Below are 44,860 nucleotides of genomic sequence, written 5' to 3' on the forward strand. Positions count from 1 at the left end.
CCCACGGCCAGCATGATCACGATCGCCATCGGCAGCACCAGCCAGTTCAGCGGCATGTGCAACAGGTGCTGCCAAACCAGCACCGAGATGCCAAAGGAGGAGCCCAGCGACAAGGCGACGGTGCCGACGATGACCGCGGAGGCTATCAAGCTTCGGGTGATACCGAGCATGACCATGAAGATGAGGGCGATCGACGCGACGACCGCGATCATCAGGTCGAACATAGAGCCGTCGTGCATGTCCTTGTAGGTAGCCGCAGTGCCGCCCAGGTATAGATTGGCGCTCTCCAGGGGCGTTCCCTTCACAGCCTCGGAAGCTGCTTGGATGATCTTGTCGATGTGCGAGATACCAGCGGGGGTTGCGGGATCGCCCTTATGGGTGACGATGTACTGCGCGGATTTGCCGTCCGGGGACAAGAACAGCTTCAGACCGCGTTGGAAGTCTGGATTCTCAAACGCCTCGGGCGCCAGGAAGAACGTGTCATCGTTGTGCGAGTCATCGAACGCCTTGCCCATGAAGGTCGAGTTCTTGCTAAGGGCGTCCTGCTGATTGATCAGTCCAGCGAAGGTGCTCACCGCCGCCATCGTGAGCGTTCGCACTGTCTTGAGGGTGACGGTCAGTGGTGGCAGTACAGCATCCAGCTGCGGCAGGATGACGTCGAGTCTGTCGATGTCCTTGGTGACGTTGCCGATGTCGTCGCTGAGCGCGTCGACGCCGTCGAGGCCGTCGAACAACGATCGAAATGACCAGCACATCGGGATATCGAAGCAGTGCTTTTCCCAGTAGAAGTAGCTGCGCAGGGGTCGCCAGAGGTCGTCGAAGTCGGCGATGTGGTCGCGCAAGTCGTTGGTGTCGGACTTGATTTGATGGGTTTGGCCGTCCAGATCGTGCGTGACGCCGGTGAGCTGGTGGGTGAGGTCGGAGATGCGCGTAGTGATGTCGATCGCTATCTGTAGCTGGTCGCCGACCTTGGTCAAATTGGCCACGGCATCGTGCAGATACTGCAGGTTTTCGACGGTGTTGGCGGCTTGCAGACTGACCTGGAAGGGCACCGAGCTGTGGTCGATGGGCGTGCCCAGTGGTCGCGTGATGTCTTGTACGCGGGCAATACCCGGAATGTGGAACACGTTTTTGGCAACCTTGTCCAGCACGATCATGTCGGCCGGGTTGCGCATATCGTGGTCGGACTCCAACATCAGCAGCTCGGGCTCCATGCGGGCTGGCGGGAAGTGCCGATCCGAGGCGTGGTATCCGACGTTGGCCGGCGTGTAAGCCGGAATGTAGTAGCGGTCGTTGTAGTTGGTGGTGTACGCCGGCAGCGCCAGCAGGCCGACCAGGGCTACCGTAATGGTCGCGGCCAGCACCGGGCCGGGCCAGCGCACCACAGCGGTGCCGATGCGGCGCCACCCGCGGTCTCGGTGGGCTCGTTTGGGGTCAAGCACACCGAACCGGCTGACCACGACAACGATCGCCGGGCCGAGGGTCAGGGAGGCCGCCAGCACCACCAGCAGACCCACCGAGCACGGCGCGCCGAGGGTTTGGAAGTAGGGGAGCCGGCAGAAACTCAGGCATGCCATCGCCCCGGCCACGGTCAGCCCCGATCCCACGATGACATGGGCGGTGCCGGAAAACATGTTGTAATAGGCGGCTTCACGATCCAGGCCCCTCGACCTGCCCTCCTGATATCGGCCCACCCAGAAGATCACGTAGTCGGTCGAGGCCGCGATCGCCAGCGCGACAAGCAGGTTGACGGCAAACGTGGACAGCCCCATGAGGTTGGAGTTGGCCAGCACCGCGATGACACCCTTGGAAACCTGCAACTCGATTCCCAGCGTGAGCAGCATGACCAGCGCGGTCGATATCGATCGATAGACCACCAGCAGCATCACCGCGATCACCACCAAGGTGACGGCGGTGATCCGCTTAATGCCTTTGTCGCCGTACTCGCGGCGGTCGGCGGCCAGCGGACCGGGACCGGTGACATAGGCCCTGATTCGCGGCGGCGGCGGTACGGAATCGACGATGCGCTCCACCGCGGCGACCGATTGGTTGGCTTGGGTGCTGCCCTGGTCGCCGCGCAGGTTCAGTTGCACGTAGGCGGATTTGGCGTCTGCGCTTTGTGAGCCCGCCGCGGTCAGCGGGTCACCCCAGAAGTTGTTGATGTGCTCGATGTGGGTTTTGTCCTGCGACAGTTTGTCGATCAGCTTGTCGTAGAACCGGTGTGCCTGATCACCGAGCTTGTCTTGACCCTCCAACAACACCATTGCCGTGGTGTCAGAATCGAACTGCTGAAAGTCCTTACCGATGCGCATCATCGCGATCGTCGACGGCGCATCCCTGGCGGTCATCGCCACCGAGTGCGCAGCACCGACCTTGTCGAGCGACGGTGCAACGACATTGACCACCACGGTCAGCGCGATCCAGCCGAGGATGATCGGCACCGCAAATATGCGGATCGTGCGGGCAATGAGCGAGGGTGTTGGCGCCTCTGTGGGCGAGCTGTGGCGACTGGTCATGCCGACTTCACCAGGCAGGAGGTCTGCGCGTGGTACAAGTTCTCCGATTCCTGGTCGCGGACAACACCGTTGACGGTAATCCGGCAGCCGATGGAGTCGCTGTTGCCCTGTGCGATCACGTTCGCCAGCACCGCGGTCAGTGTGGTCACGATCTCAAATGACCACGGCAGCCTCACCCCATTGAGGTGCTGCGGCTGAGCCTGCTCATCCAGATAGTTGATATCGGCGACCGTTCCCGGCGCGCCGAAAATCTCAAAAAGAACGTGCTTGGGATTGAACTGGATGATCGCGTCGGCGTTGCCGTTATCCGGCTTGTACATGTCCGATCCGAAGACTCCATGCAGCCGCGCGACGGTGAACGCGGCGATGACCGTCACGACCACCATGACGAACGGAACCCAAAATCGCGCGACAAGCCGAGTCATCGCACTCCTTCCCCTCAGGCTGAATGAACATTCCCCTGAGGCTGTATGAATGGCACGGCCCGATGTGCTGACATTCCACGTCCAACGTCAGCAGCCATTCTCGATCCAACGCTAACATATTGTCAACATAAACGTTGAACGGTTACCTGACGCGCCGCGTTGCTTGTGACATCGGTTGCATGCTTCGAGGATCGCGTGGTCAGGCCGCCGAATCCACGGTCGGCGACGATGCGCGCGTGCGCATTGTGGCCGCTGCCGAACGCAGCATTGGCGTCCGCGCGCCACGGAACAAAGTGCGTCTCACGACAGACGTCGCGGGCCTCGACGACTCGGCGAATTAGCTTGCTCAACGTCAACGTTGATAGATTGACCGGCTCAAAGCGCCCCGACACGGTGACGATCGTCGACGCGTGGCGCAGACCGAGACCGTCTCGACCATGACCTCGCCACTGTGGGGTGCGATGGCCGCCGAAGGCGACGAACTGCTGCCCGGGTACCGATGACGGCGCGCATGTGACCGGAGAACGAGCCACGAATGTCAACAACTACGTTGACTCTTGGAGCCACGCCGTCTATTGTCTCGTTATGACCGACACGGATTCGATTCGAATCCTGCTGGACGAGCGTGAGATTCGGAACTGCGTCATGCGGTACTGCCACGGCGCGGACCGCCAGGACTGGACGACGATGGCCGACTGTTATACCCCCGACGCCATCGATGACCACGGAGCCTTCCAAGGTACGGCCGCGCAGCTGGCCAAGTACCTCGAAGAGAAGGCATCTTCGCGTGGCGCCAAGCAGCACTACGTCGCCAATCAGCTAATTGAGATCGAGGGTGACGATGCGGTCAGCGAGGCGTACTACCTCTGCTACATCGAGTTCGTCGACGATATCGAGTATGCCGGCGACGGGGCCCATGCCGTGCTCATCGGTGGACGATACGTCGATGAGTTGAGGCGTGAATCTGGGACATGGCGGATCAACAAGCGCACCTCGGTCGTCGACTGGAGTCGCGACCTTGGAGCTCCAGCGCCCTGGGACGCCCCCGCCGCCAAAGGATTCGCCCGCGGCCGCCGCGATGGCACCGACCCAGCCCAGCTCGCCTTCGCTGACCTTCGCAACAAGCGGTCACGAGTATCTCAGTAAGCCCGCCAATGAATAGAGCACGCGAACTATCGTTTGTATGGGCCTTGGCGGACTGGGCCGTCGAATACATGACACCGGATGCACGCGTCCGACTATGCACGAAAATAGGTGCGGGGGAAATGGATAGTGCGATCGCGGACCTGCTTGCGTTCTATTCGAATAGCCAGGTTGAGCTGCCATATGAGCTAGCCGCTCCGATACGCGCATGGATACAAGGGTATGCCGGAACAGTGCGCGAACCGGATCTTATGCGCCGGTATGACCGCATCCGGGTGGCGATCATGACCCCAACAACTCCGGAAGAGTCCGCGGTCAAGGCCCGTCCACTCGTGGCTCGGCGTTAAGGCCATTCAGCGGGCGCGGTTAGCTTCCGGTCGAGGCCAACCGAGCAGGAATGGCAAAGTCTGCACAGTCCAGAATTTCGGCGACGGTGATCGTACACAGCTGGTACCGGAAGGCGATCTGAGAAATCTCAGGTGCCTTCGCCATGGTGGTCGGATCTTTTTCGCTGACCAGCCGGCTCACCACCGCAGCCCCTGGCTGCCCGGCTAACAGCGCCAACCGGACCGCGGCATCGACGGAGTCGCTCCCGACACCTGCACGCAATGGAATTACGTGTCCCGGTCGGGTGAGCTGTTCAGCTGTCGTGCACGGGTTGGCCAGGGCCTGTGCGGTCAGTGACCTGTCTTTGGCCGAGATACCAGTGCCGACACCGACCACATCGACGGCCACGCATTGGGGACGCCGACGTGCGAATTGAGACCAATGCTGGGGCGGCAACCGTAGTTGATCGCACCGTTCTGCGGCGAGAGCTACGCCAACAAAGCCGCCTGTGAGCCGCACGCATGATGTCATCAGCGCTGTGCTGGACAGCGCCGCGGCGAACACCAAATCGGCCTCGCCGTCCTGCTCGTGGCCACCGTGCATAATCACGGGTCGGCCCGCGGCAACCTCGCGAATTGCCTTGTCAACGCCGTGTTTACCAGCCGGTACCATTAACGTCGGGCGTTCGGCGGCGACAGGCGCTGTAGGCGGGTTTTCCTCAAGCGACAGCCTCGGTAGCGGACGGTCGATGACGAGACAGCTGGTCAATGTGAGCGGACCAGTACGACGGACATTAGGCATGATTCCTTCCCGGGATTGGCCCACGTGTGCTGGACGCCACGCAGGACGACGAAGTCGCCGGCCGTCAGCTCTACGACGCTGGCGTCCTCAAGAACAAGCCAAATGCGGCCGGACAGGATCAGACCCATATCGACCGTAGGCGTCTGGTGCATACCGGCAGTGATGTCGGCCGAAGTGTGGCCTGCTTTGAATTCGACGATGCGCCAGGTGGTGCCGTTGTCGCCGGGCACAAGCGACCAATCGGCGGAGCCGGGAGCACAGTCTGTGGTTGGCTGCTTCCCTTGCGTCAGCCAGACATCCGAAATCGTGAACCTGTCGCTGTCGACGGAAACAGCAATCGTGTCGTAGGCCACGAGGGCGCCGCCTGGTCCTGGGCTAACCACGACGCGGCGGGACTCAGAAGGGATCATGGCCACCGCATCAGCTCCCTCCGGGTCATCCTGGGTGAAATGCATCCCTTGATCGAAGGGTCCGACTCACCCTGGTAGCCGCACTCAACCACCAACAAAGCCACCGTGTCAACCATCTGGTTGACCAGTGTGTTTAACGCCTCGTCGTAATCGAAAACCCAGCCGCACCATCGTTTGTGCAATGGACCATGTGCGCGAAGCCGTTGTGCGATCGCACCAGCTAAGCGGACGCATATTGTGCTGGTCTACCTGGCCAGGCCAAGAGGCGCTCACCAAGACTGAACTGGCAGACACGGTCGGGCTTCGTCTGAAGTCGAGGCTCAGATTGGGCGCACGACCACATCAACTGAACTGCTGGAGGTTACGGTGGGTTTCCCGAAGGTCTGCCTGAACGATGAGTTGATGCGCGAAGGGATGCAGATCGAGTCGATTGATATCCCGGTTGAAGAAAAGATCAAGGTTCTTGATGCATTGTCGGCAACCGGGTTGACTCAGATCGAAGTCGGCTCGTTCGTCAGCCCCCGTTACACACCACAAATGGCCGAAATCGATACGATCGTATCGTCATTCACCCCGCGCGATGGTGTCCGCTACACCGCGCTGGCACTTAACCAAAAAGGCCGGGATCGGATGACGTCCTACATGCCACCGCTTTCCCCCTCACCGATTCCACTGATGACCTATGCCCATCTGTGCGACACGTTCGTCCGTCGCAACGCGAACATGTCGCAGGAGGACGAGATCGCGAATTGGCCGCGCGTGATCGAGGCCGCCGTGGCGTCGTCGGCCGCCGAGGCAGGCATTGGGATCGGCGCGGCGTGGGGTTCCAACTTCGAGGGCCCGTTCAGTCTCGAGCAGCGGATGGAAATGCTCACGCGCCAGCACGACGCGTGGGCGGATTCGAAGATTCCGGTGACCTGGGTCAGTCTGGCCGATCCGATGTCGTGGTGCATGCCGCACTGGGTGGAGGAACAGCTAGCGGTCATCAAGGAAACCTGGCCGGACATCACGAACGTCCACCTACACCTGCACAACGCCCGCGGTATGGCGCTGCCGTCCATCTATGCTGCATTACGCGCCCTCGACGAGGCTTACACAATTCAACTCGACGTCGTCACTGGCGGCATCGGCGGCTGCCCGTATTGCGGTAACGGCCGCGCCACGGGCATGGCCGCCACCGAAGATGTTGTGCACATGCTCGAGACCATGGGGATCCCAACAGGAGTCGATCTCGACAAGCTGATCGAGGTCGTGTGGCTGCTGGAGGACATCATCGGCCGGGCGACTCCGGGACATGTGTCGAAAGCGGGCCCGCGTCCGGATCGAGACTCGCTCTATGACCCAAACCTCCCTCTGGTGGAAACCCACCATCAAGCAAGGCATTTCAAACTGCGAGATGCCGCCCTCGATGGCGCGATCCGCCCATGGCGGGCGCCAATTCCCACGCCGAACCCTGTGACGGTATGAACGCTGCAACACCCGACGCGCTGGCCGGCGTGCGGGTGCTCGAACTGGGCGGCGGGGTGGCCGGACCCTATGGCGCTCGGCTGCTGGGTGACCTTGGCGCCGAGGTAGTGAAGATCGAACGACCGGGCGTAGGCGATCATCTCCGCGTCAAACCACCCCTTGCAGATCGCGTCGACGGGGTCAGCCGCGGGCTGCTGTTCGAGTATCTCAACTGGGGCAAACGCAGCGTCGAATTAGACCTCTCGGATGTCGGCAGCCGTCGGCGGCTCGCCGATCTGGTGCGGTGGGCGGACATCGTCCTGGTGTCGCTGAGTCCCGCGCGTGTGCATCAGTTCGGCTTGACGGCCGACGTTTTGCGCAGTTGGAACCGCAACGCGGTGGTCACTTTGGTGTCCAACTTCGGGCATTCGGGTCCATACCGCGACTGGGTGGCCACCGATCTGGTGTTCCAGGCGATGGGCGGCGTCATGCAGATCAGCGGTACAGCCGAGCGCCACCCGATCAAGCCCGGGCTCAACCAATCGCTTTACTGCGCCGGGATCAACGCCGCCTATGCGTCGCTTGCCGGGTATCTGGCCGCGCGCCGCTTCAGCGCCGGCGTCCTCATTGATCTGTCGATCCATGAGGTCATCGCCTCGCAGCTGGTGATGAATGCGCCCTATTACGCCTTCCTCGGCGCGATACAGGGCAGGCGTTCATCGACCCAGGATCCGTTTTCCGGTGAGCCCATCCCCACGGCCGACGGGTTCGTTTCGCTTCAGTCCACGACGCTGACGCCGGTCGCGGCTTTTGCCTCGCTGTTCGGCGACAACCGGTTCAACGCCCCGGAGTTTGCTACCGAGGCGTCCCGGGCGCAACACGCGGCGCAGCTGGGACGGCTCCTTACGCAGCACCTCGCCAGGTCGAACGCACGCGAGGTCTTCGAGTCAGCGGGCACTCGCGGCCTGCTTGCCGGTTTCGTCCAGTCCGCCGAGCAACTCTTGACATGCCCCCAGATGCGTGCCCGATCGGTCTGGCGCGTCGATTCGGGTTTGACGGTCCACGGCACCCCGATCCGACTGCCCGGCAGATTCGCTGAATTGTCGGCGACGCCGATCCGCGATGGTGCCGCGGCACCGAAACTTGGTGCGGACAACGACTTTGCACCACATCCACCGTCATCCGGACCGTTCAACGGGCATGTCCGTCAGAACGGCGACGTATCTGGGCCCGGGCCGCTGTCTAGGATGCTGGTAGTCGATCTGTCCACTGTGTTCGCGGTGCCCTATGTCGGGGCACTGCTGGGCGACCTCGGAGCAGAGGTTGTCAAGGTGGAGGCGCCCGCCAAACTGGACCAGACCCGAAGCGGTTTCGGAGCGAGCTTCAACAACGAGCCCAGCGGGGACTACTGGAACAGGGCGTCAACCTTCCAGGTCCTCAACCGCGGAAAGCGCTCGGTAGCGCTGGATTTATCAACCACCGCGGGCAGGTCGACGCTACGTGCCCTTGTCGACAAGGCCGACGTTCTGCTGGACAACTTCACTCCCCGCGTGATGCGTAAATGGGGCATGACCTACGGCCAGCTGGCACAGACGAACCCCGGCTTAATCATGTTGTCCAACACAGGTTATGGATCCACCGGTCCCTGGGCCTCTTTCAAAGCACAAGGAACCACGCTGGAAGCGACGATGGGTTTGACCTCGGTGACTGGTTACACGGACGAGGGTCCAGCCAAGGCTGGGCAGTCCTACCCGGACTTTCTGGCGTGCTGGACAGGGCTGCTCGCGATCCTCGCCGCGTTGACTTTCCGGGATAAGACGGGCCAGGGTCAATGGATTGACCTCGGCATGTACCAACTCGGGGCGACGGTGATTCCAGAGGCACTGATCGACTGGCAGGCCAATCGGCAGCAGCCGCCGCGCGTCGGTGATCGCGACACGGACGCGTTGTTAAGCGGATTGTTCGACACCGCTGAACCCGGCCAGACGGTGGCCGTGAGTGTAGTCAGTGCGGACCGGTTGGCCGCGCTGGCCGGCCTCGTTGCCGGTGTGCCCGAGACTGTCGCGGCCGTCGACGATGAGTCGAGCAGGGCGCTGCGCGAATGCCTGACAGCGTGGGCGCGCACCCGCACCGCCGCTGAGGTGTGCGGCGCATTGCAATCGATCGGGGTGGCGGCAGGGCCAGTCATGGACGCGCGAGACCTGCTTCAGAACACTCATCTATTGTCGCGCGGGTTTTACGAGTGGGTCGACCACGGAGAGATCACCGGCTGCCGCCCGCTCATCGGTCGGCCATTCAGCTGGAAATGCTCAACGTCTGAGGTGGCCATCACCGGTCGGGCGCCGCGGTTCGCAGAGCACAACGAGTATGTCGTTACCAAACTCGCCGGGCTCGACCACGCGGCATACCAGCAACTGCGAGCGACGTCGGTGGTCACCGACGCGCCCGTCGAGCCGCCCGAGGCGCGGCCTCTTGCGCTCGACGACATGGTGCGACGCGGCAATCTGACAATGGATCCACAGTATTTGCATACATTGGCTTCGGTCGCGCCCCGCGGGTGCCAGCCTTCGTCTGAGGCCGTCGCGCCGGATGTGCATTGACACAATGCTGCCTCTCAGAGCTTTGGCCAGTCATCCGTGGAACCTCACCAGCGGGCTGCGTAGCTTGAAACGAAGTAAAGGCCTGCCCGCAAGCACAACGAGCAGTCGGCGTGCGCCGAATTGTGATGTCGCAGTCGGCAACCAGAAGCCGTACGCCCTGATCGTCAAGTGAGGCCGCGGGCCGTGCTAGGCAAAAGTGAGGTATATGCCGTGAGCGTCGATGACAGCGAGCTGACCTGGCCGTTCGACCGGGACGGGCGATGCCCCCTCGACCCTCCGCCAGTGTTGAACGAGATTCGCGAACGGTGTCCGATCGCACGTGTGCACATGTATGACGGCTCGAAGGCAACATTGCTGACCAAACACGCCGACATTCGGGCCGTGCTAAGTGCCGATGGTGTCTCTGCGGATACCAATAGGGCGGGTTTCCCCCACGCCAGTGAGACCGCGCGATCGATCCGGATGGGTCAACGGGTGTTCGCGCGCATGGATGCCCCGACGCACACCGAGCATCGGCGCATGGTGAACCGAGATTTTCTGATGCCACACGTGCGAAAACTCCAGCCAAACTTGGAAAAGATGGTCGAGGAGCTGCTCGACAGGCTCGACACGCTCCCGCGGCCGGTGGATCTGGTCGCCGAATTCGCCAACCGGCTACCCAGTCGCGTGATCGTCGAGCTGCTGGGCCTACCACTGGCCGACAGCGGATTGTTCCAGGATCGCATGGAGGTTTGGCATTCGCTGTCGAGCACGCCTGCAGAATCGGCTCAGGCCAAGGTCGACCTCACCGACTACCTCGCCGACGTGATCGCCGAGCGCCGGGAAAGTCCGGGACGCGATCTGATTAGTCGCCTGGTCGTCGAGCAGCTTGCCATAGGCAAGCTGTCCGAAGAGGAACTGCTGCAAATTCTGCATGTATTGCTGGTTGGCGGCTACGAGACCACCGCGAACATGATTGCGCTGGGGACGATTGCCCTACTGGAGCACCCCGAGCAGCTGGAGGCGCTCAAGGCCGATCCGTCGTTGTGGCCCAACGCAGTAGAGGAACTGCTGCGATATTTGTCGGTAGCCCATCAGGCCACCTATCGGCTCGCCCTTGACGATGTCAAGGTCCCGTCGGGGCATGTGCACCGCGGGGAGGCGATCATTGCACCCGTGATGGCGGCCAATCGGGACCCGGCGGTTTTCGACAATCCGGATGCGCTCGACATCCGTCGGAACAGCCGCGCGCACATGGCTTTCGGCTTCGGACCGCATCAGTGTCTTGGACAGTCGCTCGCGCGAGTGGAACTTCAGGTGGTATTCCCGCGCTTGTTCGAACGTTTCCCCGAATTGCGACTGGCGGCAAGCGCCAACGGCATTCGGTACAAAAACTCGATGGTTTACGGTGCCGAATCGGTACTGGTCACCTGGTGAACACGGTGGGAGAGTGACATGGCCAAGGTGAGAGTGATTCCTGAATTGTGCATCTCGTCGGGCAACTGCATTGACGTGGCCCGTGATGTCTTCGACATGGATGACGATGGTCTCGTCGTCGCACACCTTGAAGACGTTGATGGCGAGCTGCGAGATCGAGCCGAACAGGCGGCCAATCTGTGCCCGGTGCAAGCGATTTTGCTCGAGGACTGAATGACAAATGGTGCCGATTAGGGAGCGACCATGAGCGCAGCGCCGCTGCCTGCAACCCCGAATGAGCCGGAAACCACGACGCCAGCTGTTATTAGCGCCGGGCTCTTTCGTCAAGTCCTCGGGCAGTATCCGACCGGTGTCTGTGTGGTGACCGCAATGCACCCCGACGGTGAAGCGGTCGGGATGACGATCGGATCTTTCGCCTCGGTGTCATTGCAGCCGGCTCTGGTCGGTTTTATGGCGGACCGCGCTTCAAGCTCGTGGGCGCGATTGCGGGAATGCGGAAGACGGTTTTGCGTCAACATCCTCAGCGAAGCTCAGGAGGACATCGGCCGGATCATCGCTGCCCGCAAGCGCAACAAATTCGACGGGCTGAGCTGGCAGGCCTCGCCGACGGGACTTCCGGTGCTCACCGATTCGTGCGCCTATATCGACTGCTTGATGGAGGATATTTTCCCGGCCGGCGATCACGAGATCGTGCTGGGCCGGGTCCTCCACCTGGATGTGGTGCGTCCTTTCATGCCGCTGCTGTTCTTTCGCGGCGGGTATGGCTCCTTTACGCCGCTCACGATCTCTGCAGGGGACACCGATGTGGTGGAGCAGCTTCGACACGTCGACGTCGTGAAACCGGTGATGGAGAATCTCGCCGACAAGCTACAAAGTGAAGTCACCGTCATCACTCGGGTGGGCGATGAGTTGGCCGTGATCGCCACGGTCGGGCGGGCCAAGACGGCGGTCGTGCCGACGCGCGTCGGTCAGCGGGTCTCGTTCATGCCCCCGCTGGGCGGTGTCCATGCGGCGTGGGCTGATGAGCAGGAACAGCAAGCGTGGCTGGGCAGGCTCCCCGAGGGTCACGACAGGGCGACCTACGAGCAGATCCTCCGTTCCATCCGGAAACGCGGTTATAGCTTCGGTATTGGCCATGCCGCCAACGCGGTGCTCGAAGAGGCCATCACCGCGGGTCGCGGCGACGTTGGTCTCAGGGTTGATCAAGCGGTGCGGGGTGTTCTGGGCCTGTATAACGTCGCGTCGCTCGATCCGGGCAAAGCGTATGAGTTCCATTCGGTGACCGCACCGGTTTTCGTCGGTGAGCGGGGACCGCAGTTCACGTTTACGCTCTGGGGCCCGGCGGGCGTGGCGGGCGTAGATGTCATTTCCCGTTACACCAGAGAGCTATTGGCCGCCACCAGGCGGGCTTCGGAACTGCTTGGGGCAGCTGCGCAAGACTAGTACCATCCGCGTATCTGACCGGTAGCGGCGGCCGCGTCAGTCGGCGAGCACGAAAGCACCGTCGACCCGGATGTACTCGCCGTTGACGAATGAGGCGCGCTCGGACAGCAAGAATGCGACGACTTCGGCGGTCTCATGCGGGTAGCCTGCCCGCTGCATCGGGCCACGGCGCACCCATTCGCCGAATGCGGTACCGGGCTTGTCCAGCAGCGGCGCACTCCGCGGAGTCAAGGTGAATCCGGGTGAGACGGTGTTTGCGCGTGGCCGGCCACGTTGTCGAACCGCGAGATGGCGTGTGTAGGCCGCGATCGCCCCTTTGCCCACCGGGTAGTAGCTGTTGATGAATCCGGCGCCCACGTCGTTGCCGGCGATCGATGAGATGTTCACGACGCTGGATGCCTGCTCTCCGGCGGTTTCGAGCCATTTCTCGGTGACCGCGACGAGCCCGCCAATGGTGCCGGCCAGACCCTCGGCCAGCGACAGGGGTCGGGAGCTCGCGACCCCGGCATTGTTGACCAGGTAGGGGCACACGCCCTGCCGCGACACCGCCGACCAGCCTGCGGCCACTGAGGATTCGTCAGTGATGTCGACCTCAAAAGCCTCGGCTTGACCGCCGGCTTCGGTGATCGATTTGGCGACTGTGGTTGCGCTGTCGACATCGATGTCCCAAATTGCCACCGAGAGTCGTTCTTCGGCGAGTATCTCTGCTATCGCCCTACCGATTCCCTGGCCACCTCCGGTGACAACGGCAATCGCATCCGGCCGGAACGGATTTCGTATCCTGCTCTCGTTTATCTCCACGTCGACCTCCGCAGACGGTGACAGCGCTGTCCGTGCATTCGGAACCAGTCCAAGTTGATTGAACCAACAACTCCCCGACAGGGCCTATGGTCGAGCAACCGGTAGGCGAGCCGGGTGTGTCGTCGAAAGCTACAACCACCGCCGTTCGCGCACAGCGCGGTGAGCGTCGTTGGCGGAAGGTACGACGTCGCTGCCTCGGTGTTTGGGTACTCGGCCATTGCCCGGCGGAGCGGTTGCCGATGGACTTGCTGTCAGTGCGGGACGGATCCGGAAAGACGGTCAGGCAACAAATGGACGCATATGTCGTTGGCGCTGCGATGACGCAGTTCACTTCGCACGGTCAGGGTTTGATCGATATGACCGAGCGCGTCGCGGCCAGCGCCCTGGCTGATGCCGGGCTCGGTGCCGACCGCATCGCTCTGGTGTTCTTCGCCAACGCGGCGGCGGGCCTGGTCCAAGGGCAAGAAATGATTCGCGGCCAAGTCCTCCTGCATCAGACGGCGCTGGCGGGCAAACCGATCATCAACATCGAAAACGCTTGCGCCTCTTCGTCGACCGCATTTCATCTTGCCGCCGGCGCGGTAGCTGCCGGGCAGGTCGATGCGGCGATCGCGATCGGTGTGGAGGAAATGTCGCACCCGGAGCGGCTGCGTACGTTCGGTGCGCTGGCCGCGGCGACGGACACCCTGCGACGTCCCGACATGTTCGCCATGGTTGATTCGCTGACGTTGCATGCTCACGAATCCAATGCGGGGGCTGTGCGCTCCTCACCGTTGATGGCTCACTACGCGGCGCAGGGCGCGGAGTTCTTGCAGCGATTTGGCGGCAGCCCCCGGGACCTCGCACAGGTGGTGGCAAAGAACCGTGCCAACGGCTCCCTGAACCTGAATGCGCAGATCCGTCGTCGGGTGTCTGTCGAAGAAGTCCTCCAGGACAAAATGATCGCAGCGCCGTTGACCCGCAGCATGTGCGCACCTGTCAGCAACGGGGCCGCAGCGCTGGTTGTGGTCTCCAAGACCATGTGCCGGCAGATCGGGGCGATGGGTGTCCGGGTCCTCGGCCTGGGGATGGCCTCGCGTGATCCGCGCTCACCGGCGATGCCGTCGCAAGTGGCCGCGAAGCAGGCATTTGAGGCTGCGGCGGTGGGTCCCGAAGAAATCGACGTTGCTGAGCTTCACGATGCCGCTGCAGCGGCCGAGCTGATCCTGATGGAGGCCGTCGGCCTTTGTGGCCCCGGGGAGTCCATCGACCTCACGCGCGCGGGCGCAACGGCACTCGACGGGAAGCTGCCCGTCAATCCCAGCGGCGGGCTGGTCTCGCGCGGACACCCATTGGGCGCGACCGGCTGTGCCCAACTCGTAGAGCTCACCGAACAACTCCGCGGGCGCTGTCAGGCGCGGCAAGTCAGCTCGGCACGCCTCGCCTTGGCGCAAAGCAGCGGCGGGGTGCTCGCCGATAGCGAGGCGGTCGCCGCGGTGACCATCTTGTCCGGAGATGAACTTTAGCCCGTAACGAATCCGGATGCGGTTAGGAAGCAGGTGACTTGTGCGGTGGATGAGTTACACCGACAGCGATGGCGTGTCACGCGTTGGCGTGCTCGTCGACGAGCACGTTCGCGGTCTCGCGCCCGGTAGGACTCTGCTGGATCTGCTTGACGCCGGTGCGCAGGTGATCGCGGCCACTGGCGAGTCGCTGCTTGCCGCCGCCGACCATGTGGCGCCGGTGTCTGAAGTACGCATCGAGGTGCCGTTGGAGCCCAGGTCGATCCGCGACTGCGCTGGATTCGTTCAGCACCTTCGCAATTGCGCCGCGCGCACCGGGCGCGTGATCGACCGGCGTTTCACCGATTTCCCGCCCTTTTACTTCAGCAACCCCGCTGCCTCGGTAGGGGCGCGAGCAGAGGTGGCGATGGCGCCGGGCACCGAGCAGTTCGACTTCGAATTGGAAATTGCGGCGGTAATAGGGCGGGGCGGCAGCGATATCGCGGTAGGCGCCGCAGAAAGCCACATCTTCGGCTACACGATCTTTTGCGACTGGAGCGCTCGTGACATCCAAATGGCTGAACGCGACCTATTCGGCCCGGTTAAGGGCAAGGACACTGCCAATGGTTTCGGGCCGTTTGTGGTGACCGCCGACGAACTGGATGAGTTCCGCAGTAACAAGGCGTTCAAGCTCGCGATGCATGCCTACGTCAACGACGAGTTGGTCAGCAGCGGCAGTTGGGACGAAATCGATTGGGGTTTCCCGGACATGATCGCATTTGCGTCGCGCGGAACCCGCGTGCGCCCTGGCGATGTGATCGGCTCGGGAACCGTGCCCACGGGCTGCCTGTTCGAGCATTTTGCTGCTGATCCAGAGCATTTCAGGGGATGGCTCAAAGACGGTGACGAGGTGCGCCTGGTGGTCGAGGAGCTCGGTGAAATCCGCTCACGTGTCACCAAGCAGCGTGTAGCACAACCGCTGTCGACCGGATACTGACGATGACGTCAACCGACTCGCCGACTTTGCGTGATCTGGTCATCAACGGACTGGATCGCTACGGTGACCGGCCAGCTGTCGTCACCGGCGACACGATGTGGACATATCGCCACATCATCGATGACGCCAACCGGCTGGCCCGATACCTGCACGACGCGGGGGTGAGGGCCGGCGACCCGGTGGTGATAGCGATGTCCAACCGAGCCGAATGGATTGTCGCCGACCAAGCTGTCATTCGGGTGGGGGCGGCCAAAGTCGCTCTGAACGCTATGCTTTCGGCACACGAGGTTGAGTACATCCTCAACGACAGTGGCGCGGCGGTGGCGCTGGTCGATCGTGCGCTGTTCACTCGGGTAGCCGCAGCCACTGCTCCGCAACTCGTTCGGCTAATCTGCGTCGACAACACCGAACCAGATGATCCACGCGCCATGGGGTGGACCGAGGCCATCGCCGCAATCCCCGAGGGAGCGGGCCCGCCGGAGGTATCCGTGGGCGTCGATGACGCGGTGATGATCCTTTACACCGGGGGAACCACGGGACGGCAAAAGGGTGTGGTGCACACCCAACTCACGCTGGCGTGGTCGGCGATCGCGCACCTGATCGAGTTGGGATTGGGCGACGATGAGCGGATGCTCATCGTCTCGCCGTTGCCGCATGCCACCGGCTTTCTGGCGCAGGCCGCGATGCTCAAAGGGTCCACGCTCTACATCGAGCCCGGATTCCACGCGGAGCTGGTCCTAGACCGCATCACCCAGGACAGGATCACCATCGTGTTCATGGTGCCCACCATGATCTACCGACTTCTGGACCGGGCACGTGGACGACAACTTGACGTCTCATCGCTACGAACCTTGCTCTACGGCGCGGCGCCGATGGCACTAGACAAGCTCACCCAGGGCCTGGAACTGTTCGGTCCGGTTTTCATGCAGCTCTATGGGCAATCCGAGGCGCCGGATTTCATCACCCGGCTGCGCCGTGAGGACCATGACCTGACACGGCCGGGTCTTCTCAGCAGTTGCGGACAGGTTGCCACGCTCATGCAGCTGGCCGTGGTGGACGCCGCTGGCGACCCGGTTGCCCCGGGCGAGTCGGGGCAGGTGGTGGCCAGGGGGCCCTACGTCATGCGCGGCTACCACAACATGCCGGAAAAGACCGCCGACACGGTGCGCGACGGCTGGCTGTACACCGGCGACGTCGGTCGCCTCGATGAACACGGGTATCTGTTTCTGCTTGATCGGATGAACGACATGATCATTAGCGGCGGCATGAATGTCTACAGCGCCGAGGTGGAATCGGTGGTCCAAACATGTTCGGGGGTAGCACAAGTCGCGGTAGTCGGATTGCCTGATGATGACTGGGGCGAGCGGGTGGTGGCGTTCGTGGTACCCGCGGCGGGTAGCGGTGGCGACGTCGAGGAGATCCGCTCAGCGTGCCGCGCCCACCTCGCGTCGTACAAGTGTCCCAAGGAAATCCACCTGGTCGAGGACCTTCCAGTCACGGCCTACGGCAAAGTCGATAAGAAGCTACTGCGCCAGCGCCAAGCCAGCGTGACCGCGTAGCATCGGTCGTGAACCAGCTCAGGCGTCGCTGGACGCGGCGCTGTGGGCAGGCAATTTCGTTACCGCGGAGCGGTATTCCTCCTCGCTGACCTCGTCAAGCCATTCGGTGTCGCCGCCCAGCACGATCGAGTTGTGCGACATGAACGTGTCCGGCAGTGCTCCATGCCAATGGATCTCGCCGGCAAAGGCATGCACGACAGTACCGTCGGTAATGGCTTGCACGGCGTCGCGTGTCACGACCAAGCCGCTGCCCGCGCAACCGATGAGCATCTGGCCGCCACAATGGCGGTGCCAAAAGGTGCGCGAACCGGGTGCGAACGTCACCCTGTTAACGCCAGCGCCATCAGCATGCGGAAGCAGCACTTCGCCCCACACGACTCCGGTGAACATCGTGCCGCCACGTGTTTGGATTACCCCCGCTCGCAAAGCGGGCCAACTTGCTCGCATCCGATCGCCTCCTCGAGTCAAAGCCGCTTGATCTTCTCCAGCACGGGCAGGAAGTACTGCTTGAACCCCACCGGGTCTTCGGCCATAGGGAAGTGGCCCTTACCGACCATCGCAATGAACTCACCGTTCAACTGCTGCGCGGCGGCCTTGCTCAGCGCTGGCGTAGCCGAATAGTCATACTCGCCGGAGAAAACGTACAGCGGACACTTTGCTTCGGTCAGCGTGGGGCCGATCCGCTGCAGCGACGTCACCATGGCGCCGTCGCCGTTGTACACACCCGGCCCGGACTGTCCATACTCCCAGAGCACCTCGTCCTGCAGATCCTGTGGGCTATCGGGGGACATCAGCCCGGCCACCCAGGTGCTGAGGAACATGCTGTGGTCGACCTCGAGGTGTCGGGTCCAAACGCCTCGACGCGAGGGAGCGTGCGGGTTTCCGCCGAGGGTGCCTTCGAGCGCACAGATCGCGCGCCACTCCTCTCCATAGGTTCCCGACATCACCAGGGCGACCGATCCACCCATCGAACAACCCACGAGCACAGGCTTTTCCGGCAGTTCCATGGCCGCGGTAAAGCCGCGAATAATTCCCATGTACCAGTCGATGTCGTTTTCGTAGCGATTGCCTCGCCAGCCCCGAGGGGGCATCGAGCGACCATGCCAGGGCATGTCGAAAGCGATCATCCGGAAGTCGGCCTGCAGTTCGGGATCCTCGAGCAGATACTTGTACTGCCTCGAGTCTGAGCCGGCGGTGTGCAGGCAGACCATCGGGATACCCTGGCCGGCTTCCTCATAGAACAGTCGGTATTGGCTTTGTTGGTAGTCGATGGTGATGTAGCTGGCGGTGATGGCACTCTTTCGCGGTAGCTGCGGCGGTTGCCCACGATCACGGGTTGGCTTGAGGCAGAGAAGAATTCGCTCCACGAAGGGCGCATATTGCGCCCACTTGACCCGGTCGCCGGAGATCAACGTGTCGCTGAACTGGGCGACAAGGGCCTGCGCGGTGTTGTTCAGCGGCGCTGGGCTCGGCTTGGCGAACTCCTCCCATGCCGACGCGGGAACGGTAAAGCCGAAGTCCCACGCGTCGTTGATGTCAGGGGCGGCGCGGATCTCGAAGTCATGGTCGGCATCCCAACTCACGCCGAACCGAGTGCCGCCGACGTCCATGAGGATTCGACATCGGCCCGGTGCCGGCAGTCCGGCCATGACGACATCATCAGCCAAACGCGATCCGAGCTTATCGACAATGGCAATATCCAGGCTCATCGGACGACCTCCTTCAAGTGACCTGACTGAACAGTGGGTGGTTGATAGCGCTAGTGATAGGGCGACGGGATGACATCGGGATCCAGCGGAACCTCAATCAGTACAGGCCGGTCGCGGTGATGCAGCTCGGCCATTGTGGCTTCCAGTTCGTCGAGCGTGTGCACGGTATAGCCGATGCCCCCGAGTGCGTTAGCAACGTCGGCCAAGTTGGGCCAGTCGAACGTCGAGATGGACGCATCGAGTCCCTTGTTGCGAAATTGGATGTACTCAGCGCCGTAGGCGTTGTCGTTCATGACGACCACGACGATGTCGAGCCGATGCCGCACCGCGGTGTTGAACTCGGCCAGACCACCGAGCATGAAGCCGCCGTCGCCGCTGATCATCAGCACCGGCGTGCCCGGAGTTCCGGCCGCCGCTCCGATGGCATTGCCCATGCCCAGGCCGATGCAGCCGAACTCCAAGGTGTGAACGTAGGAGTTGACCTCCCCGGTGCGAACGTTGAACGCGGCGTGGTGAAAGAACCTGCCCGCATCGAGCACCAGGCTGCGCTCGCGCGGAAATCGTCGGTCGATGACGCGGAGCGCCTCGGTGATATCGAGCGTTCCGGCCCGTTGGTGGGCGCTCTTCGTGGCCGCCCTGTGGGTGGCCGGGTGGCCGATCCGATCGGCGAAATCAGTTGGGGTAAAAGATCCTTCGTCGAGGATGCGCACGAACTCGTCGGCGACCGCGGCCGCCTCGCCATGGACCGGGGCATCAACCCTGCGATGGTGATTAAGCGCGGCCGCATCGAGGTCGACCTGAACCACCCGCGCCCCGTCTAACAGCGAACCTTCGCCGGTTGTCCACCGATTGAGCGCTGCGCCGAAGGCCACCACGCAGTCAGCCTGTTTGATGGCGTCCACGGCGATGTCGTCCGACAGTGTGCCGAAGATGCCGAGGTTGTCGGGTTCGCCGGCGAACAGCTCGCGCGCCTGCAACGTGGTGGTCAGCGGCGCGCCGATCCTGCGGGCGAAACCGAGCACCGCGGTGCGCGCCGCGGCCGATGTCGCACCGCGGCCGGCCAGCACGATAGGTCGGTGCGCCGAGGCAATGACGCCCAAAGCGGCATCGACCGCGTCCTCGCTGGGCCGGATCGCCTGCCGAATCACCGGCAATGGTTGCGGCGGATGGAAATCGGCGTCGCGCCACATAAAGTCGGCGGGAATATTGACAACGACCGGACGGCGTTGCAGTTCGGCGCAGCGAAACGCCGAGACGAAATCGGCGACCAATGTTTCCGGCGAGCGGACCTGCTCGAACGCCGCTCCCGTCGGCAGGATGACGGAGCGCTGATCAATCTTCTGCAGGTTGTCGCGGTCGATGACGGCGGTGTCGCCGGCGACCAGCACCAGCGGTGTGCGGGCACGAACCGCTTCGATCAGCGCCGTGATGGTGTTCGTCAGCGCCGGTCCGTGGGTGACGGTGGCGACCCCGAGCCGACCGGTGGTTCGGCTGTAGCCCGATGCGGCCAACACCGCGTTGGCCTCGTGCGTAACGGCGATGAATCGGCCGCCAAGCATGCGCGTGAAGTCGTCCACCATGTAGAGGTTGCCGTCGCCGATCAGCCCGAAGAGGGTGTCAACGCCGAGCGCGTGAAGTGTCCTGGCTGCCAGCTCGTGGACATGCATGTCGACGCCTATCCGGTCGCGGACGATTGCCTGGTGAGCCCTTTGAGCAGGGCGACCTTGTCGACGGGAATGGCCGGTCCGCCCCGACGTGGGACAACGACTCGTGCGCTGCCCGGGGTGGATTCGGTTCCCTCCTGGTTGATGATGCCGGTGTCTAGTGCAACGACGCCGTATTCACCGAAGCCCTGCACGTCACGCACGCGTCCCCAGGCGGTCAGCGTCTCGCCGACCAGATTCATGCCGCGGAATTGGAAATCCACGGTCCACACCCATCCCGACGTGCCGACCCAGCGCCGGAGCACCTGCACTACGAAGTGCTGTTTCCAGGAGCCGTTCACCAGTAATCCGGGCAAGCCTTCGTGTGATAACGCGTAGGGCCGGTCGTAGTGAATCCGGTGCCAGTTCTCGGTGGCCGCCGACCACCGCATCACATGCGGTGGGAGCAAAGGGCCACGGGTGAGCCGGTCCAGTTCCTGGCCGACCTCAATGGTCTCCAGGACAGGACACTGTGATGTGGTTGGCATGTAACCTCCGAGCCGCTTGCTAGCGCCTGATCAGGGAGTTGGTGACGCGACACAACAGTCGACCCGTGCGTGTGGTGTACGTCGTGCGGATCGCGACGATCACCATGGGGCCGCTGCGGCCTTCGCGCTCGGTGATGTCGACGTATTCGCTTTGCGCCTCAACGATGTCGCCGAGTTCTGCCTGGCTGAAGAACTCCGCGGAGACACCGCCGTTGAGGATGCGGGTTAGGGGCAGGTCGATCGGCGGCAAACCGGTCTCCCCGGCGCCGTAGGTGCCGTCAAGGTCGGGATCGTCGGCCAGCGCGTCGAGGGGATCCGGCTCGTCCGCCAGGCGGACGAAAGCGTGCAGCGGCCACAACGGAGGAGCCAACTCGCTTCGGCAATGGGGTTGTTCACTCGGCGGTGAAGGAATGTCGGGTTCCATGGCGGCATGGTTGAACCGGCGCAGCCGGTCGTGGCAGAGCGGATCGACCGCAGAGCGCAGCGGGCCTTTGTGGCCGATGAGGTTGCGGATCTCTGGTGTGATGTACAACGGACTCCTTTAATCGCGATCGGTGCCGGGCGCAGTTTCAACTCGGTTTACGACCAAAGTTCTGGGGATTACCCAGATCCCGCCACACGGATTTGATTTCGCAATACGGGGCAAGTGCATCGGCGCCGAGTTCTCTGCCGATTCCGCTTTTTTTGAATCCCCCAAACGGCATGGCCAGGTGCAGCACCCGGTAGGTGTTGACCCAGACGGTGCCCGCGCGCACCCGACGAATCACCCGATCGGCCGCGGCCTGGTTCTGTGTCCAAACTCCAGCCGCGAGGCCAAATTCCGTGTCATTGGCCTTGGCGATCGCGTCGTCTTCATCGTCACATCGTGACACCACGACGACGGGACCGAAGATCTCCTCACGCGCAACGCGTGCGTCGGTGTCGACGTCGGCGAAGACGGTCGGCTCAACAAAGTAGCCGCGGTCAAGCTCGGTCGAGCCCGACGCCCGGCGACCCCCGGCGGCGATGGCGGCGCCTTCGCGCCGGCCGAGTTCCAGGTAGTCGAGCACCGTCTGCAGGTGGCGGCGGTTGGACAGCGGCCCTACGTCGACGGTCGGGTCGAGCGGATCCCCGAGGATCAGCAACGACGTGGCTGCGGCCAGCCGCGCCACGAATTCGTCGTAGATCGGCGCCTCCGCCAGAACCCGCGAACCCGCCAGGCATGTTTGACCGCTCGCGGCGAAGATGCCCGACATCACTCCGTGTACGGCGCTGTCCAGGTCGGCGTCGCGCAATACGATCTGCGGCGACTTGCCGCCAAGCTCGAGGGTGAGGCGTTTGAGCCCGTCGGCCGCGGCGCGCGCCACCTCCTGCCCGGTGCGGGTGGAGCCGGTGAAAGCGATCTTGTCCACACCGGGATGGTTGATAAGGGTTTGCGCCGTGGGACACCCGAAGCCGGTAACGACATTGACCACCCCTGCCGGGAGTCCGGCCTCCAGACATAGCTGCGCCATGCGCAGCGTCGAGGTCGGCGTTACCTCGGAAGGTTTGATGACCAGCGTGCAGCCGGCCGCCAGTGCCGGCAGAAGCTTCCAGCCCAGCAAGGTCAGCGGTGAGTTCCACGGGGTGACGGCGGCGACCACCCCGACCGGCGCCCGCCTCACCGAGGTGTTCATCTTTGGCATACCGGTTTGCACGACGAGATCCTCGTCGGCCTCTGCAAGGTCGGCGATGTAGCGCGCCTGCATCGCCAATCCCGCAACACCCGTTGACATCTCGCCGATAAGCTTGCCGTTTTCGTGGATCTGCGACAGGGTAAGGTCGCCTGCGTCCCGATCGATGAGCTCGGCCAGTCGGCGTAACAAAGCAGCCCGGTCGGCTGGTGTGGTGCGAGACCACTCCCCGTCATCAAATGCCCGTCGCGCAGCTGCCACCGCGGCGTCGACGTGGCGTGGTTGGCCGGCATAAACACGGCCCCATGCCGCGTCTTCGTAGGGGTCGATGCATTGGAAAACATCGCCGTCGTCGCCGAATACGGGTTGTCCATCGATGAGCATGGGGTAATCACGATCCATCGCCGCGGGAAATCGCGTCGGTGGGTCGTCCAATTGCGGCTCGGCCACGAGTACCTCGGCTCTCTGGTCCGTAACGGCGGGACCTGTCACGCGTACGCCAAGCGGCGGCGCAGGTCCGACCATTCAAAAGTCAACCATTTGGTTGACCTGCTGTCAACGTACTTCGCCGCGCCCCGGTCTCTTGGCAGATGTCAACCATTCGGTTAACATCGCAGGACGTGCGCCGCTTTCGCGCGCCGCGCAAACAAACCGAATCGTGGTGAGGCAAATGTCTTTCGCAGTTGAGCAGCAGCCCAAGGTGAACTACACGCTTCCCGAGTCGCTGTTCACTCTCCCACCCGAGCTCGTCGAGCTGAAACAGCTTGCCCGCGACATCGTCAACCGGGAGTGCATACCGCTTGAATCCAAATTTCTTGCGAACAACCCGGCCTGGCCCCGGGGCGGGGGTAAGGGCGGCATCAGCGTCGAAACCCTGGTTGACGGAACGCTCGAGCAGAAGGACTGGGATCGGCTGGCGGCGGTCGCCGAGTCCAGCGGGTTGGCGACGGCGACGCTGCCCGAGGAGTACGGGGGCTTGGGGATGGGGGTTCTCGGCGAATTTGTGCTGGCCGAGGAGCTCAATCGCAGCATTGTGCCGCTGCCCGTGGTCAGTGTGGTCAACGTGCTGTACTTCTGCAACGACGAGCAAAAGGAACGCTACCTGTTACCGCAGATGCGCGGCGAGAAGTCGGCCTGTTACGCGCAGACCGAGCCGGGCGCCGGTTCTGATCCGGCGGGGATGAGCACACGGGCCGTGCGTGAGGGCGATTCCTGGGTGATCAACGGCGCCAAGACGTTTATCTCGGGTGCGGCCACCGCCGACTTCCACCTTGTTCTGGCAGTGACCGATCCGGCCAAGCGTGTGCGCGGGGGGATCACGATGTTCATTGTCGACTCCGACACTCCGGGCATCACCGTTCAGCCGCTGCACACCTGGCAATCGCAGCGCGCCCACCAGTTCTCGGTGTTTTACGACGACGTGCGCGTCGCGTCGAATGCGGTGCTCGGCGAGGTTGGCGGAGGCTTCGCGCTCGGCCAGCATTTCTTGGCGATCCAGGATCGGCTGACCAGAGGGTCGCTGGCAACCGGATTCCTTAGCCGCGGCTTGGAGATGGCGGTCGAACATGTGCAGAGCCGATCAACCTTCGGCCAGCCGCTTAGCGAGCGGCAGGCCATTCAGTGGATGCTTGTCGACGTTTTGATGGATCTGAAGAGCATCCGCGCGATCTCCTACGAATGCGCAGCCCGCGCCGACCGGGGGGAGGAGGTCCGCGCATACGCGGCGATGGCCAAGCTCGCCGGCGCCAACTGGGGCCACCGCTCGCTGGACAAGATCATGCAGATCTTCGGCGGAATCGGTGAGTCAATGGAGTTCCCAATTGCGCACTGGTACCACCAAATTCGGCATGGCCGCATCGGCGGGGGTACCGACGAAATTCAACGTATCCTGATCCAGCGGGCGATTTTCAAACAGGGCCCTGAGCTGTGGCTGGCCTAATACCGGCAGCGGCGCGCGAAAATGCCCCGGTACTGAATGCAGTGCGGGACCGTGTGGTCGATGAGGCATCGGCAAGCAATCTCGCCGATACCCCTGCGCCTGTCAAAGAGTATTTCCGCCTGGCTTTGCTGGATTGGATTGGCGTGACCGTGGCCGGAGCGGCGGAGCCGTCATCGGCGTTGCTGCAACAGTTTGTCGCCGATGAAGGCAGCACCCCCGTTAGCCACGCGTTAGGCACCGAACTTGTGGTGTCGGCCCGGCAGGCCGCACTCGTCAACGGCGCCGCCGGGCACGCGTTGGATTTCGACGATATGGGATTGGGCGGAACGCACCCTTCTGCGGCGATATTGCCCGCCGTGTTCGCGCTCGCCGAAAAGCACCATTTCGGTGGTGCACGGTTCGCCGAGGCGGCGCTGACCGGCTATCAAGCGCTGGCCTGGATCAGCTACGCATGCGGATGGAGTGGCTACCGGCGTGGATTCCACAGCACCGGCACCGTGGGGACCTTCGGTGCGGCTCTCGGCTGCGCGAAACTGCTTGGCCTGGACAGAAAGGGCTGTATCACCGCGGTGGGACTGGCCGCGACCCAGGCCGCTGGGCTCAAGGTGAGCTTCGGGACCATGGCCAAACACCTCAACGCCGGAAAGGCCGCGGCTAACGGCCTGCTGGCGGCCGAGCTTTCCGCCGCCGGCTTTTCCGCGGCCCCCGACGCGCTTGAGGGGAGCCAGGGGTTCGTAGAAACGCACAGCGCCATCGACGATTTCGCCCCTGATCGCCCCAACCGCATGCTCGACGGGCATCATGCCGTCACGCAATTGTTGTTCAAAGTCCATGCCGCTTGCGGAGGCACGCATTCTACGATCGATTCGATTAGCCAGGCGGTTGCCGACTTGCCAAGCGACCTCGCCGCGATCGAACGCGTCGACGTGACGGTGGCGCCCGATCTCCTGACCATGTGCGGCATCGAGGAGCCTCAAACCGGTCTCGAAGGAAAGTTCAGCTTGCGGCACGCCGCCGCCCTCGCGCTGCGCCGGGTCAGTACCGGTCCCAGTGGCTTCACCGATGCGGCGGTCAACGATGGCGCGAACCGGCGTGCCCGCGCATTGGTGCACATCGTCGGCTCGCCTCGGCTGGCCGTCGACGGGCCGGCTGAGGTCGTGGTGCGGCTGCGCGACGGTGCGCAACGCTCGGCAAGCGTGAACCCCTACCGTCCGATTCCGCAGGCCCGGCTGCGTGCCGGATATCAAATGTTGGTCGACAAGTTCAACCAGCTGGTGACCCCGGTGCTGGGTGCCGGCCGCACAGCCGAGTTGGTGCATGTGATCTCGACCCTTGAGGATCTTGACGACGTGTCAGCGTTGGCAGGGCTGACGCAACCCGGCGAGTTGCGGCGGCGGTAGCCCAATAACCGCCCGCTGCCCGGGGTCGATCGAAACCGGGCCGCGGGTTGGCGCTTACCGTCGAACAGAAAGGTTGAAGGTACTCTCCCGGTATGGCCACCCGTTCCGCGCAGACAGCTACGCGCCAGCCCCGCCGGGCCGGCACGCCCGCGAAGGCCGTGCAGACAGCGACGCGCCAGCCTCGCCGGGCTGCGGCAGTAGCCGACTCCGGGACCTCGACGAACGGACACCGCAAGCAGGCCATCGTGGACGCCGCGATCCGGGAGTTCTCCACTAAGGGCTTCTCGGGTGCTCGGATCAATACGATCGCGCGTAAGGCCAAGGTCAACAAACAGCTGATCTATTACTACTTCGATAGCAAAGTAGGCCTGTACGAAGCTGTGCTGGACCAGCTGATCCGGCGCTGGGACGAGCGGATGGGAGCCGGCGACCCCCACCCGTCGGTGAGCGTCGCCGTCAAAGCGCAGACCGACCGCCTGCTCGGTCAAGGCGGCGCGGAATGGATCCGGTTTTGGCTCTGGGAGGCGTTGCAGACGACGTCTCACGGCCGCGACGTCGACAGGGCACGAGTGTGGGCCCGCTGGGTAACCGTGTTCAAGTATGCCCAGAAAAACGGTGAGATCAGCAAGGACTACGACCCGAAAATGGTTGCACTGGCGCTGAACTCGATCATCGTGACGCCCTACCTGACACCGCTTGTCGCCGAGCTGATCACCGGAATGGACCCCAACAGCGAGGCTTTCAAGAAGAAGCAAGCCAGCATGGTGCAGAAGCTGGTCACAGCCCTAGCGCCATAGCCTGTTACAGCTCTGGTACCAGATCCTCGAACACGACATCGGTGCCGGTCTCCAGCGCGCGTCGGTACTGCAGGGCCCACCACACTTCAGCGACCGTCTCCGTGTCGGCTAAATCCGCACCGCTGATTTCCCGGTAGCGTTCCAGCCGATGGCGCAACGAATTGACATGCATGTTAAGAATCTGCGCGGTGTGCTGGAAGCGGCGCTGACACTGCAGGAACGTCTCGACCGTGTGCAGCAGATCGCCGGCCATCGGGGTGCTTGCCTCTACCAGGCTGACGTATTTGGCCATCAACTCTTGGCTGGTCGCAGGCATCGCGAGGATCGCGGACCGCAAGCCCAGGTCGGCGCTGCTGATCACCCCATGCAGCTCAAACCGGCGGGCGGTGTCAAGGATCTGGCTGGCCTGGACGTATCCCTGATGAATTCCAGACAGTGTCACCGGCTCGGAGACCGCGATGAGGTGATTCTCCCCCGCCAACGGCTGGCAGCGGTCCTGCGACAGTCCCGCGAAGTCATGGTCGATTCGAGTGACCAGTGGCGCCAACGGCCAGCCCAGCGCTTGGGCTTCTGCGTGGCGCAGCAGCCGCTGGGTGGGCAGACCGGCCACCCGAACCCGAAACACTCGAACCGTCACGTCGGGTGAGAGTCCGAGCTGCGCCGATGCCAACTCCAGGTCGGAGGTCTTCAAATCGCCACAGAAAGCCCGTTTGAGATAGAGGGCGCGAGTCCGGCGGTGCGGCTGACCGTGCGGCGATGCGTGCCCGTGCGCGGCTGCGAGCAGGTCGCTGTAATGATCGGTCAGCTCCCAGATTTTGCGTAAGCCTGTCGCAGCCATGTCAGCCGGAAGCTCAAATCGAGTGACCTCTTCGATGAAGGCGTCCCGGATTACGGCCATGGCCAGACGGTAGGCGCTCACCACCTCTTCTGGCCCCAGGTCGGGAACGATGTGCATAACGGTCGAGGCCACGGAGTCATGCTCTGGGTCGTCTAGCGCGTCTCCGCAAATAGACAGCACCGCCCGACTCACGTTGCGCCGGGCCGACTGTCGAAGGTCCAGCTCTCGCAGCTCGGCATAGTGTGGGTGGGCCTTGAGTGCGTCGAGTTGGCGTTCGATGAGGGTGTCGGTCGAGGCTTGAAGCGATCGAACAACCCGCGCCATCCCGGTATCGACGGCAGCCACTTTCCTTACCTCATCCCTGGATTCGCCGTTGGACCGCGAACATCAAGTTTAACCATTTGGTTGAAATTGTCCAGACTGAAGTGACCGGGCGCCCACGCTGGTGACGCAGCGCACGGCGAGTCTGCAGGTGGGCGGCGGGATCTCAGCTCTGCCGTATCGTGCGCGCCGATCGTTTGGTGGATCTGGCGCGCATCGATTCCTCGTCGACGGCTGCCAAGGCAACGACACGGCGAACGAGTTCCTGGGTGGCGATCTCCACGGCAACCGGCACTCGGGTGCCACGCGAGCGCGCAAGAACAATCGACCGGAGCAGCTCTGGATCGCTGAGCGGTGCTCCGGTCAGCACCCCGTCGGCTATCTCCCGTGCGACGCCGATGTGTGGCAGCACTGTCCAGCCCATTCCCGCAGCGACGAGTTGTTTCTGCACCCGCATCGTGTTGGCCTCCGCGCGTACCGTCAGTTCAACGTTGGCGGTCACGCCGGCCGAGTCGATAAGCGTGCGCAGGCCATGGGGCGGTGCGGGCATGATCAGATGGTGCTGCGCCAACTCGGCAAAAGGCACCGGTCGCTTGGGATCTGGCCAGACGTCCGGCGGAGCTACCGCCCACAAGTGCTCGTCGAGCATGTGCCGCACATGGAGCGACGTCGAGGTGGTCACGTCATAGAGCGTCGCGACGTCCGCTATGCCGGCGTCCAACCATTCCTGTAGGTGTCCCGAGTAACCCGTTAGCAGCCGCAACCGGATGCCGGGATACTCGCGCGCCATCGTGCTGACCAGCGGTTGAGCGATCGCGTCGGTCAGGCTATCCAGCAGACCGATGGTGACCATTCCCGTGACGGACTTACCTTCAGGAACAAGTTCGGCGCGCGCACGCTCAAGCTCCGTGAGCGCTCGTCGCGCCCGGTCGACCAGGATCGCACCGGCCTCGGTGAGCCGCATGCCCGCCGGGCTGCGGTCGAATAACGCAACCCCGAACTCTTTTTCGAGACTTCGGATTTGGCGTGTTACTGCTGGTTGCACTAGCTGTAGTAGTTGAGCGGCGCGGGTGACGCTGCCGGTATCGGCGACCAGCACAACCGCGTGGAGTTGCCGCAGATCCATCGCGCACCCCCTCATGTCAGCGGTGTATGGGTGACATTACAAATCATTATTTTACCGTTTGTGCCATCATCAGCGATGATGGCACCGTGAGCACGCGACCTACCATTTCGGCAGCACCGGATCCGCGGCACAAAACGTCACCGCTTCATGGAGTCACCGTCGTGAGTCTCGAACAGGCGGTCGCCGCGCCCTATGCGACGCGCCAACTCGCCGATCTGGGGGCTCGCGTCATCAAGGTCGAACGACCCGACGGCGGCGACTTCGCCCGCAGCTATGACGAGGCGGTGCATGGCAATTCGAGCTATTTCGTCTGGCTTAACCGAGCCAAAGAATCGTTGACGCTTGATGTGAAATCCGATGAGGGCAAAGAGATTCTTTCTGCGTTGCTCGAGCGCGCCGATGTCCTTGTGCAGAATCTCGGCCCGGGAGCAGCTGGGCGGCTCGGGGTAGACGCCGCTGCCCTTGCTCGCAGCCATCCCCACCTGATCAGCTGCACCTTGTCGGGTTGGGGAACCGATGGCCCGTGGGCGATGCGCAAGGCATATGACCTGTTGGTGCAATGCGAAAGTGGGCTTGTCTCGTTGACCGGCACACCAGCGCATATGGCGAAGGTCGGTATTTCGATCGCCGATATCGCCGCGGGCATGTACGCCTTCTCGGGCATCCTGACCGCCTTGCTGCGGCGCGCGACCACCGGCGAGGTGTCGGCAGTGCAGGTGTCGCTGTTCGAGGCGCTGGCGGAGTGGATGGGAGCGCCCGCCTACTACCAGCGCTACGGCGGCCGGCAGCCGTCACGAGCCGGCGCCGCGCATGCAACGATCGCTCCTTACGGCCCCTACGACACCGCCGACGGCGCGATTCTGCTTGCGGTGCAAAACGACCGAGAATGGCGGGCGCTATGCCGGATCGTCCTGGGCGACGAATCGATCGCCACCGAAAAACGATTTGCCTCCAACTCGGCGCGCGTCACACATCGCGACGCACTTGACACGTTGATTACCGGCAGGTTGGCTCGTCTGACCACGACGGCAGCGGTACAACTGCTCGGGCGGGCGGGGGTCGCCACTGCCCGCATCAACGACGTCGCAGGCTTCCTCGCGCATCCGGTATTGGTCGGACGAGACCGATGGCGCACCGTTGCGGTTCCCGGCGGGACCATCGACGCCCTGCGTCCGCCCACCGACATTGACGGCGTGCAACCGATCATGGGCGCGGTGCCCTCGCTGGGCGAACACACCGAGTCCATCCTGCGCGAACTCGACCGCCCGGATACCGCAATCGCCGGCCTTCGGGCCAAACGACTTATCTGACCCCGGCTATTCCGCCAGGCGCTACGTGAGGAGAACGGGCCATGACTGGGCTAAGCACCGAGGAACTCGCCATCATCGACACGGTCCGCCAATTCGTCGACCGTCAGGTCCGCCCCGTCGCCCGAGAGCTCGAGCACGCCAACGCATATCCGGGCCACCTCATCGACCAGATGAAGGAGCTGGGGATCTTCGGGCTCGCGATCCCAGAGCCGTGGGGTGAGGCACCGGTGTCGATGCCCTGCTACGCGCTGCTCACCGCTGAACTGGCCCGAGGCTGGATGAGCCTGGCCGGGGCGATGGGTGGCCACACGGTAGTCGCCAAACTGCTCACGGCGTTCGGGACTGCAGAACAACGTGACCGCTATCTGCCACCGATGGCAACGGGGGAGCTGCGCGCGACAATGGCCTTGACGGAGCCCGGCGGGGGATCCGATCTGCAAGCGATGACGACCGTCGCACGCCCCCATGGCGACGGCTATCTTGTCAACGGCGCAAAGACGTGGATCAGCAACGCACGTCGTTCGGGGTTGATTGCCTTGCTGTGTAAAACCGATCCGGCGGCACGCCCCGCGCATACGGGCATCTCAATCCTGCTGATCGAACCGGGACCTGGTTTCACCGTCTCCAAAGACCTGCCCAAGCTCGGCTACAAGGGGGTTGAATCCTGCGAACTGATCTTCGAGGACATGCCCGTGCCCGCTGATGCGGTACTTGGCGGTGCCGAGGGCCAGGGCTTCACGCAGATGATGAAGGGCCTGGAAACCGGTCGCATCCAAGTCGCCGCGCGGGCGCTTGGCGTCGGTTGGGCCGCGCTTGAGGATGCCTTGCGCTACGCCCAGGAGCGGGAAAGCTTCGGCAAGCCGATTTGGCGTCACCAGTTCATCGGCGGCTATCTGGCCGATATGGCCACTAAACTGACTGCGGCACAACAGCTTATTCTTTACGCCGCAGGCCGATGTGAGACCGGGGAGCGCTGCGACATGGAAGCCGGCATGGCCAAGCTCTTCGCCAGCGAGGTTGCCATGGAAGCTGCGCTCAACGCGGTCCGAATTCACGGTGGCTATGGCTACTCCACCGAGTTCGATGTTGAACGTTACTTGCGCGATGCGCCGCTGATGATCGTCGGCGAGGGCACCAACGAGATCCAACGCAACGTCATTGCTGCCCAACTCGTCCAACGCGGTGGCTTGCGCTGAACGCAACTTGCGTCGAATCCACCGCCTCGCCGTTGTAGGGGTTGCGCAACTCAGCGCTCATCACCGGCGGGTGTGCTGGGCCGTGTCACTGCTAGACCCCGCCGATCCTCCACGAGCAGAGGAGGATTCGGTGCTAGGCGAGGCGTCGACCGCGGTAGAAGCGAGGCTGATTCGATACATTTCAACCAAAGGGTTGACTGATGACAGTCGGTCGGGCTACCGTCGTATCAGCCGGCACAGGCACCCGTTTGTGCCAACGACCGGTTCAGGTTGGACGGCGGGCCGCCGCGGCAGCGTACGGCTAGCCGGTGACGGCGAGGGAGGTTTCGCATGCACGATCGCCGACGGCCGGTCGACACGCGTGCCGGGGTCCTTCGAACCGACCTGAGAACACTTCTCGCTGTACGAGTCCACCAATTCGATCATGAAAGGCCCATGGGATGAGTAGCCCGATCGTCACCGCGTTTGACAAAGAATCCACCGCCGCGGAGGTGATCTCCGGTGTGAATCTCGACGGCAAGCGCGTAGTCATCACCGGTGCGTCGTCGGGAATCGGCGTCGAAACCGTTCGGGCGCTGGCTTCCGCGAACGCGGAGGTCACCCTGGCCGTCCGCAACCCTGTGGCGGGTCGTGAGGTGGCTCGAAAGCTCACCGAATCGACCGGCAACGGCAAGATCCTCGTCGAGGAATTGGAGCTGACATCGCCAGCGTCGGTGACTGCCTTTGCTGATCGGTGGGAAGGCCCCATACACGTCTTGATCAACAACGCGGGAATCATGGCCGCTCCGCTCAGTCGCACCGCCGAGGGCTGGGAAATACAACTTGCCACCAACCACATCGGACACTTCCTGCTGTCCACGCGGCTTCGGTCGGCACTCGCGGAAGCGAAGGGAGCGAGGGTCATCACCTTGACCTCGCCTGCCCACATTGCCAACCCCGTGAACTTCGACGACTTGCAGTGGGACGACCGGGAGTACGCGACTTGGGCCGCCTACGGCGAGGCCAAGTCGGCGAACGTGCTCTTCGCCGTGCACGCCGACCGGCTTTGGTCCGACGACGGCATCCGGGTCAACGCCCTGAGCCCCGGTAGCATCTGGACGGGCTTGCAGCGGTTCCTTGGCACCGAAGACCTCGAACGGCTGAAGGCGGCGGAGGCCTCCGGTGCGGCAGTATTCAAATCGCCCGAACAAGGCGCCGCCACTTCGGTTCTCGTGGCCAGCTCACCGCAGCTCGAAGGGGTCGGCGGGCGTTACTTCGAGGACTGCCAGGAGGCTGGACTCAACCAACCCGGTACCCGCAGCGGAGTCGCCGCGCACGCGATCGATCCCGAGTCGGCCGAACGGCTGTGGAAGGTGACCTCGGAGCTGATCGGGTAGTGACCGATGTGCGGTAGCCCCGTGGCCGCCGATCGGGAGGCCGCGGGGTGCACGACCGCGCAACGTCATCGCGATTGGATACCGCGATATGAGGAGCCGTCGTTGAATGGGGTCGAGGAGCTATCGCAGATAGATCTGTATGGGCCGGACGTGATTGCCGACCCCTACCCGACCTATCATCTGCTACGCGAAGCGGGCCCCGTCGTCACTGTCGGTGGGATCAAGCAAGTCACCACCTTTCAGCTGGGCGACCGTGTCCTGAAAGACAACACATTTGGTCGCGGCACCTACCATCAACTCGTCAAGAAGGCGATCGGTGAGGGTCCACTTTACGAGTCGCTGCGACGGTGGATCCTTTACTTGGATCCGCCGGACCATACTCGACTGCGCGGACTGGTGATGCGGGCGTTTACCCCGAGAGCCGTCGCGCGTCTGCGTGACCAGATCGCCACGATTGTCGATGCGCTGGTGGGCGACCTGATATCCGCGGTGACCGCGGATTTCCTGAGTTGCTTCGCGTATCTTCTTCCGGTTCATGTCATCTGCGAACTGCTCGGCGTGCCGCGCGAGGACCGGGACGAATTCAAGACCTGGTCGACCGACCTTGGTCGGGGCCTGGTTATCTCGGCGATGTCGCCGGAAGTCGTCACGCGCGGCAATGAGGCGGCCACGCGCCTCAATGAGTACGTCTGCGCGCTTATCGCCGACCGTCGGCACAGTCCTCAAGGCGGCTTCCTCGACGATCTCATCGCCGCCGAGGACGAGTCCGGCAAGCTGTCCAACGATGAGCTGATCGCGACGGTAGTGCTGCTGTTCTTTGCCGGTCACGAGACCACCGTGAACTTGTTGGGAAACGGAACCCTGGCGTTGTTGCGCGAGCCGACCCAGTGGAAAGCGCTGTGCGCCGACGTGTCACTGGCGCGCTCGGCGGTTGAAGAGATGCTTCGCATCGACACACCGGTGCAGCGGGCTAGCCGAATCGCACTGGCAGAAACAACACTGGCCGGGCAGGTCGTCAAGGAAGGAGAGATGATCAACATCCTCATCGGCGGCGCCAACCGTGATCCGGCCCGCTTCACCAATCCGGACCAGTTCATTGTGGACAGGGCCGATGGCCCCCATTTAGCGTTTTCTGCCGGAGCGCACTACTGCGCTGGGGCGTCGTTGGCTCGCCTTGAAGCACAGATCGCGATGGCTGCCCTGTCGACGCGGGTGCCTGGACTGCGGCTGGCCACTGACGAGCCGGTGTTCCGCCCAAACGCCATTTTGCGGGGCTTGCAGGCCCTGCCGGTGAGCATTCGGTAACCGGGCGCACGCCCGGTCTGCAGCTGCGACAATGCACCACCACCGCGACGGCCTTGGCAATCCTCGGACATGCTGCGCAGTCACGAGAGCGGCTGTGTCTAGCCAAGACTGGTCTCAATCCGACCCGCCTGCTCGGCCGTTGCGCAGGCACACAGATATCGCGATGAACCGATAAGGATGAACCGGCAAGACATCAATGTGCCGCTGTCGGTCCGCGGGCACAGCCTGGAGATCACCGGTACGCTGAGTTGGACAAACCAGTTGCACGCGCGCACCGTCCAGGTGCTGGTGCCTGGCTACACCTACGGCCGCCATTACTGGGACTTCCCGCACCGACCTGACAAGTATTCCTATGTTCGCTCAGCCGTGGAAGCCGGGTATGCCACCCTCGCCCTGGACCGCATCGGCACCGGCGCGAGCAGTCATCCGCCGGCGGCGGACCTCACGTTGGACCTCCACGTGGCCGCACTGGCGGCGGTGGTGACGGCGCTGCGTCACGGTAGCGTGGCTGACACATTGTCTAATCGCATTGTTACCGTGGGCCATTCGCTGGGTTCGGCCATCGTTGCAGCGCACGCAGTGTCAGCCGCGCGAGACAGTTCGGTCGAGCCGGTTGATGGGTCGATCCTGACGGGATTCAGCCATCTTCCGTTGCCGGGGACTCCGCTGTTCTTCATGATGGCGACGTGGCCCGTGCGAACCGCTCGCGGTGGTGAGCGCCTTCCTGCCGGCTACCGGACCACGATTCCCGGAACGAGGCGCGCTCTTTACGCGCCAGGCCCTGCGGAGCGTGCCGTCCTCGTCGCCGATGAGCGGCTGAAGGAGACAACGGCCAACGTGCGTGAGGTAGTGGGACGTTCGCTGCCCTTGGTGTACCGCACGCGTGTGCTGGGGGGGCCGCTGCTGATCATCACCGGGTCGCGAGACACTGTGGTGTGCGGTCGACCCGCATGGATGCGGCTGGAGAGACGGTTCTTTGCCCCCCGCGCCGATGTCAGCATTGTCAGCGCCCGCGGGTTCGGTCACTGTCTTAACACCTCTCCGCGCGCGATCCGGGTGTTCTCGTCGATGATCGAGTGGTGTCACAGTCGCGTGGGCGTCGGTATTTTGTGAATTGCCTTAACGTAACTTTCGGTTCGGTGGGTGGCCTCGACGGTACTGCCCTTTGAGTTCAGCACTCAGCGATGGCGCATTACAGGATCAGGGCACTCAGCGGCTTGTGGACATCGCCGCGGGGGAAGAGATCGTCGGTGGGCGGGGTGAGGACCGTTTCCAATTCGGGACCCACGCGATCGGCGACTTCGCGGAGCTTGGCCGCGTCGAGGCCCCAGAGATCGATTGCCGTGCCGCCAAGCATCATCCGCGCTTCCTCAACGGGAACCTGTTCTGCACCTAGGGTTGCCCGCAGGTACTCGGTGGTCCCGGCCGCGGCCAGAGTCCCTTCATGATGGGGGTAGTCCATGCCGAGCATCATCTTATCGAGCCCAATGGTGTGCCGGATCGAGATCTCTGCCCGGGAGAATGTCGACGAGCCCAAGAAGCACTGTCGTGCAAAGTATTCCGACGGTTTCAGTTTAAGAAGCTCGCGGTGGTCTTGGCGCAGGTAGCTGCCGTTGTAGCTGTAGTCCATAGCCGACAACGCAGCGGGTATCCAGCCTGAACCCAGTTCGGTGAAGGCCGCGCGCACCCCTGGGTGCTTCTCCAGCACGCCTCCCCAAATCAGATGCGTCAGCGTCTGCTGGGAAAAGAAGGTATTGATCGGCGCGTTTACTGCAATGGCCGAAGCGGGGTGGGGCGCGCTGGAAACTGAGGGGAGGACCTTCAAGGTGGTAGACAGCAAGATATGCGAATTCACAACCAGCTCCAGGTCTTCGATGACATCCCAGATCGGTTCGAAGCGCGGGTGGAAGAGTGGCTCCTCGCCGCTGAACGCGGGAAGCAGAACACCCCGCAGGCCGGCCTCCTTCGCCCATCTGATCTCGTCGATCGCGTAATCAACGTCATCCCAGTCCACCGTCGCGAGCGCGGCGAAACGCTCAGGAGCCGGGGAGATGAAGTCGACCAACCAGCGGTTGTGAGCCCAGGTTCCCGCCTTGACCTGCTCGGGTGTCCGGCGAGGCAGTCCAGCGTTCTCGGGCAGCAACAGTTGCGAGGGCGGGAGCAGTTCGAACGGAAGCCCGAAGTCGGGGAAGAGCACCTCACCCGAGATGCCTTCGGCCTCGAGTTCGGCGATCCTGCGCTGCGAGTTGTGATTTCCGTCCAGCCGCTCGAACACTTCGTCCATCCACTGCGCGACGATCTCCGGATCGCATCGAGCAGATAGCGACGACTGGTCAAAGGTGCGCCGCCCTTGGCCCCGTTCGTCGTAGAGCTTGAGGAAGTCGTCAAACTCCTCGCGTAGGTCGGGGGGCAGATAGGGCCGGTAATCGCGCATCAACGCCATAGCGTGTCCGTCGGACGATACGATGAGTGCCTTTTCCATCGGTAACTATCTCCATTCCTAATCGACGGGACATTTGGGGCCAGAACTCAAGCCGGTTGAACCGCAGAGCAGGCGGCGCCACGGCAGCTGCGCGGCGAACCTCCGCCGCCTCGCGAGGTCGAATCAGTCGGCGGACGTCGGTGTGAAGCTTGAGGCGCATCGGATGTCACCAGGCCGTGTATCCACCGTCGACGGGAATCGCCAGGCCCGTCATGAAGCTCGCCTGATCTGACAACAGGAATGCGATGAGGTGAGCGACTTCGTCAGGGGTGCCGTAGCGGTTCATCAGCTGTCGATCGAAGTGCCTGCTTTCGTACTCCGCCGCGTCTTCTACCGAAAGCCCTGCGGTGGCAGACCGTGACATCGGGGTGTCGATGGATGCCGGGCACACCGCATTAACCCTGATATGCCACTCGTTGAGATCCATCGCCAGCGATCGGGTCAATCCGATCACCGCCGCTTTGGAGGCGTTGTACGCGGGCATCCGCGGTGTCGCACGCAGCCCGGCCACCGATGAAACGTTCACTACGGATGCCCCCGTTGCCTCGCGCAGCAGGGGGGCCAGTGCTTGAACCACTGAGAAAACCGCGGTCACGTTCACCGCCATCACCCGGTTCCACTCGGCACGGCTGGTCTCCTCGAGGCTGGTCCTGCTGATGACGCCGGCACTGTTCACCAGACCCGTCAATTGCCAACCTGTCGCCGTGACACGCTCGGCGAGCGTGCCGCAGAAGTCTTCGTCGGTGACGTCGCCAACAATGCTGTGGACGGCGTCGGGATCGTTGGGAAGCGAGCGTGTCACGCGCGCCAGACCGTCGGAAGATTGATCCACCAGTATCAAGCGCCGGCCACCGGTGCCGATGGCTTGCGCAGTCGCCGCGCCAAGCCCGCCTGCCGCGCCGGTCACCAAGGCGCACGACAATGTCGGGCTCATCGAGGCATCACTGTCCTCCATTCACGTGTGCGCCAACTCGGACGAGAGGCCGTGAGCGAGTGGGTATCACGAGTGACCACCGGCCACCCACACTCGGCGAATGGCGAAACAAAATGAGTGTAAGCCCGCGTTCGATTTTTAGTCAACCTTTTGGTTGACTGCTTTCCGCTGTGGTCGGGCGCCGCCTTGCCGCCGCCGAATTCCCGAGCCTGGTCGGCAATGCCGGATGTTGACAGACTGATTAACCAAATGGTTGACTGCCGCGGCAGCGTCGGGCAAGAAAGCAGCCGATACCCACCGGCGGAGCGTGGGTGGGGCGCCGGCCGGACGACGCTGATGGGCACTAACTGGTTGTGCCCGGGGCTGTTTGGTGGAGTGAGGACCTTGATGATCAAGCCCAGACCACGCGAAACACACGCTTGCGGCGACTTGCCTGAGCCGGCGGTCGCAACCAGTGATGCTCAGGGTGGCACAGGCCGGGGCGCCGCGCACGGGTTGGCGCGAGTGAAATGGGCGCGCTAACGGGGCCGGGTCGCAGCCTCGCGGGAACAGCGGCTGTCGTCACGGGTGGTGCGGGGCTGATCGGCGCCAGCATCGCCAATCTGCTTGCACGACAAGGCGCTCAAATCGTCATCGTCGATACTGACCAGACCCGCGCGCAACAAGTGACTGCCCGCATCGTCGCCGACGGCGGCGACGCCGTGTCGCTGCAGGCCGATATCGGTGATGAAGCCGATGTCACCGACGCTTTTGCTGCCATTGACGACCTCGGCGCTCCGCTGCACGTGCTCGTGAACTGTGCCGCCCCGATAGCACTCGCACTTCAGGAGACTCCGGCTGCCGAGATCACCGTGTCGACCTGGGACGAAATGATTCGCATAGCCCTTCGGGGAACGATGCTTTGCTGCCGCTCGGCGCTGCAGCGCATGGTCGATAATCGCGGTGGCGCAATCGTGAACATTTCGTCGGTGCACGCTCACGCCGGTGACCTGGCGCTGGTTGCCTATCCGGTTGCCAAGGCCGGCATTGTCGCGCTTAGCCGCTCGATTGCCACCCAATACGGACGCGCCGGGATCAGATGCAATGTGGTCAGTCCTGGCACCATCCCCCCTGAGGGTATGACTGAACACGACATTGAACGGCGAGTACGACACCAGGCGATCGGTCGGGCGGGGGTGCCCGACGATATTGCCCAAGCGGTCGCTTACCTGGCCACGGATGCTTCGTCGTTTGTCACTGGACAGGAGTTGATCGTCGACGGCGGTGTCTTGTGCCATCTGCCGTCGTTTGCCACCGGCGGACACGTGCAACCCGCCCGTTGAACGGGTCTCACGATCCGTGCCCAGATGCAGCGCAGGTCCGGTCCATTCCTCGACGATGCTCGCACGCCGACACCGCCCTGTCATGCGCGCCGAGCCGGCCTGGGTGAGGTTGAGCGCTCAGCCGGCTGAAGTTGTTGCTTCGTCCAACCCCGTGTGGCAAACCGTTGCGCATCTGACCATCGCCACAGACTTTTTCGTCGGCTTAACTGTCCGAAGTACAGCAGGGTCACCTGATCCGCGGCCTGCCCAACCCGGCCTAACGCGAAGGAGCACAGATGAAGACAGGCGTTCAGGTCTTCTTCCAATCAATTCCCGGAATGACCGACTTCGAGGTACTCGAGCAGGAACTGGCGATCGCCCTGCGCGCTGAGGAACTCGGCTTCGACTATGTGCTCAGCCCAGAGCACCACTTCGTCAACTACTCGATTGCGCCCGACCCGTTACAGTTCCTAACCTATGTCGCTGGGCGGACGAGCCGTATCGGCCTCGTGACCGGTGCGGTCATCCTTCCCTGGAACGATCCGGTCCGAGTGGCAGAGAAGGCATCTCTTCTCGACTTCCTGTCCGATGGCCGGCTCGTTCTGGGCTTCGGACGTGGTCTCGCACGTGTCGAGTACGAAACGTTCGGCATCGACATGGGCGAAGCTCGCGGACGCTTTGACGAAGCTGCGCCAATGATCGTTGAGGCGCTGAGGACCGGCTACATGTCGGGCCCGGGACCGTTCTATCCGCACGAGAAGACGCCGATCCGTCCATATCCGGCAAGGTCATTCGATGGGCGCATCATCTCGGTCGCGCGATCCGACGAGTCGGCCGCCGCCGCCGCCGATATCGGCGCCAGCCTGGTCTTCATCGTGCAGAAGCCCATCGAGGAGCACATGCCGATGGTCAATATCTACCGCGATCGGTATCGCGAGGTTCATGACAGCGAACCCCCGCTCCCTTGGCTGATCGACTTCACCTATGTTCACGAAGATGAAGGCGAGGCCGAGCGCGTGGCCCACGAGTACATGCAGCGTTATTACGTTTCGGTGCTGCAGCATTACGAGTACGGCGGGGCTCACCTCGCGGAGACAAAAGGCTATGAGAGCTATGCCGAAGGCGCCAAGCTCATCCAGGAGCTTGGCCTCGAGGAGAGCGCCCGAAGGTTCGTGGCGGTGAACAATTACGGGACACCCGATCAGGTCGTCGAGCGGGTACGCCAACGACGCGCGGTAATCGGAGACTACGTGGCGCTGTTCGGACCCTCGTTTGGAGGCCTGGAGTACGAAAAGGTATTCGACAGCTGCACTTTGCTTGGTGAGAAGGTCCTGCCCGCGATTGCATCCATGTCCGACTGATGTCCGTGCCAGGCGCGAAACCACGCGACCGATAGGAGCGCTCAGATCATGGGAGTCCTCGAGGGCAAAGTCGCCTTCATCAGCGGCGGTGCACGGGGCCAGGGTCGCTCGCACGCGATCAAGATGGCCGGCGAAGGCGCTGACATCATCACCTTCGACATCTGCGAGTCGTTTGACACCGTGGCCAACCCCGGTCCAACCGAAGAAGACCTCGCTCAAACCGTCAAAGAGGTCGAGGCCCTTGGTCGGCGAATCGTCGCGCAGAGGGCCGATGCGCGCGACCAGGCCGCCGTGCAGGCCGTCTTCGACCAGGGGGTCAGCGAATTGGGCCGATGCGACATCGTTTTGGCCAACGCCGGCATCATGCCGATCGTTGGCGCGCCGGCGCGCAAGCGTCAGGCGTGGCATGACTGCATTGACATCATGATCACTGGTGCGCTCCACACTTGTGAGGCAGCGATTCCGACCCTGTTGACTCAAGGCGACGGCGGCTCGATCGTCATCACCAGCTCGCTCGCCGGAGTTAAAGGCCCGATGCGTACGCTGGGCTTGAAATCCGATGGGTTCCTCGGGTATGTGGTGGCCAAGCATGGCGTGGTGGGGTTGATGCGGTGTTACGCCAATGCGCTTGGCGCCTATAAGATCCGCTGCAACACGGTGCACCCAACCGGGGTCAGCACTCCGATGACCGCCAATGAGCAGCTCTTTGAGTTTATGGAAACCAACCCCGAACTGGGTGAGGCGATGCGCAACATCTTACCGACGAATCTGATTGAACCTGAAGATGTCTCCAACATGATCGTCTACCTGTGCTCGGATGCGGCCCGCTACATCACCGGCGCCACCATCAACGTGGACGCAGGCGCGTCCGCTTACTAGCTGGCCTCCTTCGGACGGAGGCTGCACGGAGCACAGTGCACCTCCGCGAGACCGCTGGTATCACCCGTCGGCGTTAGTTGCCCTCGTCGGGGTTGGCACGCCGGTAGCCTCCGGGAGCGATACCTATTGATCGTTTGAATGCCTTGCCGAAGGCAAACGGTGAGCCGTAACCAACCCGCGCCGCCACCGATTCGATGGGCAAGTCGGTTTCGCGTAACAGTCGCGCCGCGACCGTCATCCGCCAGCGGGTCAGATAGGTCAGCGGCGCCTCGCCGACCAGGCTGCGGAACCGACGGGCAAGCACCGTCCTGGACACTCCACCCGCCGCGGCGAGTTGGGCCACCGTCCATTGCGTGCCGGGGGATTGCTGGATGTTTTCTAGCGCGGTCCGCACCGCGTTGTCGCGCAGCGCACCCGCCCAGCCTTGCGCGCCCCGCGCGGCCTCACGGGCATACCACGATCGGAGGGTGTAAATGATCAGCAGATCCAGGAGGGCCGGGGCGGCGGGACCAAGGGTCGGGCCTTCGTGCTGGACCTCGGCGCCGAGAAGATCCACCACGGAGCGCAGCGGGTCACCGATGGTTGCCCGTGCTGGCAGATGAATGAACCTGGGCAGCTGGGCGATCAACGGATGCGGCCGGGCCCGCTCGAGTGCGTACGATCCGCCCAGCAGCACGGCGCCCGGACGCTGACCAGGTAGGGGAGTCGGGATCGGCCACTGCTGTTTGGGTGCGGTTGGGTCCACGTCATGTAGTGGGGTGTCGGGATTGTTGGCGACGGCGTAGCCGTCGGCCGTGCGGATAAAGACCACGTCGCCGACACCGAGCCGCACCGGCGGCGAAACGGTGGGCGGCACAATCCATGCCGCCCCCTCCAGGAGAACGTGAAGCCCCGCGCCCTGATCACCGCGGAATCTCAAACCCCACGAACCGTATAAGTCGATTCGCCGGGCGATCGGCCGCCCGGTCCGGACTGCTGTCACGACTTCTCCCACGACGTCCACGCCAGTCACCTGCTCCCAAACCGCAATCTGCCCGAGCGTACGCGCCGCGTCCCGCCTTGGGACGATCAGACATCAATCGAGGCGTGACGATTATTCTGAGTACCGCATCGTGGTCGTATGGTGGCAATAGATATCGCCGGGAACCGGCCCGCCGATGCAAATCGGTGCGCACCTGCGCCGGCACGGGCGGTCCGGGTCTGGTCGACGCGGAGGGAGAAATCATCGACGCATGGCATTGGTCTGCGGAGACGCCGTCTTCCTTGACTCCGCAGACGTTCGACTTCGTCGCGATGGCTGAGATTTGGGGGTGAAACCATGAACCAGCCGTTCGCCCGAGCATTGCCGTCGACGACGCGGACGGCAAAGTCGCAACGCGCTGCCGGTGTCGTGGCGGCGCTCACCGAGCGAGCCGACGAGTTGGTGGATGACCTGGTGAAGGTCACGATGGAGGCCCCCAAGCAGTCCGAATCGGCCTGGGTGCCGCCCCCGATCAGCGCGCACAGGGCGTGCGTGGCCACTGTGCGGTCAAGCATTGCGGCGGCGGCGGCCCCCGCCATGTTTGACCCGGAGCCCGCGATCCAGCTCGGAGCCGAGCAGGCCCGGCAACGGATGGCGGTGTCAACGGTGATCGAGGGCGATCGCATTGGGTTCCGTCGGCTGTGGCAGGTGTTGGCCGCCGAGGCGACCCGCCATCCCGACGTCGACGCTCGCACCGTGAATCAGATGACGGCGAATCTGCATGCGGCCGAGGATCTGTACGCTACGGCGAAGTTCACCGGTTACCGCGACCAGCAGCGCAGGCAGGTCCTCGAGGAGATGTCTGAGCACTCGGTGATGATCGACTCGCTGCTGCACGGCCAAGTCCACGACGCCTGGACTCTGTGGGAGATTGCGAACTATCTTCGGCTGCCCGCTGAGGGCACGTTCGTGGTCATTGCGGCCGAAGTCCGCGATGTGGGCGATCAGGCCCTGCCCGAAATCGAGTCGAAGTTGCGCAGTCTGGATGTGGCCTCGGCCTGGCGGCTGCTGCCCGATCTCCAGGTGGGCATCGCCCACATCGCCTCCGAGCACCATCTCGACAGGGTCATCGCGTTGTTGACCCGGATGGCCGTGCACCAGGTGGGTGTCAGTGCCCGTTTCGAAGACCTGCGCGACACCCCCTTGGGGCTGCATTTTGCGAAGGTGTCATTGGGCGGCCCGGCCAAGTCCGCCGCAAAGGTGGAGGTGTTCGACGGCTCGATGCTGGCCACCGCCGCCGTCAGCGCCCCTGGTGTCATGGTGAAATCGGCTGCTGCGGCCTTAGACGGTTTTGCTGGCCTGCCCGGCCAGGAGCTCGAGATACTCTTCGAAACGTTTCGGGTGTGGCTGGATAGCGACACATCGGTAAGCGCGTGCGCCGACGTCTTATTCGTTCACCCCAACACGGTGCGCAAACGGTTGCGCCGTATCGAACAACACACCGGCCGATGCCTGTCGCGCCCGCGAGATGTCATCGAACTCGGCTTGGCATTCGAAGTACATAGCCGACTCATGTAGTGACGTCGTCACTGCGTGGCCGGTTGCCGGGTTTTGAGGTATCGGCGTATTCGTCTGCGCCCGTGAGGAACCCGTCGCGGTCAGCAGCAGGTCGACGAGCATCATTACCGCTTTTCGATCTGGGCGGATTGGCGAAATGCACCCCGATTTCCAGGTGCCGCCCGTGCGTGACGTGTTGCTCAACCGGCGCTGTATCGGAGTGTCTTTTATGCACGATGTCAGCGGTTACACCCGATACGAGCGCACAGTGTCGGCCAGGACATCGCCGGCAACCGATGTGATTGCGACGATCGGAGCGTTGGTAAAAGTTTCGACAGGAGAGCCAGGGCGCAGCGATGATATCTGCCGATTCCCGACGCGGGGACCACTCCGATCTATCGCTGGCGCAGCTAGCCGACCGGCTGGCAATCCGCGAGTTGGTCGACGCCTATGCGTACTGCGCCGACCGACGGGACGCCACCGGTCAGATGGCGCTGTTCACCGAGGACACTGACTTTCAGGTGTTTATGGACACCCACTCTCCGTCGCCGACCCAACACCTTGAGGGGCGCGCGGCGTTGGCTCCAGTGTTCGACGAACTCAACACCTACATCGTCACCATGCATTTCAACGGTCAAAGCACCACGGTGCTTGACGGTGATCACGCTTCGGGAGTGACGTACTGCCTGGCGCATCACGTCAAGGTGGACGGATCCGCGCGCAGCCTGATGATCGCCGCGATCCGCTATCTGGACTCGTTCGTCAAACAGAACGGCGCGTGGTTTTTCAGCCAGCGCAAACTCATGGTCGTTTGGACCGAGACCCGTTCCTTGGTCGCCGGGTAAGTCCGGCCTGCAGAT

General features: G+C 63.2%; 38 protein-coding genes. 22 read left to right on the forward strand and 16 right to left on the reverse strand.

Translation table 11 applies throughout. The features are described from left to right. Window positions 1-2,516: MMPL family transporter (locus VNW74_RS11720; protein WP_325676919.1), on the reverse strand; the 2,516-nt coding region annotated here is incomplete at its 3' end. Continuing rightward, window positions 2,513-2,941 (reverse strand): MmpS family transport accessory protein, encoded by a 429-nt coding sequence (locus VNW74_RS11725; RefSeq protein ID WP_325676921.1) that lies wholly within the window; start codon window positions 2,939-2,941, stop codon window positions 2,513-2,515. The genes VNW74_RS11725 and VNW74_RS11720, both read right to left, overlap by 4 nt. A 585-nt stretch (window positions 2,942-3,526) precedes the next feature. Between VNW74_RS11725 and VNW74_RS11730 the strand changes: the two genes are divergently transcribed. Next, the gene (locus VNW74_RS11730) at window positions 3,527-4,087 is read left to right on the forward strand and encodes a nuclear transport factor 2 family protein (protein ID WP_325676923.1); all 561 of its coding nucleotides are present in this window, start codon (window positions 3,527-3,529) and stop codon (window positions 4,085-4,087) included. A 363-nt stretch (window positions 4,088-4,450) separates the two neighbouring features. Here the strand turns inward: VNW74_RS11730 and VNW74_RS11735 are convergent, their stop codons facing one another. Together VNW74_RS11735 and VNW74_RS11740 are read right to left on the reverse strand one after the other, a co-directional pair. Next, window positions 4,451-5,083, reverse strand: coding sequence for a 3,4-dihydroxy-2-butanone-4-phosphate synthase (locus VNW74_RS11735; protein ID WP_325676925.1), 633 nt, complete (start codon window positions 5,081-5,083; stop codon window positions 4,451-4,453). Between the two features lie 92 nt (window positions 5,084-5,175). Beyond that, window positions 5,176-5,565 carry a cupin domain-containing protein gene (locus tag VNW74_RS11740; RefSeq protein WP_325676927.1) on the reverse strand — a complete coding sequence of 130 codons (390 nt, stop codon included), beginning with the start codon at window positions 5,563-5,565 and terminating at the stop codon, window positions 5,176-5,178. A 423-nt stretch (window positions 5,566-5,988) separates the two neighbouring features. On the opposite strand from VNW74_RS11740, the gene VNW74_RS11745 reads away from it, so the two are divergent. From VNW74_RS11745 to VNW74_RS11765, 5 genes are all read left to right on the forward strand, one after another. Beyond that, window positions 5,989-7,089 carry a citramalate synthase gene (locus tag VNW74_RS11745; RefSeq protein ID WP_325676929.1) on the forward strand — a complete coding sequence of 367 codons (1,101 nt, stop codon included), beginning with the start codon at window positions 5,989-5,991 and terminating at the stop codon, window positions 7,087-7,089. Next, on the forward strand, window positions 7,086-9,668 hold the full coding sequence (locus VNW74_RS11750; protein ID WP_325676931.1) for a CoA transferase: 2,583 nt from the start codon (window positions 7,086-7,088) through the stop codon (window positions 9,666-9,668). The genes VNW74_RS11745 and VNW74_RS11750 overlap by 4 nt, the downstream gene beginning before the upstream one ends. Before the next feature lie 210 nt (window positions 9,669-9,878). After that, on the forward strand, window positions 9,879-11,084 hold the full coding sequence (locus VNW74_RS11755; RefSeq protein ID WP_325676933.1) for a cytochrome P450: 1,206 nt from the start codon (window positions 9,879-9,881) through the stop codon (window positions 11,082-11,084). 18 nt (window positions 11,085-11,102) lie between these two features. After that, window positions 11,103-11,297 (forward strand): ferredoxin, encoded by a 195-nt coding sequence (locus VNW74_RS11760; protein WP_325676935.1) that lies wholly within the window; start codon window positions 11,103-11,105, stop codon window positions 11,295-11,297. A 30-nt stretch (window positions 11,298-11,327) separates the two neighbouring features. Next, window positions 11,328-12,527 carry a flavin reductase gene (locus tag VNW74_RS11765; protein ID WP_325676937.1) on the forward strand — a complete coding sequence of 400 codons (1,200 nt, stop codon included), beginning with the start codon at window positions 11,328-11,330 and terminating at the stop codon, window positions 12,525-12,527. A 36-nt stretch (window positions 12,528-12,563) separates the two neighbouring features. Here the strand turns inward: VNW74_RS11765 and VNW74_RS11770 are convergent, their stop codons facing one another. After that, entirely contained in the window at window positions 12,564-13,328 is a 765-nt protein-coding gene (locus VNW74_RS11770) for an SDR family NAD(P)-dependent oxidoreductase (protein WP_325676939.1), read from the reverse strand. 239 nt (window positions 13,329-13,567) lie between these two features. On the opposite strand from VNW74_RS11770, the gene VNW74_RS11775 reads away from it, so the two are divergent. The 3 genes from VNW74_RS11775 to VNW74_RS11785 are packed head-to-tail and all read left to right on the forward strand — an operon-like array spanning window position 13,568 to window position 17,365. Then, a complete protein-coding gene (locus tag VNW74_RS11775) occupies window positions 13,568-14,833 on the forward strand; it encodes a thiolase family protein (RefSeq protein ID WP_325676941.1) in 1,266 nt (421 codons plus the stop codon). Between the two features lie 49 nt (window positions 14,834-14,882). Further along, window positions 14,883-15,806: a fumarylacetoacetate hydrolase family protein gene (locus tag VNW74_RS11780; RefSeq protein WP_325676943.1), complete on the forward strand. Its 924-nt coding sequence runs from the start codon at window positions 14,883-14,885 to the stop codon at window positions 15,804-15,806. Window positions 15,807-15,808: 2 nt separating this feature from the next. Further along, the gene (locus VNW74_RS11785; RefSeq protein ID WP_325676945.1) at window positions 15,809-17,365 is read left to right on the forward strand and encodes an AMP-binding protein; all 1,557 of its coding nucleotides are present in this window, start codon (window positions 15,809-15,811) and stop codon (window positions 17,363-17,365) included. 18 nt (window positions 17,366-17,383) lie between these two features. Here VNW74_RS11785 and VNW74_RS11790 read toward each other — a convergent pair whose 3' ends face one another. From VNW74_RS11790 to VNW74_RS11815, 6 genes are read right to left on the reverse strand one after another with little or no spacing between them, the layout of a single operon-like run. After that, window positions 17,384-17,812, reverse strand: coding sequence for a cupin domain-containing protein (locus VNW74_RS11790; RefSeq protein ID WP_325676947.1), 429 nt, complete (start codon window positions 17,810-17,812; stop codon window positions 17,384-17,386). 17 nt (window positions 17,813-17,829) lie between these two features. Continuing rightward, entirely contained in the window at window positions 17,830-19,074 is a 1,245-nt protein-coding gene (locus tag VNW74_RS11795; RefSeq protein WP_325676949.1) for an alpha/beta hydrolase, read from the reverse strand. Window positions 19,075-19,124: 50 nt separating this feature from the next. After that, on the reverse strand, window positions 19,125-20,741 hold the full coding sequence (locus tag VNW74_RS11800) for a thiamine pyrophosphate-binding protein (protein WP_325676951.1): 1,617 nt from the start codon (window positions 20,739-20,741) through the stop codon (window positions 19,125-19,127). Window positions 20,742-20,749: 8 nt separating this feature from the next. Beyond that, window positions 20,750-21,265 carry a hypothetical protein gene (locus tag VNW74_RS11805; RefSeq protein WP_325676953.1) on the reverse strand — a complete coding sequence of 172 codons (516 nt, stop codon included), beginning with the start codon at window positions 21,263-21,265 and terminating at the stop codon, window positions 20,750-20,752. A gap of 19 nt (window positions 21,266-21,284) precedes the next feature. After that, on the reverse strand, window positions 21,285-21,797 hold the full coding sequence (locus VNW74_RS11810; RefSeq protein ID WP_325676955.1) for an FAS1-like dehydratase domain-containing protein: 513 nt from the start codon (window positions 21,795-21,797) through the stop codon (window positions 21,285-21,287). Between the two features lie 37 nt (window positions 21,798-21,834). After that, window positions 21,835-23,367 (reverse strand): aldehyde dehydrogenase family protein, encoded by a 1,533-nt coding sequence (locus tag VNW74_RS11815; protein WP_325676957.1) that lies wholly within the window; start codon window positions 23,365-23,367, stop codon window positions 21,835-21,837. 220 nt (window positions 23,368-23,587) lie between these two features. Between VNW74_RS11815 and VNW74_RS11820 the strand changes: the two genes are divergently transcribed. The 3 genes from VNW74_RS11820 to VNW74_RS11830 all read left to right on the forward strand — a co-directional run bounded on the left by VNW74_RS11820 (window position 23,588) and on the right by VNW74_RS11830 (window position 27,053). Then, window positions 23,588-24,856, forward strand: a complete 1,269-nt coding sequence (locus VNW74_RS11820) for an acyl-CoA dehydrogenase family protein (RefSeq protein ID WP_325676959.1) — start codon at window positions 23,588-23,590, stop codon at window positions 24,854-24,856. Window positions 24,857-24,897: 41 nt separating this feature from the next. Beyond that, window positions 24,898-26,256 carry an MmgE/PrpD family protein gene (locus VNW74_RS11825; RefSeq protein ID WP_325676961.1) on the forward strand — a complete coding sequence of 453 codons (1,359 nt, stop codon included), beginning with the start codon at window positions 24,898-24,900 and terminating at the stop codon, window positions 26,254-26,256. Window positions 26,257-26,348: 92 nt separating this feature from the next. Next, complete coding sequence (locus VNW74_RS11830; RefSeq protein ID WP_325676963.1) at window positions 26,349-27,053, forward strand: TetR/AcrR family transcriptional regulator; 705 nt, start codon at window positions 26,349-26,351, stop codon at window positions 27,051-27,053. A 4-nt stretch (window positions 27,054-27,057) separates the two neighbouring features. On the opposite strand, the gene VNW74_RS11835 is transcribed toward VNW74_RS11830, so the two are convergent. Further along, window positions 27,058-28,236 (reverse strand): PucR family transcriptional regulator, encoded by a 1,179-nt coding sequence (locus tag VNW74_RS11835; protein ID WP_325676965.1) that lies wholly within the window; start codon window positions 28,234-28,236, stop codon window positions 27,058-27,060. 142 nt (window positions 28,237-28,378) lie between these two features. Next, window positions 28,379-29,338 (reverse strand): LysR family transcriptional regulator, encoded by a 960-nt coding sequence (locus VNW74_RS11840; RefSeq protein WP_325676967.1) that lies wholly within the window; start codon window positions 29,336-29,338, stop codon window positions 28,379-28,381. A 104-nt stretch (window positions 29,339-29,442) separates the two neighbouring features. Between VNW74_RS11840 and VNW74_RS11845 the strand changes: the two genes are divergently transcribed. From VNW74_RS11845 to VNW74_RS11865, 5 genes are all read left to right on the forward strand, one after another. Further along, window positions 29,443-30,648: a CaiB/BaiF CoA-transferase family protein gene (locus tag VNW74_RS11845; RefSeq protein ID WP_325676993.1), complete on the forward strand. Its 1,206-nt coding sequence runs from the start codon at window positions 29,443-29,445 to the stop codon at window positions 30,646-30,648. 41 nt (window positions 30,649-30,689) lie between these two features. Further along, window positions 30,690-31,844: an acyl-CoA dehydrogenase family protein gene (locus VNW74_RS11850; protein ID WP_325676969.1), complete on the forward strand. Its 1,155-nt coding sequence runs from the start codon at window positions 30,690-30,692 to the stop codon at window positions 31,842-31,844. A gap of 440 nt (window positions 31,845-32,284) precedes the next feature. Further along, window positions 32,285-33,220, forward strand: coding sequence for an SDR family NAD(P)-dependent oxidoreductase (locus tag VNW74_RS11855; RefSeq protein WP_325676971.1), 936 nt, complete (start codon window positions 32,285-32,287; stop codon window positions 33,218-33,220). 21 nt (window positions 33,221-33,241) lie between these two features. After that, window positions 33,242-34,525: a cytochrome P450 gene (locus tag VNW74_RS11860; RefSeq protein ID WP_325676973.1), complete on the forward strand. Its 1,284-nt coding sequence runs from the start codon at window positions 33,242-33,244 to the stop codon at window positions 34,523-34,525. A 177-nt stretch (window positions 34,526-34,702) separates the two neighbouring features. Beyond that, the gene (locus VNW74_RS11865; protein WP_325676975.1) at window positions 34,703-35,638 is read left to right on the forward strand and encodes an alpha/beta hydrolase; all 936 of its coding nucleotides are present in this window, start codon (window positions 34,703-34,705) and stop codon (window positions 35,636-35,638) included. Window positions 35,639-35,717: 79 nt separating this feature from the next. On the opposite strand, the gene VNW74_RS11870 is transcribed toward VNW74_RS11865, so the two are convergent. Together VNW74_RS11870 and VNW74_RS11875 are read right to left on the reverse strand one after the other, a co-directional pair. Further along, window positions 35,718-37,007, reverse strand: coding sequence for an amidohydrolase family protein (locus VNW74_RS11870; protein ID WP_325676977.1), 1,290 nt, complete (start codon window positions 37,005-37,007; stop codon window positions 35,718-35,720). Between the two features lie 166 nt (window positions 37,008-37,173). Further along, the gene (locus VNW74_RS11875; RefSeq protein WP_325676979.1) at window positions 37,174-37,941 is read right to left on the reverse strand and encodes an SDR family oxidoreductase; all 768 of its coding nucleotides are present in this window, start codon (window positions 37,939-37,941) and stop codon (window positions 37,174-37,176) included. 509 nt (window positions 37,942-38,450) lie between these two features. Between VNW74_RS11875 and VNW74_RS11880 the strand changes: the two genes are divergently transcribed. The 3 genes from VNW74_RS11880 (at window position 38,451) to VNW74_RS11890 (ending at window position 41,482) form a co-directional block, all read left to right on the forward strand. Further along, complete coding sequence (locus VNW74_RS11880; RefSeq protein ID WP_325676981.1) at window positions 38,451-39,263, forward strand: SDR family NAD(P)-dependent oxidoreductase; 813 nt, start codon at window positions 38,451-38,453, stop codon at window positions 39,261-39,263. Window positions 39,264-39,538: 275 nt separating this feature from the next. Next, complete coding sequence (locus tag VNW74_RS11885) at window positions 39,539-40,603, forward strand: LLM class flavin-dependent oxidoreductase (protein ID WP_325676983.1); 1,065 nt, start codon at window positions 39,539-39,541, stop codon at window positions 40,601-40,603. A gap of 48 nt (window positions 40,604-40,651) precedes the next feature. Then, entirely contained in the window at window positions 40,652-41,482 is an 831-nt protein-coding gene (locus VNW74_RS11890; protein WP_325676985.1) for a mycofactocin-coupled SDR family oxidoreductase, read from the forward strand. 73 nt (window positions 41,483-41,555) lie between these two features. Here the strand turns inward: VNW74_RS11890 and VNW74_RS11895 are convergent, their stop codons facing one another. Further along, window positions 41,556-42,494, reverse strand: coding sequence for an AraC family transcriptional regulator (locus VNW74_RS11895; protein WP_325676987.1), 939 nt, complete (start codon window positions 42,492-42,494; stop codon window positions 41,556-41,558). 306 nt (window positions 42,495-42,800) lie between these two features. Between VNW74_RS11895 and VNW74_RS11900 the strand changes: the two genes are divergently transcribed. Both VNW74_RS11900 and VNW74_RS11905 read left to right on the forward strand, forming a co-directional pair. Continuing rightward, a complete protein-coding gene (locus VNW74_RS11900; protein WP_325676989.1) occupies window positions 42,801-44,021 on the forward strand; it encodes a PucR family transcriptional regulator in 1,221 nt (406 codons plus the stop codon). 335 nt (window positions 44,022-44,356) lie between these two features. Next, window positions 44,357-44,845, forward strand: coding sequence for a nuclear transport factor 2 family protein (locus VNW74_RS11905; protein ID WP_325676991.1), 489 nt, complete (start codon window positions 44,357-44,359; stop codon window positions 44,843-44,845). The last annotated feature ends 15 nt before the right edge of the window (window positions 44,846-44,860 follow it).

It is taken from the genome of Mycobacterium sp., from assembly GCF_035570115.1.
Taxonomy (GTDB): domain Bacteria; phylum Actinomycetota; class Actinomycetes; order Mycobacteriales; family Mycobacteriaceae; genus Mycobacterium.

Bases quoted from the DNA above. Each gene is read 5' to 3' on its own strand.
- VNW74_RS11725 (WP_325676921.1), bottom strand. From the start codon at position 2,941: ATGACTCGGCTTGTCGCGCGATTTTGGGTTCCGTTCGTCATGGTGGTC.
- VNW74_RS11730 (WP_325676923.1), top strand. From the start codon at position 3,527: ATGACCGACACGGATTCGATTCGAATCCTGCTGGACGAGCGTGAGATT.
- VNW74_RS11735 (WP_325676925.1), bottom strand. From the start codon at position 5,083: ATGGTACCGGCTGGTAAACACGGCGTTGACAAGGCAATTCGCGAGGTT.
- VNW74_RS11750 (WP_325676931.1), top strand. From the start codon at position 7,086: ATGAACGCTGCAACACCCGACGCGCTGGCCGGCGTGCGGGTGCTCGAA.
- VNW74_RS11760 (WP_325676935.1), top strand. From the start codon at position 11,103: ATGGCCAAGGTGAGAGTGATTCCTGAATTGTGCATCTCGTCGGGCAAC.
- VNW74_RS11765 (WP_325676937.1), top strand. From the start codon at position 11,328: ATGAGCGCAGCGCCGCTGCCTGCAACCCCGAATGAGCCGGAAACCACG.
- VNW74_RS11775 (WP_325676941.1), top strand. From the start codon at position 13,568: ATGGACTTGCTGTCAGTGCGGGACGGATCCGGAAAGACGGTCAGGCAA.
- VNW74_RS11780 (WP_325676943.1), top strand. From the start codon at position 14,883: ATGAGTTACACCGACAGCGATGGCGTGTCACGCGTTGGCGTGCTCGTC.
- VNW74_RS11785 (WP_325676945.1), top strand. From the start codon at position 15,809: ATGACGTCAACCGACTCGCCGACTTTGCGTGATCTGGTCATCAACGGA.
- VNW74_RS11790 (WP_325676947.1), bottom strand. From the start codon at position 17,812: ATGCGAGCAAGTTGGCCCGCTTTGCGAGCGGGGGTAATCCAAACACGT.
- VNW74_RS11795 (WP_325676949.1), bottom strand. From the start codon at position 19,074: ATGAGCCTGGATATTGCCATTGTCGATAAGCTCGGATCGCGTTTGGCT.
- VNW74_RS11800 (WP_325676951.1), bottom strand. From the start codon at position 20,741: ATGCATGTCCACGAGCTGGCAGCCAGGACACTTCACGCGCTCGGCGTT.
- VNW74_RS11805 (WP_325676953.1), bottom strand. From the start codon at position 21,265: ATGCCAACCACATCACAGTGTCCTGTCCTGGAGACCATTGAGGTCGGC.
- VNW74_RS11820 (WP_325676959.1), top strand. From the start codon at position 23,588: ATGTCTTTCGCAGTTGAGCAGCAGCCCAAGGTGAACTACACGCTTCCC.
- VNW74_RS11830 (WP_325676963.1), top strand. From the start codon at position 26,349: ATGGCCACCCGTTCCGCGCAGACAGCTACGCGCCAGCCCCGCCGGGCC.
- VNW74_RS11840 (WP_325676967.1), bottom strand. From the start codon at position 29,338: ATGGATCTGCGGCAACTCCACGCGGTTGTGCTGGTCGCCGATACCGGC.
- VNW74_RS11850 (WP_325676969.1), top strand. From the start codon at position 30,690: ATGACTGGGCTAAGCACCGAGGAACTCGCCATCATCGACACGGTCCGC.
- VNW74_RS11855 (WP_325676971.1), top strand. From the start codon at position 32,285: ATGAGTAGCCCGATCGTCACCGCGTTTGACAAAGAATCCACCGCCGCG.
- VNW74_RS11865 (WP_325676975.1), top strand. From the start codon at position 34,703: ATGAACCGGCAAGACATCAATGTGCCGCTGTCGGTCCGCGGGCACAGC.
- VNW74_RS11870 (WP_325676977.1), bottom strand. From the start codon at position 37,007: ATGGAAAAGGCACTCATCGTATCGTCCGACGGACACGCTATGGCGTTG.
- VNW74_RS11875 (WP_325676979.1), bottom strand. From the start codon at position 37,941: ATGAGCCCGACATTGTCGTGCGCCTTGGTGACCGGCGCGGCAGGCGGG.
- VNW74_RS11880 (WP_325676981.1), top strand. From the start codon at position 38,451: ATGGGCGCGCTAACGGGGCCGGGTCGCAGCCTCGCGGGAACAGCGGCT.
- VNW74_RS11885 (WP_325676983.1), top strand. From the start codon at position 39,539: ATGAAGACAGGCGTTCAGGTCTTCTTCCAATCAATTCCCGGAATGACC.
- VNW74_RS11890 (WP_325676985.1), top strand. From the start codon at position 40,652: ATGGGAGTCCTCGAGGGCAAAGTCGCCTTCATCAGCGGCGGTGCACGG.
- VNW74_RS11900 (WP_325676989.1), top strand. From the start codon at position 42,801: ATGAACCAGCCGTTCGCCCGAGCATTGCCGTCGACGACGCGGACGGCA.
- VNW74_RS11905 (WP_325676991.1), top strand. From the start codon at position 44,357: ATGATATCTGCCGATTCCCGACGCGGGGACCACTCCGATCTATCGCTG.